General features: G+C 69.3%; 56 protein-coding genes (1 of these 56 cut by a window edge). 36 read left to right on the top strand and 20 right to left on the bottom strand.

Annotation, left to right across the window (positions count from 1 at the left end; translation table 11 throughout):
• The 4 genes in view from VHC63_12280 to VHC63_12265 are tightly spaced (at most 47 nt apart) and all read right to left on the bottom strand, a layout consistent with a single transcriptional unit that may run on beyond the window.
• Positions 1 to 771: the 5' portion of a glycoside hydrolase family 5 protein gene (locus VHC63_12280; protein HVV37376.1), read on the bottom strand. It extends 351 nt beyond the left edge of the window; the window shows 771 of its 1,122 coding nt (coding positions 1-771); the start codon lies at positions 769 to 771; its stop codon lies off the left edge, out of view.
• Between the two features lie 47 nt (positions 772 to 818).
• Positions 819 to 1,706, bottom strand: a complete 888-nt coding sequence (locus VHC63_12275) for a glycosyltransferase (protein HVV37375.1) — start codon at positions 1,704 to 1,706, stop codon at positions 819 to 821.
• Complete coding sequence (locus VHC63_12270; GenBank protein ID HVV37374.1) at positions 1,703 to 2,626, bottom strand: glycosyltransferase; 924 nt, start codon at positions 2,624 to 2,626, stop codon at positions 1,703 to 1,705. Before VHC63_12270 ends, VHC63_12275 begins: the two co-directional genes overlap by 4 nt.
• Positions 2,623 to 3,363 carry an acyltransferase gene (locus VHC63_12265; GenBank protein ID HVV37373.1) on the bottom strand — a complete coding sequence of 247 codons (741 nt, stop codon included), beginning with the start codon at positions 3,361 to 3,363 and terminating at the stop codon, positions 2,623 to 2,625. The genes VHC63_12270 and VHC63_12265 overlap by 4 nt, the downstream gene beginning before the upstream one ends.
• A 23-nt stretch (positions 3,364 to 3,386) precedes the next feature.
• On the opposite strand from VHC63_12265, the gene VHC63_12260 reads away from it, so the two are divergent.
• Together VHC63_12260 and VHC63_12255 are read left to right on the top strand one after the other, a co-directional pair.
• Positions 3,387 to 4,538 (top strand): class I SAM-dependent methyltransferase, encoded by a 1,152-nt coding sequence (locus tag VHC63_12260; protein HVV37372.1) that lies wholly within the window; start codon positions 3,387 to 3,389, stop codon positions 4,536 to 4,538.
• A 17-nt stretch (positions 4,539 to 4,555) separates the two neighbouring features.
• Positions 4,556 to 5,281: an FkbM family methyltransferase gene (locus VHC63_12255; protein ID HVV37371.1), complete on the top strand. Its 726-nt coding sequence runs from the start codon at positions 4,556 to 4,558 to the stop codon at positions 5,279 to 5,281.
• A 175-nt stretch (positions 5,282 to 5,456) separates the two neighbouring features.
• Here the strand turns inward: VHC63_12255 and VHC63_12250 are convergent, their stop codons facing one another.
• Positions 5,457 to 6,596 (bottom strand): glycosyltransferase family 4 protein, encoded by a 1,140-nt coding sequence (locus tag VHC63_12250; GenBank protein ID HVV37370.1) that lies wholly within the window; start codon positions 6,594 to 6,596, stop codon positions 5,457 to 5,459.
• A 10-nt stretch (positions 6,597 to 6,606) separates the two neighbouring features.
• Between VHC63_12250 and VHC63_12245 the strand changes: the two genes are divergently transcribed.
• Together VHC63_12245 and VHC63_12240 are read left to right on the top strand one after the other, a co-directional pair.
• Positions 6,607 to 7,431 (top strand): ABC transporter permease, encoded by an 825-nt coding sequence (locus tag VHC63_12245; protein HVV37369.1) that lies wholly within the window; start codon positions 6,607 to 6,609, stop codon positions 7,429 to 7,431.
• On the top strand, positions 7,431 to 8,573 hold the full coding sequence (locus tag VHC63_12240; GenBank protein ID HVV37368.1) for an ABC transporter ATP-binding protein: 1,143 nt from the start codon (positions 7,431 to 7,433) through the stop codon (positions 8,571 to 8,573). Before VHC63_12245 ends, VHC63_12240 begins: the two co-directional genes overlap by 1 nt.
• Here VHC63_12240 and VHC63_12235 read toward each other — a convergent pair.
• From VHC63_12235 to VHC63_12225, 3 genes are read right to left on the bottom strand one after another with little or no spacing between them, the layout of a single operon-like run.
• Positions 8,560 to 9,348, bottom strand: coding sequence for a hypothetical protein (locus tag VHC63_12235; protein ID HVV37367.1), 789 nt, complete (start codon positions 9,346 to 9,348; stop codon positions 8,560 to 8,562). The two genes, VHC63_12240 and VHC63_12235, sit on opposite strands and share 14 nt — an antisense overlap.
• A complete protein-coding gene (locus VHC63_12230; protein ID HVV37366.1) occupies positions 9,326 to 10,183 on the bottom strand; it encodes a glycosyltransferase family A protein in 858 nt (285 codons plus the stop codon). Before VHC63_12230 ends, VHC63_12235 begins: the two co-directional genes overlap by 23 nt.
• A 2-nt stretch (positions 10,184 to 10,185) precedes the next feature.
• Complete coding sequence (locus VHC63_12225) at positions 10,186 to 11,196, bottom strand: sulfotransferase (GenBank protein HVV37365.1); 1,011 nt, start codon at positions 11,194 to 11,196, stop codon at positions 10,186 to 10,188.
• An 89-nt stretch (positions 11,197 to 11,285) separates the two neighbouring features.
• Between VHC63_12225 and VHC63_12220 the strand changes: the two genes are divergently transcribed.
• The 4 genes from VHC63_12220 to pyrE are packed head-to-tail and all read left to right on the top strand — an operon-like array spanning position 11,286 to position 15,384.
• Positions 11,286 to 12,356, top strand: a complete 1,071-nt coding sequence (locus VHC63_12220) for an RNA polymerase sigma factor (GenBank protein HVV37364.1) — start codon at positions 11,286 to 11,288, stop codon at positions 12,354 to 12,356.
• A complete protein-coding gene (purF, locus tag VHC63_12215) occupies positions 12,353 to 13,792 on the top strand; it encodes an amidophosphoribosyltransferase (protein ID HVV37363.1) in 1,440 nt (479 codons plus the stop codon). The genes VHC63_12220 and purF overlap by 4 nt, the downstream gene beginning before the upstream one ends.
• Complete coding sequence (gene purM, locus VHC63_12210) at positions 13,785 to 14,831, top strand: phosphoribosylformylglycinamidine cyclo-ligase (protein HVV37362.1); 1,047 nt, start codon at positions 13,785 to 13,787, stop codon at positions 14,829 to 14,831. Before purF ends, purM begins: the two co-directional genes overlap by 8 nt.
• A 1-nt stretch (position 14,832) precedes the next feature.
• Positions 14,833 to 15,384 (top strand): orotate phosphoribosyltransferase, encoded by a 552-nt coding sequence (gene pyrE / locus VHC63_12205; protein ID HVV37361.1) that lies wholly within the window; start codon positions 14,833 to 14,835, stop codon positions 15,382 to 15,384.
• 48 nt (positions 15,385 to 15,432) lie between these two features.
• Here the strand turns inward: pyrE and VHC63_12200 are convergent, their stop codons facing one another.
• The gene (locus VHC63_12200) at positions 15,433 to 17,493 is read right to left on the bottom strand and encodes a thiamine pyrophosphate-dependent enzyme (protein HVV37360.1); all 2,061 of its coding nucleotides are present in this window, start codon (positions 17,491 to 17,493) and stop codon (positions 15,433 to 15,435) included.
• Positions 17,494 to 17,611: 118 nt separating this feature from the next.
• On the opposite strand from VHC63_12200, the gene VHC63_12195 reads away from it, so the two are divergent.
• The 5 genes from VHC63_12195 to VHC63_12175 are packed head-to-tail and all read left to right on the top strand — an operon-like array spanning position 17,612 to position 22,054.
• The gene (locus VHC63_12195) at positions 17,612 to 17,854 is read left to right on the top strand and encodes a BldC family transcriptional regulator (protein HVV37359.1); all 243 of its coding nucleotides are present in this window, start codon (positions 17,612 to 17,614) and stop codon (positions 17,852 to 17,854) included.
• Between the two features lie 45 nt (positions 17,855 to 17,899).
• The gene (locus tag VHC63_12190; GenBank protein HVV37358.1) at positions 17,900 to 19,297 is read left to right on the top strand and encodes an NAD-dependent malic enzyme; all 1,398 of its coding nucleotides are present in this window, start codon (positions 17,900 to 17,902) and stop codon (positions 19,295 to 19,297) included.
• Complete coding sequence (locus VHC63_12185) at positions 19,294 to 20,025, top strand: HAD family hydrolase (GenBank protein ID HVV37357.1); 732 nt, start codon at positions 19,294 to 19,296, stop codon at positions 20,023 to 20,025. The genes VHC63_12190 and VHC63_12185 overlap by 4 nt, the downstream gene beginning before the upstream one ends.
• Positions 20,022 to 21,503: a phospholipid carrier-dependent glycosyltransferase gene (locus VHC63_12180; GenBank protein HVV37356.1), complete on the top strand. Its 1,482-nt coding sequence runs from the start codon at positions 20,022 to 20,024 to the stop codon at positions 21,501 to 21,503. The genes VHC63_12185 and VHC63_12180 overlap by 4 nt, the downstream gene beginning before the upstream one ends.
• Entirely contained in the window at positions 21,416 to 22,054 is a 639-nt protein-coding gene (locus VHC63_12175; protein HVV37355.1) for a hypothetical protein, read from the top strand. The genes VHC63_12180 and VHC63_12175 overlap by 88 nt, the downstream gene beginning before the upstream one ends.
• Here VHC63_12175 and VHC63_12170 read toward each other — a convergent pair.
• A complete protein-coding gene (locus VHC63_12170) occupies positions 21,993 to 22,820 on the bottom strand; it encodes a Ku protein (GenBank protein ID HVV37354.1) in 828 nt (275 codons plus the stop codon). The genes VHC63_12175 and VHC63_12170 overlap by 62 nt on opposite strands.
• 23 nt (positions 22,821 to 22,843) lie before the next feature.
• On the opposite strand from VHC63_12170, the gene VHC63_12165 reads away from it, so the two are divergent.
• From VHC63_12165 to VHC63_12155, 3 genes are read left to right on the top strand one after another with little or no spacing between them, the layout of a single operon-like run.
• Entirely contained in the window at positions 22,844 to 23,602 is a 759-nt protein-coding gene (locus tag VHC63_12165; protein ID HVV37353.1) for a DUF72 domain-containing protein, read from the top strand.
• On the top strand, positions 23,592 to 25,175 hold the full coding sequence (locus tag VHC63_12160; GenBank protein HVV37352.1) for a DNA polymerase ligase N-terminal domain-containing protein: 1,584 nt from the start codon (positions 23,592 to 23,594) through the stop codon (positions 25,173 to 25,175). Before VHC63_12165 ends, VHC63_12160 begins: the two co-directional genes overlap by 11 nt.
• Positions 25,176 to 25,192: 17 nt before the next feature.
• Positions 25,193 to 25,432 carry a hypothetical protein gene (locus VHC63_12155; GenBank protein ID HVV37351.1) on the top strand — a complete coding sequence of 80 codons (240 nt, stop codon included), beginning with the start codon at positions 25,193 to 25,195 and terminating at the stop codon, positions 25,430 to 25,432.
• On the opposite strand, the gene VHC63_12150 is transcribed toward VHC63_12155, so the two are convergent.
• The 4 genes from VHC63_12150 to VHC63_12135 are packed head-to-tail and all read right to left on the bottom strand — an operon-like array spanning position 25,433 to position 34,018.
• The gene (locus tag VHC63_12150; protein HVV37350.1) at positions 25,433 to 27,121 is read right to left on the bottom strand and encodes a hypothetical protein; all 1,689 of its coding nucleotides are present in this window, start codon (positions 27,119 to 27,121) and stop codon (positions 25,433 to 25,435) included.
• Complete coding sequence (locus VHC63_12145; GenBank protein ID HVV37349.1) at positions 27,118 to 29,469, bottom strand: GMC family oxidoreductase; 2,352 nt, start codon at positions 29,467 to 29,469, stop codon at positions 27,118 to 27,120. The genes VHC63_12150 and VHC63_12145 overlap by 4 nt, the downstream gene beginning before the upstream one ends.
• 1 nt (position 29,470) lies before the next feature.
• On the bottom strand, positions 29,471 to 32,728 hold the full coding sequence (locus tag VHC63_12140) for an AAA family ATPase (protein HVV37348.1): 3,258 nt from the start codon (positions 32,726 to 32,728) through the stop codon (positions 29,471 to 29,473).
• Between the two features lie 42 nt (positions 32,729 to 32,770).
• The gene (locus VHC63_12135; protein ID HVV37347.1) at positions 32,771 to 34,018 is read right to left on the bottom strand and encodes an MFS transporter; all 1,248 of its coding nucleotides are present in this window, start codon (positions 34,016 to 34,018) and stop codon (positions 32,771 to 32,773) included.
• A 179-nt stretch (positions 34,019 to 34,197) separates the two neighbouring features.
• Between VHC63_12135 and VHC63_12130 the strand changes: the two genes are divergently transcribed.
• From VHC63_12130 to VHC63_12120, 3 genes are all read left to right on the top strand, one after another.
• Positions 34,198 to 35,514 carry a Calx-beta domain-containing protein gene (locus VHC63_12130; protein ID HVV37346.1) on the top strand — a complete coding sequence of 439 codons (1,317 nt, stop codon included), beginning with the start codon at positions 34,198 to 34,200 and terminating at the stop codon, positions 35,512 to 35,514.
• Between the two features lie 95 nt (positions 35,515 to 35,609).
• On the top strand, positions 35,610 to 36,512 hold the full coding sequence (locus tag VHC63_12125) for an ABC transporter ATP-binding protein (protein ID HVV37345.1): 903 nt from the start codon (positions 35,610 to 35,612) through the stop codon (positions 36,510 to 36,512).
• On the top strand, positions 36,509 to 38,080 hold the full coding sequence (locus tag VHC63_12120; protein HVV37344.1) for a hypothetical protein: 1,572 nt from the start codon (positions 36,509 to 36,511) through the stop codon (positions 38,078 to 38,080). Before VHC63_12125 ends, VHC63_12120 begins: the two co-directional genes overlap by 4 nt.
• 28 nt (positions 38,081 to 38,108) lie before the next feature.
• Here the strand turns inward: VHC63_12120 and VHC63_12115 are convergent, their stop codons facing one another.
• Positions 38,109 to 39,083 carry a hypothetical protein gene (locus VHC63_12115; GenBank protein HVV37343.1) on the bottom strand — a complete coding sequence of 325 codons (975 nt, stop codon included), beginning with the start codon at positions 39,081 to 39,083 and terminating at the stop codon, positions 38,109 to 38,111.
• Positions 39,084 to 39,118: 35 nt separating this feature from the next.
• Positions 39,119 to 40,270 carry a hypothetical protein gene (locus tag VHC63_12110; GenBank protein HVV37342.1) on the bottom strand — a complete coding sequence of 384 codons (1,152 nt, stop codon included), beginning with the start codon at positions 40,268 to 40,270 and terminating at the stop codon, positions 39,119 to 39,121.
• Between the two features lie 105 nt (positions 40,271 to 40,375).
• Between VHC63_12110 and VHC63_12105 the strand changes: the two genes are divergently transcribed.
• Positions 40,376 to 41,119, top strand: a complete 744-nt coding sequence (locus VHC63_12105; GenBank protein HVV37341.1) for a DUF1775 domain-containing protein — start codon at positions 40,376 to 40,378, stop codon at positions 41,117 to 41,119.
• Here VHC63_12105 and VHC63_12100 read toward each other — a convergent pair.
• A complete protein-coding gene (locus VHC63_12100) occupies positions 41,094 to 41,525 on the bottom strand; it encodes a transcriptional repressor (GenBank protein ID HVV37340.1) in 432 nt (143 codons plus the stop codon). The two genes, VHC63_12105 and VHC63_12100, sit on opposite strands and share 26 nt — an antisense overlap.
• 46 nt (positions 41,526 to 41,571) lie before the next feature.
• Here VHC63_12100 and cbiM point away from each other — a divergent pair, with 46 nt between their 5' ends.
• From cbiM to VHC63_12085, 3 genes are read left to right on the top strand one after another with little or no spacing between them, the layout of a single operon-like run.
• Positions 41,572 to 42,636 carry a cobalt transporter CbiM gene (gene cbiM / locus VHC63_12095; protein HVV37339.1) on the top strand — a complete coding sequence of 355 codons (1,065 nt, stop codon included), beginning with the start codon at positions 41,572 to 41,574 and terminating at the stop codon, positions 42,634 to 42,636.
• Complete coding sequence (gene cbiQ, locus VHC63_12090; GenBank protein ID HVV37338.1) at positions 42,633 to 43,385, top strand: cobalt ECF transporter T component CbiQ; 753 nt, start codon at positions 42,633 to 42,635, stop codon at positions 43,383 to 43,385. Before cbiM ends, cbiQ begins: the two co-directional genes overlap by 4 nt.
• The gene (locus tag VHC63_12085; protein ID HVV37337.1) at positions 43,378 to 44,148 is read left to right on the top strand and encodes an ABC transporter ATP-binding protein; all 771 of its coding nucleotides are present in this window, start codon (positions 43,378 to 43,380) and stop codon (positions 44,146 to 44,148) included. The genes cbiQ and VHC63_12085 overlap by 8 nt, the downstream gene beginning before the upstream one ends.
• 288 nt (positions 44,149 to 44,436) lie before the next feature.
• On the opposite strand, the gene VHC63_12080 is transcribed toward VHC63_12085, so the two are convergent.
• A complete protein-coding gene (locus VHC63_12080) occupies positions 44,437 to 44,652 on the bottom strand; it encodes a helix-turn-helix domain-containing protein (protein ID HVV37336.1) in 216 nt (71 codons plus the stop codon).
• 11 nt (positions 44,653 to 44,663) lie between these two features.
• Positions 44,664 to 45,377, bottom strand: coding sequence for a hypothetical protein (locus VHC63_12075; protein ID HVV37335.1), 714 nt, complete (start codon positions 45,375 to 45,377; stop codon positions 44,664 to 44,666).
• A 373-nt stretch (positions 45,378 to 45,750) separates the two neighbouring features.
• On the opposite strand from VHC63_12075, the gene VHC63_12070 reads away from it, so the two are divergent.
• From VHC63_12070 to VHC63_12015, 12 genes are all read left to right on the top strand, one after another.
• Complete coding sequence (locus VHC63_12070) at positions 45,751 to 46,260, top strand: hypothetical protein (GenBank protein ID HVV37334.1); 510 nt, start codon at positions 45,751 to 45,753, stop codon at positions 46,258 to 46,260.
• Positions 46,245 to 47,087: a hypothetical protein gene (locus VHC63_12065; protein HVV37333.1), complete on the top strand. Its 843-nt coding sequence runs from the start codon at positions 46,245 to 46,247 to the stop codon at positions 47,085 to 47,087. Before VHC63_12070 ends, VHC63_12065 begins: the two co-directional genes overlap by 16 nt.
• A gap of 19 nt (positions 47,088 to 47,106) precedes the next feature.
• Complete coding sequence (locus VHC63_12060; GenBank protein HVV37332.1) at positions 47,107 to 47,796, top strand: SAF domain-containing protein; 690 nt, start codon at positions 47,107 to 47,109, stop codon at positions 47,794 to 47,796.
• Between the two features lie 98 nt (positions 47,797 to 47,894).
• Complete coding sequence (locus tag VHC63_12055; GenBank protein ID HVV37331.1) at positions 47,895 to 48,521, top strand: hypothetical protein; 627 nt, start codon at positions 47,895 to 47,897, stop codon at positions 48,519 to 48,521.
• Positions 48,518 to 49,828 (top strand): ATPase, T2SS/T4P/T4SS family, encoded by a 1,311-nt coding sequence (locus VHC63_12050; protein HVV37330.1) that lies wholly within the window; start codon positions 48,518 to 48,520, stop codon positions 49,826 to 49,828. The genes VHC63_12055 and VHC63_12050 overlap by 4 nt, the downstream gene beginning before the upstream one ends.
• A complete protein-coding gene (locus VHC63_12045; GenBank protein ID HVV37329.1) occupies positions 49,825 to 50,670 on the top strand; it encodes a hypothetical protein in 846 nt (281 codons plus the stop codon). Before VHC63_12050 ends, VHC63_12045 begins: the two co-directional genes overlap by 4 nt.
• On the top strand, positions 50,667 to 51,563 hold the full coding sequence (locus tag VHC63_12040; protein HVV37328.1) for a type II secretion system F family protein: 897 nt from the start codon (positions 50,667 to 50,669) through the stop codon (positions 51,561 to 51,563). Before VHC63_12045 ends, VHC63_12040 begins: the two co-directional genes overlap by 4 nt.
• Positions 51,564 to 51,590: 27 nt before the next feature.
• Positions 51,591 to 51,797 (top strand): hypothetical protein, encoded by a 207-nt coding sequence (locus VHC63_12035; GenBank protein ID HVV37327.1) that lies wholly within the window; start codon positions 51,591 to 51,593, stop codon positions 51,795 to 51,797.
• Positions 51,787 to 52,167, top strand: a complete 381-nt coding sequence (locus VHC63_12030; protein HVV37326.1) for a TadE family protein — start codon at positions 51,787 to 51,789, stop codon at positions 52,165 to 52,167. The genes VHC63_12035 and VHC63_12030 overlap by 11 nt, the downstream gene beginning before the upstream one ends.
• Positions 52,164 to 52,592: a TadE/TadG family type IV pilus assembly protein gene (locus VHC63_12025; GenBank protein HVV37325.1), complete on the top strand. Its 429-nt coding sequence runs from the start codon at positions 52,164 to 52,166 to the stop codon at positions 52,590 to 52,592. Before VHC63_12030 ends, VHC63_12025 begins: the two co-directional genes overlap by 4 nt.
• 41 nt (positions 52,593 to 52,633) lie before the next feature.
• Complete coding sequence (locus VHC63_12020) at positions 52,634 to 53,011, top strand: hypothetical protein (protein HVV37324.1); 378 nt, start codon at positions 52,634 to 52,636, stop codon at positions 53,009 to 53,011.
• A 50-nt stretch (positions 53,012 to 53,061) separates the two neighbouring features.
• The gene (locus VHC63_12015; GenBank protein ID HVV37323.1) at positions 53,062 to 55,491 is read left to right on the top strand and encodes a hypothetical protein; all 2,430 of its coding nucleotides are present in this window, start codon (positions 53,062 to 53,064) and stop codon (positions 55,489 to 55,491) included.
• A gap of 200 nt (positions 55,492 to 55,691) precedes the next feature.
• On the opposite strand, the gene VHC63_12010 is transcribed toward VHC63_12015, so the two are convergent.
• A complete protein-coding gene (locus tag VHC63_12010; GenBank protein HVV37322.1) occupies positions 55,692 to 56,687 on the bottom strand; it encodes a C40 family peptidase in 996 nt (331 codons plus the stop codon).
• Between the two features lie 196 nt (positions 56,688 to 56,883).
• On the opposite strand from VHC63_12010, the gene VHC63_12005 reads away from it, so the two are divergent.
• Entirely contained in the window at positions 56,884 to 57,147 is a 264-nt protein-coding gene (locus tag VHC63_12005) for a hypothetical protein (GenBank protein ID HVV37321.1), read from the top strand.
• Positions 57,148 to 57,268 lie beyond the last annotated feature (121 nt).

Genomic DNA, 57,268 nt, shown 5'->3' with positions numbered 1-57,268 from the left:
GACGTTGTGGTCACCCGACAGCGGGTTGTTCACGACCATGCGCAGGTCGTTGCCCCACAGGTTGCCGGTGGCGAAGACCAGGTTGGTGTTGCCGGTCGAGCGGAACCCGTCGAGCATCTGCTGCATGCCGACGGCGCGGAAACCGTCGACGATGCCGCCGTTGCGCCAGATGCCGTCAGGAATGTCGTGGGGCTCGTTGTAGAGGTCGACGGCGACCCAAGGGTGGTTCTTGTAGCGGGTGCCCAGCGCCTTGACGAAGGCCAGGTTCTGGAGGTCGGGCGCCCGCTCCGGGCCCCACCACTGACCGGTGCCGCACGTGAGTCCTTTGGTCGACATGTGGTCGTCGAGGATGACGAGCATCTTGAGCTGCTCGGCCCAGCGCACGATCTTGTCGACGTGCTTCAGGTAGTTCTTGTCGTAGGTGCACATGCGGGGCAGGCCGAACGTCGGCGACAGGGGAATGCGCACGACGTTGACGCCCCAGCTCTTCATCTTCTTGTAGTTCTCGTAGGTGTCGCCGTAGCCGCCCTTGGTGAACTGCAGCCCGCCCTTGTTCACGCCGCGAGGCATGAATTGCTTGCCCGTCGGGCCGATGATCTGCGTCCCGACGACGGTGAACTTGCCGTTCACCGGCTTCGTCGCTGCCTGGACCTTCGAGACGGCTTTCACCTTTGGCAGCGCCTCGGCATTCGACGACAGGCCCACGAGCATCGTGGCGGCGACGCCGAGTACCGCCGCCCGCTTGGCCATGTTCTTCCGCACGTACTTCACGATCACGTCTACAACCCCATGGTTCCCAGCTGGTTTCGGGCGAGATGCTACCAGCGGTCCACGAAATGTCCGTTGCGGACCGGTACGAAGGCGGCGCGGGCGAACCCCGCCGCCGTCCCGGCGAGACGGGCGGCGACGCGGGCCACCTCGGTCTTGTTGCGGTCGCGTAGCGGGGCTCCAAAGCGCTGGAGCCCCCAGCCCCACAGCGCTTCGCCCCCCACGCGCCGGGCACGGCGCCGGTCGGTGCGGACGAGCTTGGCCAGGCGGGCGCCGTTGCCGAACCCGTAGCGCCAGTCGAGCCGGACGAGCTGCGCCGGCGAGCGCCACTGCTCGTGGCGGGCGGCCGCCGTCGGTTCATAGCGACCCAGGTAGCCCGCCGCGAATAGGCGGTCGTAGAGATCGGCCTCGGGGGCGGACTTAAAACGGCCGCCGTTGCCCAGGGCGTCGTCCCATCCGCCGACAGCGGCGAGGGCTTCGGCGCGCACGAGCAAATTGGCGCCGTGGCCGAGGTCGCCGCGGCTGTCGTCGTCGAGGGTCGCGGGGTCGGCGTCGTCCTTGACCGCCACGCCGCCGTGGTGGGTGCCGGCGTCGAGCGGCCCGAGGCGGCCGGTGATGAACGCGGCGTCGGGGTGGGCCGCCGCGCTGGTGGCGAAGGCGTCGGCCCAGCCGGGATCGACGACGACGTCGTCGTCGACGTAGGCCAGTAAGTCATGCGTCGCCGCGTGCCACCCGGCGTTGCGGGCGCGGTTCACTCCCGGCCGCTCGACGCGCACCACCCGCGTATCGGCGAGCGCGATCGGTGGTTGCGACGCGGAATCCACGACGATGAGTTCGTCCTCGGGGCCCATGGCGGCCCGCACGCTGGCGACGCAGCGGGCGAGTTGCTCGGGACGGTCGCGTGAGGGGACGACGATCGACAGGGGAGGGCGTGTCAAATGAACAGCGTGCCGTAGCGCACCGAACCGGCGGCGGTGACGGCCACCTCGGCGATGTCGGCGACGGCCAACTGCGCGCCGGCGCGGCCTCCGCTGGCCCGCATCCGTCGTACGAAGACCGGCGCCACGAGCGCGAGCCAGCGCCAGTTGAACGGCGCCAGCACGAGACCGAGCAGCGCCAGCGCGCCAGTCGTGTGCGACTTCTTCCAGAAGATGCGGCGGTAAATCAGTGGCCGCAGTTGCGGATGGCGCTTGATGCTCAGCGGCGCGTTCGCCCACCGCGGCAGCGACCGCAAGTGATCCTGGAACGTGACGGCGCGCACGGCGTGCCACACGACGGCGTCGTCGACGTAGCGCACGCCGCCACCGGACTCGAGGACGCGATGGGCGAGGTCGGAGTCCTCGCCCGCGCCCCAGTAGGCGTCGTCGTATCCGCCGACGCGCTCTAGGGCGCTGCGCCGGTAGACGAGGTTGGCGTTCGGGTACCCCTCGTAGCGCTGGTGCACTTCGATGGTGCGTTTGAACACGCCCTCGACGCCGGCGTCCTCTGGATGAGCGTCGACGCGGCCCTGGACGATGTCGACGGAGTCGTCGGCGGCATCGAAGGCGGCGAGCGCGCTCTTGAGCCAGCCGGGCGCCGGTTCGCAGTCGTCGTCGGTGAAGGCGACGAACGGCGCCCGGGCGGCGCGCCAACCGACGTTTCGTTTCGGCACCGCACCCCGTTCGGGGATCTGGAGAGCGCGCAGCGGCAGGCGGTCCTGCCAGGCGGCGAGCAGGGCCCGCACGCCGAAGTCGCCGTCGTGCACGACGATGGCCTCGAAGTCGACGCCGTCCTGGGCGGCGAGGCCGCGCAGCGTGCGCTCGAGCAGCGCGACGCGGTCGACGGTGGGCACCACGACGGATATGCGCGGTTCGCTCATGCCTTGTGCTTCGTCCAGGCCGGCCACTCCGGGTCAGGCGCGCCCGCAGCCCCGCGCTCCACGGCGTCCATCCACGGGTGGTCGAGCGAGCGCACCACCTCGGCCGGCACGCCGGACGCGAACACGCCGGCGGGGATGTCCTTGGCCACGACGGAGCTCGGACCGATCACCGTCCACGGGCCGATGGTCACGCCCCGACCCACCGAGACCCGCGGGCAGATGAACGTGTTGCGGCCGATGTCGACGGGGGCGAACTTGACGTTCTCACCGACGGGCTCGTCGGGCGTCGTGTGAAAGTGCGTGGAGTCGGCCACGGTGGCGTACTCGGCCATGATGGCCGCGTAGCCGAGATGGACGGAGTCGCCGCAGTGAAGCACCGAGCCGTAGCTGATGGTGTTCTCGCCGTCGAGGGTGATGCGCCCTTCGATCTGCACCGCCACACCGGCGCGCAGGTCGGTGCGGATGCCGGCGGTGAACGAGCCGCCCTTCATGTGGATCGTCACGTTGTCGCCGATGCGCGACCGGGCGCCCATCGAAAAGGTGGTGTGGGTACCCGGCCAGACATAGACCCGCACGCCCCGGCCGATGCGCACGTCGGGGGCGAAGTGGAACTCGACCGTGGCCCGCTCCCACGTGGCCATCGCCTTGACCCGCGCCACGAAGACCTGCTGGCGCAAACGGCGCCAGGCGACCACGACTTGGTGCTGGTGGTCGCGCATGAATTGGACGGGTCTCATAAAGCGCCCACAATCTACGGGTGATGCGGCGCATTCGTCTCCTCAAGGTGGCCGTGCCCCTCGCGCTGCTCGCCCTCGTCGTGTGGCCGTTTTATCCGTGGTGGGTGCACCTGGTGTCCCTCGCGGCGCTCCTCGGCGTGTGGACGTACTCCTATGTCCGCTACCGCCGCGCGGCGCGGGCCGAGACGGCGCGTGAGCGCGAGCTGCTACGCACCGCCAACTGGGAGACGTTCTCGCGCGTCTACAACGAGAAGGTCGTCACCATCGAAGAAGAGTTCGACATCTGGGGCGAGTACCACCAGCACCGCCACGAGATGCGCTACGACCTGACCTCGACCGCCGCGTCGCGTGCGTGCCCGGACGGCGGTGTCGTGCTCGACCTCGGGTGCGGCTCCGCGCTGGTCGCGGACCGCCTCGCCGACCGCACGCTCACCTACGTCGGCGTCGACTACGGCGGCCACCACATTGCCTACGCCAAGGCCAAGCACGCGGACGACCCGAAGACGCTCACGACGGTGTGGGCGCGGTCGTCGGCCGAGGAATTGCCCTTCGCCGACGCGACCTTCGACGTGGTCGTGTTCTCCGAAGTCATCGAGCACCTGATGCAACCTGAGTTGGCAGTGTGGGAGATCGCCCGCGTGCTCAAGCCCGGCGGCACGTTCGTGATGACGACCAACAACGCGTCGGAGGTACCGCTGCGCTCGCCACTCACGCACCTGTTCGCCTGGCTGGAAAAGGCGTTCGGCGCCTACCGACCCGAGCTCATCTCGCTGCGACCGTGGGTGTGGCCCTACAAGGTGGACCGCGCGCTGCTGCCCCCCGACGCGCCCGACGTGTGGGTGCCGCACACGCATCACATCTACGGCGAGACGCGCGCCATGTTCGCCGCCGCCGGGTTCGGCGACTTCCACTTCTCGACCTTCGAATTCCCGCCACCGCAATCACAGTCGGCGAAGTTCTTCGACCGCCGCGGTGAGTGGGGGCGTCGCGCCGTGGACGTCGTCGAGCGGGTGTGCCGCGCCGTACCGCTGCTCAACCGCCTCGGTTGTCACATGCTCGTCGTGTGCCGGAAGACCGGCGCGCCGGTGAGCCTGACGCCGCCACCGGGCGTGTGGCCCGGACCCTTCTCGGGGTCGGGCGAAGCGGTGCCGCTGACGGTCGGGACCGGCGCGTGATGGACGTTCGGCGCAGGTTGCTCCGCCGGCACGCGGCGCTGCGGCCGTTGCTGCCCCGCGGCTACCACGCCTATCCCGTCGCCGGCGGGCGGATCTATCTCGACCTGCGCGAGTCGCCGATGATGCTGGCGCGGGTGCTGCGCATGTACGAGGCGCCCAAGTTCGCCGCGCTGCGCCAGCACCTGCGCCCCGGCGACGTGTTCGTCGACGTCGGCGCCAACAAGGGCGACTTCGCGCTGTTCGCCGCCCGTCTCGTCGGCGCCGGCGGGCGCGTGATCGCCGTCGAGCCGGAGCCGACCAATGCCGACTGGATCGAGCGCAGCGTGGCGCGTAACCACTACGCCAACGTCGAGGTGGTGCGTGTCGCGCTGGCCGAACGCGACGGCGATGCGGTCCTGCACCTCGGCGAAAAGTCCGGATGGCACAGCCTGCTGTCGACCGAGGGCGTCGCCACCACCGGCGAGGTCACCGTGCCCACCCAAACCCTCGACGCCATGCTCGCGGCCCGCGACGTCGACCACGTCGACGCCATCAAGATCGACGTCGAAGGCGCCGAGGAACGCGTCCTCGCCGGCGCGGCCGCCACGTTCTCCGGCGACCACCCGATGCTGGTGCTGCTCGACGTGCACCCAGGCCGCGGCGTCGACCCCGTCGCCGTCGGCGCTCGCCTCACCGACTGGGGCTTCACCCTCGACGCCCCCGTCACCCCGACGACGAAGTCGATCACCGCCCTGCGCTCCTAGCCCGCCGGGCGCACCGGCGGCGGCCGCGCGGCGGGCGGCCGCGGGTCCTGTCGCTGTGCAAGCGAAAAGGCGAGCGCGCTTGGCCTCGTTTGGTGGAACCAGCGGCGTTGCTTTCGCTTGCACAGCATGGATGCGGCGGGGCGGCTTGCGCCGGTGGCGGCTGGCGCCGCCGCCGCTAGCTCTCGGTGAGTTCGCCGCGGTAGATCTGCTCGAGGCGCGGCACGATCGCCGCTTCCCAGCTGTACTTGGCGACGGCTTCGCGGCGGCAGGCGTCCCGCGTCTTGTCGCCCTTGGCGGCGAGGGCGAGCGCCTCGAGGCAGGCGTTGGCCAGCGCCTTGGGCGACTGGTCGCGCGCCAGCACGCCGATGCCGGGCTGGACGATCTCGACCGGCCCGCCGCTGTCGGCGATGGCGACGATGGGCGTCCCCGACGCCAGCGACTCGACGAGCACGAGGCCGAACGCCTCGCGCATCGACGGCAGCACCGTCGCCCACGCTGCCCCGTAGAGCGATGCCACGTCTTCGACATCGCCTACGCCGTGCACGTCGGTGGCGGCGCGCACTCGAGCGGTCGAATCGGCCAGCGCCGAGGTCGGGTCGCCGGGGCCGGCGAGCATCAACCGCACCTCGGGGCGGGTCGCCACGATGAGGTCGAAGGCTTCGAGCAGCAACGGCAGGTTCTTGCGCGGCTCGTCGACGGCGCTCATGAACAGCAGCGTCGGCACGTCGCTGCGCTGCGAGGGCGGAGCGAAGCGCACGAGGTCGACGCCGCCGCCGACCACGAGGCCGCGCCGGTCGTAGTCGGATTCGAGCACCGCACGCGTTGCTTCGGACAGGCACACGTAGGCGTCGAGGTTGCGCACCGCGTACTGGAACAGCCGGTGGTCGGGCCGCTGCTCGCGGTACGAGCGGACGGGGCCGCCGAGGTCGGTGTAGACCGAGCGCACCTTCGGGAACAGACGCACCGACGACAAAAACGCGGCGGCCGCCGCGTCTCCCGTCCCGAAGGCGTGCCACACGTCGATGCCGTCGAAGAGGTGCCGCACCAGCACTTCGCGCCCGAAGGCGACTTCGGGGGCGAACTCGCCGTAGCGGGTCGGTCCGGTGCGCCGCTGCAAACGCTGGACCGGCACGTCGAGCACCGTGCCCTTCGACGGCTGCGGCGCGGTGGCGACGATGCGGACGTCGTGGCCGGCGTCGACCAGCGCCGCGCCGAGCTCGTGGATGTAGCGCTCCGCGCCGCGACGCACTTCGGGCCAGCAATAGGTGTGCGTCAACAACACTCGTAGTTCGCGCACGACGGCGCAGTCTGCCATCGTTCTCGCCGTGGCCAGCACTCTGGAGGGGTTCGACCTCACGCCGACGCCGCCGCCGGTGCGCGGGATCGTGCGCGACGTCTGGCGCTCTCGAGGTCTCGTCGCGGTGCTGGCCCGCAAGGACTTCTTCGTCCGTTACCGCCGCACGTCGTTCGGTTTGCTGTGGGCCGTCGGCCTGCCGCTGCTTCAGGCGATGATCCTCACGCTGGTGTTCGGCCACCTGCTGCGGTCCCACGCGCCCGACTACGCCGCCTACGTGTTCGCCGGCATGGTGCCGTGGTCGTACTTCTCCTCCACGCTCGGCGGCGGGGCTACGGCCATCGTCGACAACTCGTCGCTGTCGAACCGCATCTACTTCCCCCGCGCGGTGCTGCCGCTCGTGAGCGCGGTGAGCGCCATGTACGGCGTGGCCGTGAGCGTCGTCATTCTCGTGGTCATGTGCCTCGGCTTCGGCGTGCACCTTGGACCGAAACTGCTGCTGCTGATCCCGGGCGTCGTGCTGGTAGCGGTGCTGGCGTCGGCGTTCTCGCTCGTGCTCGCGGCGCTCCACGTCTACTTCCGCGACGTGCGCTTCCTCGTGACCGCGGCGCTCACCGTGTGGCTCTACGTGACGCCGATCATCTTTTCGATCGACCAGCTGCCGCGCTCGCTGCGGCCCTTCGTGCGGGTCAACCCGATGACCGGCGTCGTCGAGCTGTTCCGCTTCGCCACCGTGGGCGCGTCGCCGAACTGGACACTGTCGCTGCTCGTCGCCGGCGCATGGATCGTCGCCCTCGTGCTCGTTGCGCTCGCGTTGCACCGTCGCTTCGACCGACTCTTCGCCGACCGCCTCTGATGCCGACGCCGCTCATCTCTCTGGCCGACGTCGGCAAGCGCTACACGAAGTTCGAGGACGCGCCGATGCTCGTGTCCGCGCTGCGGTTCCGGGCCCGCACGACGCGCTCGCAGCTGTGGGCCGTCCGCCACGTCGACCTCGAGGTCGGCGCCGGAGAGTGCGTCGGCGTCATCGGTCGCAACGGTTCGGGCAAGTCCACCCTGCTCCAGATGCTCGCCGGTGTCACCGCACCGAGCGAGGGTCGCGTGAGCGTGCGGGGGAAGGTGGCGCCGCTCATCTCCGTCGGCGTCGGCTTTCACCCTGAGTTGACCGGCCGCGAGAACGTCTACGTGAACGCCGCCATCCTCGGGCTCAGCCGCGCCGAGGTCGACGCCCGGCTCGACGACATCATCGACTTCGCCGACGTCACCGGCTTCGTCGACACGCCGGTGAAATTCTATTCGTCGGGCATGTTCGTGCGCCTCGGCTTCGCGGTGGCCATCAACGTCAACCCGCAAGTGCTGCTCATCGATGAGGTGCTCGCCGTGGGCGACCTCGGGTTCCAGATGAAGTGCTTCGACAAGATGGCCGAGATTCGTGACTCGGGCGCCACGGTCGTGGTCGTCAGTCACAACCTCAACGCCGTGCGGCGCATGTGCGACCACACGATGGTGCTGCACAACGGTGCCCAGCGGTTCTACGGCGCCACCGCGGACGCCATCTCGCTGTACCACCAGTTGCTCGGCGAGGAGCGCGAGCCTGACGCCGATGTCAGCATCGGGTCGGACGAAGAGGTGCGCGGTCTCGCCCAGGTGGAGTCGTGGAAGCGCACCGACGACGGATTCGAAGCGGTCGTCGCGTTCACCGCGCCGATGGACGATCCGGTATTCGGCTTCAGCATCAGCACCGATCGCGGCGTGATGGTCTACGGCGAAGGCGTCCAGGCCGGGCGCGCGTTCGCGGCCGGCGACCGCGTCGAGTTCCGCGTGCGCATCCCGACCGAGCTCGTCTCGGGGTCGTACAAGGCCGGCCTCGGCGTCTCGGAGCACGACACCTTCGAGATGGTCGCCTCAGCCCGGCCGGTGCACTTCTACGTCGACGGCCGTCCCAACGCCAAGGGCGTTGCCGATCTGCACGGGCAGTTCGACTTCAGAAGCTCTTGATCCAGGGCGCGATTTCGTCGGCCAGCATCTGCGCCACGCGGCGCTGGGCCGGCGGCGACCAGTGGTAGCCGTCGGGGATGGCTTGGTCGATGCCCATCTCGTCGGCCAGCACTGAGGCTTCGATCAGCTTCACGTCGCTGTCTTCCGCGGCCGCCTTTCCCACCACGTCGTGGAGCACGCCGTTGAGAATCGCCACCCGCTTGTCGATGCCCGGCAGGTTGTAGAGCAGCCGCGGCCCCGGCGGGTTGATGTCGATGACGAGCACGAGGCGATGATCGCTGCGCGCCAGCAGGATCACCCGCTGCAACTCGGCGGCGAAACGGCGCGGCGACATGCGCCACGTGCGCGTGCCCAGCCGACGCATCGCCCAGCGCTGGTAGCGCCGCAGCCGCGGCCAGACCTGGGGCGCGATCCGGCGCCGGTAGGCGGCGGCCGGCCGCGACAGGCCCTTCTCCCACGTCATGAAGTGGTTGTGCACGCCCTTCGGGATCGCCGGCGCCTGCGCCTCGGCCATGCCGTAGTTGACGACGAGCACGTCGGGACTCCAGGCCCGCTCGTCTTCCTGGTACCGGTGGATCCCGTCGTCGATCAGCTCGTATTCCTTGCCGGCGTTGCGCACCTCGGCGTTGATGCCGGCGTCGCGCAGCAGCAGTTCGAGCACTTCGGCATACGGGCCTTCGAGGCGCGACGTGCGGCCGGGCACGATCGTCGTCATCGAGTTGCCGATGACGAGCACGCGCCACAAGCGCGACTCAGAGGACAAGGGTGTGCTCACGGATCGAGCCCCACAGTAGGGCGACCTCGATCGCCAGATCGAAGAGGACACCGCCGGCGGCGTCGACGATGGCGTCGCGGCGGCGCCACGTATACGGACGGTGGCGCCACAGCATCGGGAACACCAGCAGCGTCTGCAGGTGCGATTGGCGCATGACGTAGCGCCGCCAGAACAGCTGGCGCATCTCCGGGTAGCGACGGACGAGCTTGTTCCAGTTGCCGTATCGCAGGCAGCGCCGCAGGTGCCATCGCAACCCGGGGTAGGTCACGGCGTGGTGGACGACGGCGTCGGCGGCGAAGCCCTCCTGGCCGCCGAGGCGGCGGACGGCCCAGCCCGCCATCGAGTCCTCGCCGAAGAATCCGATGGCCTCGTCGAACCCGCCGGCGGCGACCAGGGCGTCGCGGCGGTAGAAGAGGTTGCACGCCTCGTAGCGACCGGAAAACGACGTGATCTCCTGCGTCGCGTCCCAGCGGCCGCGGGGCGCCGCGGGATCGGGCAGGGTCATGCCCTGCACGGTGGTCACCGACGCATCGTCGAAGGCGGCGATACCAGCAGCCAACCACGTCGGCGTCGGCACGCAGTCGGAGTCGACGAAGGCGACGATCTCACCGTCGCTCGCGTGCACGCCGGCGTTGCGCACCGCGCCGAGGGAGCCGAGTTCGGTGAGCACCTTGACGTCGAAGTTGCGCGGCGCGCGCGCTTCGTCAGGTGTGCCGTCGGTCGATCCGTTGTCGACCACGACGACGTCGAAGTCGCGAAACGTCTGGCGCGCCAAGCCGTCGAGACACGCGGCGAGCATGGCGCGCCGGTTCTTGACCGCGATGTTGACTGTCACCCTCACCGATCGGCGTATCCGAGTTCGTCGAGCCGGTCGCCGGCGTGGCGGTACACGGCCCGCAGTTGCTTGCGCGACAAGCTGCGCCACTTGCCGGCGCCGACATCGCCGGTGGTGTTGTACTGGCTGACGCGTTCGCCGGCGCGACGCGCCACCTCGGCGCGCACGTCGTCGTCGACCGCCAGCCCGAGCCAGGCGAACAGGTCGACGACGCCGGCGACCGGGTCGGCGAGGAGCGACTCGTAGCGCAGGTCGCAGGCGTGGGCGAGCGACGGCAGCCTCGCCGACACCTCACGCGTGATCTCGGACCAGCGGGTGGCCGCGACGACGACGTCGTCGGTGCCCGCCTCCATCTCCAACAGCGATCGCACCACGTCGCGGCCGTCGCGGTGCACCGACACGACCGAGGCGTCGGGGAACACCGTGGCGATGAGGGGCAGGTGCTCGGCGTGCAGGGGCGTCTTCTCGACGACGCGGGGGCCCCACGGCGCCAGCACGGTGCTCACGAAGCCGCGCATCGCCGTCGCCAGCGCGTCGTCGCTGACCCAGTCTCGTAACGCCGCGTTGTTCCACAGCGGCTGCAGCGAGACGAAGAGGGCGGTTTCGACATCGGGTCCGTCGAGCGCGGGGTGCGCCCGCAGCATGTTGGCGACCCAGGTGGTGCCACTGCGCGGGACGCCGACGACGAACACCGGCGCCCGCAACGTCGCCGGCGCCGGCGCCGCGACGTCGTCGGCATACACGGCTTCGATGAGGTCGCGCACCTCGGCGTTCCCGGGCGATACGTCTTCGACCGCGGGGGACCCCGTCGCCGCGTAGATGGCGTCGGTCAGGCCTCGCACCGCGCCGATGAACGTGGCCTCGTCGCACACGCCCGCAAGCCCCGCCGGGCGCGGGTGGCCGCGTCCGGCGTTGAAGTTGCGGAACAGCGCCTGCACGCCGCGCAAGAACAGGTCACCGGCCACTTTGGGCGCTGTGACCGAATCGCCCCGACCCGCGAACACCACCTCCACCGAGCGAAACGTAGTTGCGAGTTCTGGCTGGTACCCTGAGGACGTCGAGAAGCGGGTCCGGGCGCGGGTCCATTAACTGGGAGCAGCTGGTGGTTGCATCACCGCACGACGTCGAAACCGACGCCATGTTGGTTTTCGCCGCGCAAGAAGGCGACGCCGACGCCTTCTCTGAGCTGTTCCGCCGCCACTACCAGACGGTCCGCCGCTCCTGCGCCCGCCGCCTGCGGGACATCCGCGAGGCCGACGAGGTCGCCCAAGCCGCGTTCGTGCGCGCCTACGAGCGCCTCGATCGCTGCACCGGCGACCGTCGCTTCGGCGCCTGGGTGCAGGTGATCGCCAACAACCTGTGCGTCGACCACATGCGCGCCGCGGCCCGCACCACCCCGTCCGACGAGGTGGGCAACGACAGCGTGGAGGCCGTCGAGAACGCTCCTGAGAACGCCGTGCTGCGCGCCGAGCAGGCCGCCCTGATCCAGCGGGCCCTGGCGTCGCTGCCCGACCGCCAGCGCGACGTCGTCGTCGCCCGCGACGTCGACGGCCGGCGCCCGCCGGAAATCGCCGCCGCCCTTGGTCTGTCGCTCGGTGCCGTGGACTCGCTGCTGCTGCGGGCGCGCCGCCGCCTCGCCGCGTCGGTCCAGGCGATGTCGACCGAGTCCGGCGCCGCCAGCGTCGCCAGCACCACGGCGGTCACCGCCGTGAGCGCCGGCGTCACGCAGTTCGCCACGATCACCCGGGTCGCGCAGGCGGTGTCCAACGCCGTGGCCACGGCGTCGTACCACGTCGCCTCCGCGATGGGCATGGTGCCGGGCGTGCCTTCGGTTGTCTCGCAGGCCGCCGCGCCGCTCGCGGCGGGCGCTATCGCGCTGGCGCCCTTCGGCGCCGCCGGCCCGACGGCGCAGGTCACGCCGCCGACGGTGCCAACCATCACGGCGCCGGTCTCGGTGCCCCTCGCGCGTTCGGCACCGGCGCTCGTCGCGACGCTCGAAGAGCAGGCGAAGCCGCTCGTGGGTGCGGCCCACACGAGCGCGCCGATCGCTCCCGCGCTGCCCGCAACCCCGCCTGCCGTCACAACGCCCAGGGCACCCGCGGCCAGCGGCCAAACTGGCCTCGTGCCCGCGGTCACCAACCTTCTCGGCAACACCATCCGCACGATCAGGTGAGTGAATCGGAACTCGCGCCTGAGCTGCGCGAGGCGTGCGGCGTCTTCGGTATTTACGCGCCTGGCCGCGCCGTCTCCTACGCCATCTACGACGGGCTGTTCGCTCTCCAGCACCGCGGCCAGGAATCCGCCGGCATGGCGGTGTCCGACGGGCGCTTCATGGAAGTCACCAAGGACATGGGCCTCGTGTCCAACGTGTTCAACAAGAACATCCTCGCGGCGCTCACCGGTCACCTCGGCATGGGCCATACGCGGTACTCGACGACGGGCTCGTCGGAGTGGCACAACGCCCAGCCGATCTACCGCACGGTCGGCGACGCCGGTTTCGCCCTCGGCCACAACGGCAACCTGAGCAACACGGTGTCGTTGATGGAGTCGGCCGGCATGCTCGCCGGCACCGTGTCGTCCGACAGCGACCTCATGGGCGAGCTCATCGCCCGTGCCTATCCCGCCGAAGAGTCCGCCGACGGTCGCGACCTCGAGCGGTCCCTGATGCACGTGCTGCCGCAACTCGAAGGCGCGTTCAGCCTTGTGGTGATGGACGCCTCGCACGTGATCGGCGTGCGCGACCCCAACGGTTTCCGTCCGCTGTGTCTCGGCAAGATCGACGGCGGCTGGGTGATCGCGTCCGAGAGCCCGGCGCTCGACATCGTCGGTGCGCACTTCGTGCGCGAGATCGACCCGGGCGAGATGGTCGTCATCGACGCGTCGGGTCTGCGTTCGCTGCACCCGTTCCCGAGCGAGCGCGTCTCGCCCCGGCTGTGCATCGTCGAGGCCGTCTACTTCTCGCGTCCCGACGCCCAGCTCTACGGGAAGGAAGTCCACGGCGCCCGTCGCCGCATGGGTGAGCTGCTCGCCGAGCAGGCGCCGGTCGACGCCGACATGGTCATGGGGGTGCCCGAGTCGAGCCTGCCGGCGGCGGAGGGCTACGCCAAGCGCTCCGGCATTCCCTACGGCCAGGGGCTGGTGAAGAACCGCTATATCGGCCGCACGTTCATCGCCCCCGACCAGGCCAGCCGCGACGCCGGCGTGCGCCGCAAATTCAACCCGCTGCGCGACAACGTCGAGGGCAAGCGGTTGATCGTCGTCGAGGACTCCATCGTGCGCGGCACCACGCACAAGGCCGTCGTGCGCATGCTGCGCGAGGCCGGTGCGGCCGAGATTCACCTGCGGGTGACGTTGCCGCCGTGGAAATGGCCGTGCTTCTACGGGATCGACACCGGCACCAAGGCCGAACTCATCGCCGCCAACATGACCGTCGACGAGATCCGCGACTATCTCGGCGCCGACTCGCTGGCGTATCTCCAACTCGACAAGTTGATCGAGGCGATCGACGCGCCCGGCGCCGGGTTCTGCACGGCGTGCCTTACGGGCGAGTACCCCGTCGCCCCGGACATCGCCTTGTCGAAGGGTGTGCTGGAAGCCTCGCGTGCCTGACGCCGACAAGCAGCTCAGCTACAAGGCCGCCGGCGTCGACATCGCGGCGGGTGAGGAAGCCGTGCGTCGCATCCGCGAGCACGTGCGCTCCACCTTCCGTCCCGAAGTCATCGGCGACATCGGCGGCTTCGGCGGTCTGTTCGGTTTTCCGGCCGGTCGCTACAAGAACCCCGTCCTCGTCAGCTCGACCGACGGCACCGGCACCAAGGCGCTGATCGCGCAGGCGACCGGACGCTTCACCACCATCGGCCAGGACCTCGTGGCGATGTGCGTCGACGACATCGTGTGCCAGGGTGCCGAGCCGCTGTTCTTCAACGACTACATCGCGGTGGGCAAGCTCGACCCGCACCAGATCGACCAGCTCGTGGCCGGCATCGCCGAGGGTTGCCGCATCGCCGGGTGTGCCCTCGTCGGCGGTGAGATGGCCGAGCACCCCGGCGCGATGAAGGAAGGCGAGTTCGACCTCGTCGGCTTCACCGTCGGCGTCGTCGAGCGCGACCGCCTGATCACCGGCGAGCACGTACGCGCCGGCGACGTCCTCGTCGGCTTGCCCTCGCCCAACCTGCGCTCGAACGGCTATTCGCTGGCACGCAAGGCGTTGCTCGAAGTCGACGGCCGCTCGCTCGACGCGCCGGCGTACTCCGGGGCGCACCATTCGCTCGCCGACGAGCTGCTGAGCCCGTCGGTCATCTACGCGCCGGCGATCCTCGAGTTGCTGCGCCACGTCGACGTGCACGCCGTCGCCCACATCACCGGCGGCGGCATTCCGGGCAACCTCGTGCGCGTCCTGCCCGACAGTTGCGACGCCGTCGTCGAGCGCCGCCGCTTCGAGACGCCCCGCATCTTCAGCGAGATTCAGCACATCGGCGAGATTCCTGACGCCGAGATGGCGGCCACGTTCAACCTCGGCCTCGGCATGATCGTGGTCGTGCCGCCGTCGGACGCCTACAAGGCGCTCGACGTGCTGCGCGCCGCCGGTCATCTCGCCGTGCAGGTTGGCGAGGTCGTCACCGGCCGCAACGAGGTCCACCTTGCCTGACGTGAAGCAGCAATTGATCGAGCACCTGCTCAAGTACTCGGTCAAGCGGGGCGACTTCACGTTGAAGTCGGGCAAGAAGAGCCCGTACTTCCTCGACTCCAAGCAGACCGCCTGCCGCCCCGACGGCATCCTCCTCGTCGCCCAGGCCGCCCTCGCCGTCATTCCGCCGGAAGCCACGGCTATCGGTGGCCTCACGATGGGCGCCGATCCGATCGCGTTCGCCACCGCCGCCTACGCCGCCACTGTCGGTCGTAGCCTCAAGTCGTTCTCGGTGCGCAAGGAAGTCAAAGACCACGGCGCCGGCGGTCGCATCGCCGGCGCCCTCGACCCCGGGGACAAAGTCGTCCTCACCGAGGACACCACGTCGCGGGGCGTGTCGATTCTCGAAGCCGCCGAAGCCGTGCGCGCCGAGGGCGCGGAGCCCGTCCTCATGGTCGCCCTTGTCGACCGCGGCGGCACCGCGGCCGGCTACGCCGCCGACGCCGGTATCCCCTTCGTCGCCCTCGTGACCGCCCCCGACTTGGGCTTCGACTACGACGGCCCCGTCTCCTAGCGAGCCTGTGTTCTGTGGCACACGAATCGTGTGCCACAGAACACAGGTTTAGTAGGCCAGCAGGTCTTTGATGGCTGCGGCGATGTCGTCGACTTGGGGGAGGACGGCGGCTTCGAGGGTCGGCTCGTAGGCGACGTGGGTGTCGATGGCGGCGACGCGGCGCACGGGGGCGTCGAGTGACTCGAAGCAGTGTTCAGCCACCCAGGCCGCGACCTCGGCGCCGAAGCCGCACGTGATGACGTCTTCGTGCACGACGAGGCAGCGGCCGGTCTTGGCGACCGACGCGGCGACGAGGTCGTGGTCCCACGGAATGATCCAGCGCAGGTCGATCAGCTCGACCTCGTCCTCGTAGCCGAGCGACGCCACTGCTTTGCGCGTCCGCTCGACGGTGGCGCCGTAGCTCACGACGGTGAGCGCGCCGCCTGCGTGGTCGACGTACCCCTTGCCGAAAGGCACCACGTAGTCCTCGGGCGGGAACGGGTCGACGGTGTAGGGCTGGCGCAGCAGGTGCTTGTGCTCGAGGAACATGATCGGGTCATCCGCGCTGAAGGCGGCGCGCAGCATGCCCGCCGCGTCACGGGCGCGTGACGGGAACCCGATCGTGAGTCCGGGCACGTGGGCGAAGATCGACTCGCCGCACTGCGAATGCCAGATCGCACCGCCGACGAGGTATCCGCCGATCGGCACCCGCAGCACCATCGGGACGCTGAAGGCGCCGTTCGACCGCCAGCGCGCCGTCGCCGCCTCGGTCTTGATCTGCTGCATCGCCGGCCAGATGTAGTCGAAGAACTGCACTTCGGGCGCGGGCCGCAAACCCCGAATCGCCTGGCCCACGGCGCGCCCGACGATGTTGGCTTCGGCGAGCGGCGTGTTGAAGCAGCGGGCGCGCCCGAACTCGCGCTGCAGGCCGTGGGTGGTGCCGAACACGCCGCCTTTGCCTTCGACGTCTTTGAGCACCGTCTCGCGGGCGTCGCCGACGTCCTCCCCGAAGACGCGGATGCGTTCGTCCTTCGCCATCACCTCGTGCAGCGTGCGTTTGATCGCCTCGCCGAAGGCGACGGGCTCGCCCGCTTCCGCCGCGTCGTAGGCGCGCTCGCGCAGCGCCGGCAGGTTCTTCACGTGCTTGGCGATGTCGGCGGGATCGGGCCGCGGCGCCCGCATCGCTTCCTTCGCCGCGTCGGCCACGATCTGGAACGCCTCGTCGCGCAACGCCTGGGCTTCGGCGGGCGACAGGACGCCGCCTTCGACCAGCGCGGTTTCGAGCACGAGGATCGGATCGTGCTCCGCCTCGTCGGCGAGTTCTTCGCGCGACCGGTACTTGCTCTGCGTGTCGGCCGCCGAGTGTGAATACGGACGGGTCACGGTGGCGTGGATCAGCGCGGGGCCTTCCGAGGCGCGCACGCGGGCGATGGCCTCGGCGCCGCGGCGGCGCGCCTCGAAGTAGTCGCGCCCGTCGAAGCGGTGGACGGCGAGGCCGCGGAAGCCCTGCACCAACTCGGCGACGGGCGCCGGCGCCTGCTCGCTGGCGGGCACGGAGATGGCGAAGCCGTTGTCGGCCACGACGTAGAGCACCGGCAAATGCTCGGTGCACGCGGTGTTGAGGCTCTCCCAGAACTCGCCTTCCGACGTCGCCCCCTCGCCGAGGGAGACGTAGGTCAGTTCGTCGCCGTGGGCGACGCAGCCGGGCAGGTCGCGCCGGCCGATGTAGCGCGCCGCCTCGGCGCTGCCAACCGCCGGCAGGCACTGCGTGCCCGTCGCACTCGTCTGGCTGACGACGTTGAGGTCCTTGTGACCCCAGTGGCACGGCATCTGCCGCCCGCCTGACGACGGGTCGAGCGCGGAGCCCACGGCTTCGTAGAGGATCTCCGTGGGCGTCACGCCCAACGCCAGAACCAGCGCCCGATCCCGGTAATACGGGAAAAACCAGTCGTAACCCGGACGCAGGCTGCGCGCCAGCGCCAGCAGCAGCCCTTCGTGGCCCGCACCCGAGATCTGGAAGAAGACCCGGCTCTGTTTTTGCAGGGCGATCTCGCGATCGTCCAGGCAGCGGGACACGTGGGCCCGCCGCAGGTCCTCGACGAGTTCGGCTTCGGCAAACCCCCGGAACATCGTCGCCATCGTGGCACGCCACCAAATCGCCCGCGATGACTAGTCCGGTCGGGCGCCGCGTAATGGTCCTCGTGCGCTATCGACCGCAACTCGGTCAATCCGTACCGTCGGGGCCATCGTGAACGAACAAACGAAAGGCGACGCTGTGGCACAGGTCTATGCACAGGAGAAGCTGCTGACTCCGTCCGAGGTAGCAGCGATGTTCCGTGTGAACCCGAAGACTGTCACGCGTTGGGCCCGTGCCGGCAGGATCAACGCTATCCGTACTCTCGGCGGTCACCGCCGCTTCCGCGCCGCCGAGGTCATGGCTGCCCTCGCCGACATGGAAGAGCACATGGGCGGCTTCGCCGACGAGGCGTAGCTCCTGATTCGGGTCCTTTGCGGACCCGCCAGTAATTTTCAGTACGTGGCGACCCCCAACGCTTCGTACTCCGTCCGTATCCGCGTCGCGCTGCCGAACGAGCCAGGTGTGCTCGGTCGGCTCGCGACCGCGATCGGAAACGCCGGCGGCAACATCTCCTCGCTCGAGATCATCGAGTCCGAGGGGGCTGACATCGTCGAGGACGTCACGGTTTTCGCCGCCGACGAGGCCCACGTCCAGCGCATCCGCGCCGCGGTAGAAGCGGTCGACGGAGTCGTCGTCAAGAAGGTGCGCGACCGCACCTTCGAGATGCACGTCGGGGGCAAGATCGAGGTGCGCTCGAAGAGCGCGCTGCACGACCGCGACGACCTCTCGATGGCCTACACCCCGGGCGTCGCCCGCGTGTGCACCGCGATCGAAGAGAACCCGTCCGAGGTCCACAAGTACACGATCAAGCGCAACACCGTCGCGATCGTGACCGACGGCACCGCGGTGCTCGGTCTCGGCGACATCGGCCCGCACGCCGCGCTGCCTGTCATGGAAGGCAAGGCGATGCTCTTCAAGGAGTTCGCCGGCATCGACGCCTTCCCGATCTGCTTGAACGTCGACTCCGCTGACCAACTGATCGAGACGGTCAAGCGACTCGAGCCCGTGTTCGGCGGCATCAACCTCGAAGACATCGCCGCGCCGCGCTGCTTCGAAGTCGAAGAGAAGCTCAAGGCCGAGCTCGACATCCCCGTGTTCCACGACGACCAGCACGGCACCGCCGTCGTCGTGCTCGCGGCGCTGCGCAACGCGCTCAAGGTCGTCGACAAGCGGATGGAGGACCTCAAGGTCGTCATCGCCGGTGCCGGCGCCGCGGGTGTCGCCATCACCAAGATCCTCCAGGCCGCCGGCGTGCCCAACGTGATCGGCGTCGACCGGCGCGGCGCGATCTACTCGGGCCGTGGGGAGACGGATTCGTCGAAGCAGTGGTTCGCCGAGAACACCAATCCCGAGATGCGCCAGGGCGCGCTGCACGAAGTGATGCCCGGCGCCGACGTCTTCGTCGGTGTGTCCGGTCCCGGGCTCCTCATCCGCGACGACCTGCGCGCCATGAACCACGACCCGATCGTGTTCGCCCTCGCCAACCCGACCCCCGAGATCCTGCCCGAGGAAGCGGCGGGCCTGGCGGCGGTCATCGCGACCGGTCGTTCCGACTACCCGAACCAGATCAACAACGTGCTGTGCTTCCCCGGGATATTCCGTGGCGCGCTCGACGCCGGCGCGACGACGATCACCGAGAACATGAAGCTCGCCGCGGCCGACGCCATCGCCCGCACCGTGACCGACGCCGAGTTGTCGCCCAGCTACGTCGTGCCGAGCGTGTTCAACAAGAAGGTCGTCGAGTTGGTCGCGGCCGACGTCGCCCAAGCGGCGCGGGCCGACGGCGTCACGCGATGACGGCGCACTACGACGCGGTCACCTTCGATCACTGGAACACGCTGTTCTTCGAGTCCGAAGGCAGCAACCTGTCGCACAAGCGCATCGACACCTGGGTGGCTCGCCTGCACGAGGAAGGCCACGCCGTCGAGCGCGAGTTACTGCAAGGCACGTTCTCCACGACGTGGGACGCGTTCACCGTCGACTGGCACGCCGGCGTGCAGCGCACCGGTGAGGACGCGGCGCGCCACGCCCTGTCGCTGCTCGACCTGCCGATCACCGACGAACTGCACGGCGAACTGATCGAGCACTTCGTTGAAGCCGGCAAGGACGTCGACTTCCACATGACCGTCGGCTTGGAAGACGCGCTGCGCACCCTCAAGGACGCCGGGCTCAAGCTCGGCATCATCTGCGACGTCGGCTTCACGCCATCGACGCACCTGCGCGACCACCTCGAGCGCCGCGGCCTACTCCAGTACTTCGACGGCTGGTCCTTCAGCGACGAGGTCGGCTACTACAAGCCCGCCCGCGAGATCTTCGAGCACGCCCTCGAAACCCTCGGCAGTCCGGAGCCCGCTCGCGTCGCCCACATTGGCGACCTGCGCCGCACTGACGTCGCCGGCGCCCTCGCCATGGGCATGACGGCCGTCCGGTACGCCGGCGTGTTCGACGACCCGTCCGAAAACGGACCCGAAGCGACGTTTACGATCACCGACTATGCGGAGTTGCCGGGACTGCTCGGTCTTTGACTGACCGGCGACAGCGCCTGCTGGTCGCGCTCATCGCCTGCGTGGGACTGCTGCGCGGGCTGTGGTGGGTGGCGGTCACGCCGGTGTGGAGCCCGATCGACGAGCAGGCCCACTACGACTACGTCGAGGCGATCGCTCGCGGCGACGGGATCCCGATCGTCGGCCAGACCCACGTGCACGCCGACGTGCTGGCGCTGGCGAAGTCGTCGCCGTCGTCGCGCTTCCACGACGAGACGATTCCGTCGGTGCTGCACGAGTCCTACGAGGCCGCCCAGCCGCCGCTGTACTACGCGGTGATGGCGCCGGTGTGGCGCGTCTTCGACGGGGCGCGCACGTCGACAACCATGTACGCGTTGCGGGTCGCAACGCTGCTGGTGTCGCTGTTGCTCATCCCGCTCGTGTACTTGATCGGGCGCGAGTTGTGGCCCGACGAGCCGAGCATCGGCGTGGTCGCCGCCGCCCTCGCCGCCGTGTGGTCCGGTACCAACAGCAACTTCGCCATCGTGGCGAACGACGGCCTGATGACGGTGCTGGCCGCGGCGACGTTCCTCGTGCTGGCCCGTGCCTTACGCCGCGGGCTGACGACGCGGCGCGCCGCGGTCACCGGTGTGCTGGTCGGCGCCACCGTGCTCACCAAGACCACCGGTCTGTCGATCGTGGCCGTCGTGGCCGTCGCCGCCGTCCTGGCGGCGCGCTGGAACGGTCAACGCCTGGCTGACGTCGTGCGTTTCGGCGCCATCGCCGGTGCGATCGCCGCCGTGCTGGTGGCCCCGTGGCTGGCGTTCAACCACGCGCACTACGGCGGGCTCACCGCCGCCAAACAGCTCGACGCCATCACCGGTTCGCTGCAGTCGAACCCGCCGTTCAACCTGCACGGACTGGCTACGCGCCTGCGTCAGGGCGGTCACGGCTTCTTCGACGCCCAGATCGTCAGCCCCAACGCCACGCACGCCGGCAAGCTTTGGTTCGCCGCCACAGCGCTGTTCGGTGTCGTCGCCGCGGCGCGGCTGTGGCGACGCCGCGCCGGGCGCGACCTGGCGTTGCTCGCCTGGCTCCTGGCGGCGTGGCCGCTGGCCTTCTTCACGATGGCCGTCGTGATCCTGCACCTCTCCGGCGGCCGTTCCGACATCGCCGGCCGGCACCTCTACGTGGCGCTGCCCGCGGTCGCGCTGGCCTTGGCGCTCGCCGCGTACCGTGGCTTCGGGCGCGCCGGGCTCGGTTGCCTCGCCCTCGTGGCCGCGGTGGCCCTGACCCTCGAAGCGGGCGACGTGCCGTGGCTGGTCCACCTCGTCGAGGGCAGCGGATCGCGCTACACGCTTGCGATGCTGGCGCCACGGGCGTGGGCCGTAATCGGGTGGGGTGTCGCGGTGGCGGCGTTTAGCATCGCTCGATGGGGCAAACGCAAGACTGGATCCGACGCGTCCCGCTCCTCCTCGGCGGCAGCGCCCTCAGCGCCGCTTGCTACGCCCTCACCGTAAAGGCGGCGCTCGGCCTCGGCCCGCTGTACACGGTGCAGCAGGGCATCGCCCGCCACCTCCACATCACGCTTGGTCACGCGGTGATGATCACCGGCAGCATCCTGTGCGTCATCGCCGTGCTGCTGCGCATGTGGCCCGGGCCGGGCACCGTCGCGCTGCCGTTCGTGCAGGGCGCGTTCCTCGACGCGTTCCTGCCGCACACGCCGACGGCGCACGGGCTCGTGCTCCGGCTCGCCGTGGTCGTGCTCGCCACGTGGTTCATGGCGCTCGGTGGGGCGATCATCATCCGCAGTCGTGTCGGCGCGGCCGCGCCCGACTTGTGCATGCTGGCGCTGAGCCGGAAGACCGGTCGCAGCAACCGCGCCGTGCGCCTGGCGATGGAAGCGTCGTGGGTGGCGACGGGCTGGCTGCTCGGCGGCACCATCGGCCTCGGCACCGTCATCACCGGGCTCCTGATCGGGCCGGCGCTCCATTTCTGGATCGAGCGCGTTACGCCGACTTCTTCCGCGATGACCGCGGCGCCGGTCGTTTCCGGCCTCGAGCTGACTTAACGCTCTCTTCGAGCGCGGCCATCAGGTCGACGACGTCGGCGTCCTTTGCCTCGGGTTCCGCGGCGACGGTGATCTTCTGGCCCTTGCGCTTCTTCTCGATGAGGTCCCGCAGTTCCTCGGTATAGGTGTCGTGGTAGCGCTCGGGCTTCCAGTCGCTCGCCAGCGCGTCGACGATCTGCTTGGCCAGCTGCATTTCCTTGTGGTTCTTCGCCGTGCCGGCGCGCTTGGGGATGCCCTCGATGTCGCTCGACGGGACGACCTCGTCGGCGAAGCGCATCGTCGACATCGCCAGCGCGCCCTTCACCGGACGGATCGCCGCGAGGTACTGCTTCTTGCGCATCACGACCGAGCCGATGCCGACGCGTTGCTCGTCCTCCATGGCGTCGCGCAGCAGGGCGTAGGCCTTGGTCGCCGCCTCCCCGTCGGGCGCCAGCCAGTAGGTGTGGTCGTAGAAGATCGGGTCGATCTCGGCGAGGTCGACGAAGTCGCCAATGTCGATCGACTTCGTCGACGCCGGCTGCATCTCGTCGACCTCGTCCTTGGTCAGCTCGACGTAGTGGCCCTTGGACACTTCGAAGCCGAGCTTGATCTCGTCGGCGTCGACCTCCTTACCGGTTTTCTCCGACACCTTCTCGTACTTGATACGCGAACCCTTGGGATCGAGTTGATGGAAGTGCACGCTGTGGTCGCGCACGGCGGTGTAGGCCTTCACGGGCACGTTGACCAAGCCGAAGCTGATCGAGCCCGACCAGATTGCTCGCGGCATGCGAAGTGGGTACCCATGGGGGCGTGACTGGAGTCGCGCACGTCGGCTGTTCCGGGTGGGTGTACAAAGAGTGGCGCGGGCTGTTCTATCCCCGGGAGCTCAAGACGACCCAGTGGTTCGCGTACTACGCCCGCCACTTCGACACCGTCGAGATCAACAACAGCTTCTACCGCCTCCCGACGCACCAGGCGGTGGAGAAGTGGGAGCAGCAGGCGCCGCCGGGCTTCACCTACGCGTTGAAGCTCGGCCAGTTCGGCTCTCATCGCAAGAAGCTCAAGGACGCCGACAGCGGCTGGCTCGCCAACCACCTCGACCGGGTGTACCGGCTCGGGAGCCACCTGGGTCCGAACCTGGTGCAGCTCCCGCCGCGCTGGAAGCGCAACCCCGAACGGCTCGACGAGTTCCTCTCGCGGGCACCGAAGGACATTCGCTGGGCGGTCGAAGTCCGCGACGCCAGCTGGCTGCACGACGACGTGTACGCCGTGCTCGAAAAGCACGGCGCCGCGCTGTGCGTCCACGACCTGATCGACGATCACCCGTGGATCCGCACGACCAACTGGAGCTACGTGCGCTTCCATGGACCGAGCGCGACCACGCGGGCCTACTTCGGGCGCTACGGCCCGATCCGTCTCGGCCGCGCCGCCAAGCGGATGCAGCACTGGCTCGAGGAGGGCGCTGACGTCTACGCCTATTTCAACAACGACTGGCACGCCAACGCGGTGAAGGACGGCACGTGGTTGCGCGACCGGCTCTCCTCCTACGGGACGCGTCATGCCGCGTAACCGCCTCGCCACCTACGTCGCCAAGCGCGACTTCACCAAGACGCCCGAGCCGCGGGGCAAGAAGCCGAGCGCGAAGGGCGGGCACCGCTTCGTGGTGCAGCGCCACCGCGCCAGCCACCTCCACTACGACCTGCGGTTGGAGATGGACGGCGTGCTCGCCAGCTGGGCGGTGCCGAAGGGCCCGACGCTCGACCCGAAGGCGAAACGCCTCGCCATGCACGTCGAGGACCACCCGCTCGAGTACTTCGACTTCGAAGGCGTGATCCCCCGCGGCGGCTACGGCGCCGGCGACGTCATCGTGTGGGACTGGGGCACCTACGCCCCGGTGCACACCGACGACCCGGCAAAGGCGGTGGCCGACGGCGAACTGCACTTCGACCTCGACGGCGAGAAGCTGCAGGGCCGCTTCATCCTCATCCGCCGCGGCGCCCCCGGCGAGCGCGAGCAGTGGATGCTGCTGCACAAGCGCGACGAGGCCGCCGTCGACGGCTGGGACGCCGAAGACCACCCGAAGTCGGTGAAGTCGGGGCGCACCAACGACGAGGTGCTGGCCCAACCGAAGGCGCAATGGTCGAGCAAGGTGCCGACGATTGCGGCGTGGGCCCGCAAGCTCGGCCCGTTTCCGGCGGCCGACGACGACGAACTGGCGGCGCTCGACGCGCTGAAGAAGGAAGGCGACTGGAAGGTCGGCGGCGAGGTCGTGCACCTGACCAACCTCGACAAGGTGCTGTTCCCCGGCAAGGGAGCGCGCGCCAAGCCCGTCACCAAGCGCGATCTCATCCGGTACAACGCGCAGATCGCGCCGTGGATCCTGCCGTACCTGGCGGGCCGGCCCGTCAACGCCTACCGCCATCCCGACGGCGTCGAGGAGAAGGGCTTCTGGAACAAGGCGGTGCCCGAGTACGCGCCCGAGTGGATCACGCGCTGGCACTACGACGACTTCGAGAAGGGCGAGACCGAGTGGTACGCGGTGGTCGACAGCCTCCCGTCGCTGGTGTGGATGGCGAACTTCGCCGCCATCGAGTTGAACCCGTGGACGTCGCGGGGCGACAAGCCGCACGAACCGACGTGGGCGCTCATCGACATCGACCCCGGGACGGATACGACCTTCGCCCAGGCGCGCCAACTGGCGCATCTGTACTGCGTCGCCCTCGACCACCTCCACGTCGTCGGCTGCCCGAAGGTGACGGGCAAGCGCGGCATCCAGATTTGGGTCCCGGTGAAGTCCGGCTACACGTTCGACGACACGCGCAACTGGGTCGAGCAGGTGTCGCGTGCGGTGGGCGGCACGCTGCCCGACCTCGTCAGCTGGAAGTGGCAGAAGTCCGAGCGCGGCGGCAAAGCCCGTCTCGACTACACGCAGAACGCCATCAACAAGACGCTGATCGCACCCTTCAGCACGCGCCCGACGCCGGGCGCGTCGGTCTCGATGCCGATCACGTGGGACGATCTCGACGACCGCACGCTCAAGCCGGACAAGTGGAACGTCCGCAACGCCCTCAAGAGGCTGGAAGCCTCTGGTGACCCGTTGCGCGACCTGGTAGGCCTGCAACAGGAACTGCCCGACCTTTAAGGGGGTACGACGAGACCATGAGTGACCCGCAGGCCAACGCCGAACAGCTCGACGAAGACGAACTCCCCGAAGACATCATCCCCGACAAGTTCATCGATCCCGCCGACTGGGACGCGGGCGCCGGCGCCGACGAAGAGCCCGAGCACATGGACAGCCTCAGCGACGAAGACGACATCGGCCAGGAACGCGAGTCGTCGCTCAACGCCGAAGACGCGGCGATGCACGTCGAGCGCGGCATCAGCCAGGGCGACGAGTAGCTAGGCGCCGGCGCGCTCGAGGTGGCGGACGACCGCGGGGAACGCCGCTTGCGCCGACTGGGCGCCCATCATGTTGTCCTGGTGGCCGTGGTTGTCGAACAGGATGCGTTCGAACCCGTCGGGGCCGAGTTCGCCGACCAGCCAGTCGTAGGTCTGCTTGGTCGACTCCGGCAGCCACACGAGGTTGTGGGCGCCGTGGAACAGCGTGATCGGTAGCTGCGCCCGCTTGACGTTGGGCATGTAGACGTCGCGCCCGTCGGCGGCGACGAGATGGCCGACGCGGGCGCACGTGGCCAGGTGGGTCATCATCGTCAGGTCGGTCACGCCGAACAGTTCGTGCAGCGTCGCATGCGTCAGTTCGTCGACCGCCGCGTGGTGGACCGAGATGCCGTAGATGAACGACAGGCGCCGGCACACCGACGAGGCGCAGCGCTCTTCGCGCGGGATCGGGTTGAAGCGCAGCAGCGCATCGAACGCCTTGGCGCCGAGCGATTCGTCGTCGTAGCTGTCGGTCGTCATCAGCTGCACCCCGAGACGATGCAGCATGCCCGGCGCCCGCAGGCGGGCCTTGAGACGCGTGAGGCGCGGCGCGATCGGATGCGCACCCACGGACGACAACAGCAGCGACGCCGGAGTCGTGGTGCCGGCCAGCGTCGCCATCATCCACGTCATGGACCCGACGCAGTGGGTGACCCAGTGCAGGTCACGCCGACCGGTCAGCGCCGCGATCGCCTTCTCGGCCGCGGGGTGGTCGAGGTTCGCCACGTCGTCCGCATTGAACTGACCCGTCGACGCGGGCAGTTGCGTCGAGCCGCGCCACTCCTGGATCCACACGTCGTAGCCGTGGGCCACGAGGTACTCGGCGAGGTTCGGCTTGACGGTGTCGAGCGTGTAAGTGAGCGGGTTGGCGCCCATGCCGTGCACGAGCACCACGGGTCCCTTGTCGCCGCCGCGGTAACGCGTGAGGCGCAGGTCCACGCCGTCGTCGGTGCGGTACGGATGCACCTGGGCGGGTGGCAGGTCGAGCGGGCGGTGCGGGCGCGGCGGGGCGTGGCGGGCGATGCGCGTCGAACGGTGCACGACGGTGCCGTACTCGTGCCACAGCGCGCCGAAGAACGCGGCGCCGAACTGGGCCAGCAATTCCAGGCGACGCAGCTCACCGTGCTCGCCGGTGATGCGCATGGTCGACACCTGATGGGCGAACGCCGCCGGCGCGATGTGCACGACGCCGCGACCCACCAGCTCGCCGCGGGGACCTCCGCGGGTGATCGTGCAGTACAGCGTCGTCGACGCACCCCACAACTGCGTGAGGTCGCCCTCCTGCAGTTCCTTGAACCCCTCGAGGTGCAGTCCCGCGCTCGGCAACGGCAGGAGGTAGCGCATGTGGCGCGTCGTGGGTGTCAGCGCGTCGTCGGCGACGACGAGCTCGACGCGGCCGCCGGCCAGGGCGACGTCGCCGGTTCCGCCTCCGACCGTCACGTACCCCTCCGCATGCATGGCGCGGTCAAGGTCACCGGCGAGGGCCTCCACGTCGTCGGTGGACAGCGTGAGGCGCAGCACCAGTGGACGGGCGGCGCGCTTACCGGCGTCCGCCGCGTCGAGGTACTGCTGGATGTCGCCGGCGTCGGGCGCGTCGGTCGGGGCCCAGAAGCCACGCATCTCCTCGTCGAAGCGCAGCCCCGCGGTCACTTCGTTGCCTTCGGCTCCGCCGCGTGCAGGTGCTTCCAACCGACCGGTCCGGCGTAGTACTCGAAGAGGTGACCGGCGAACATCTTGCCGTAGCTCGCCAGCGCGGCGAGGCGGTGCGTGAGGGGTGCCGCGCCCGACACGCGCATCGTCGTCAACTGCTTGGCGAAGTCGTGGGCCGCGATGCGCAGCACGCCCGCGCCCCAGATCGGACCGTTCACGTCGTCGTGATGGATCGTGACGTACAGCGTCGTGGTGTCGTGCCACAGCTGCCACGGCTCTCCCTCGCGCACCTGCTTGTAGCCGTCGAGGAACCAGCGCGAGCCGTCGGTGGCGCGCAGCGGCAGGCGGTACAGCATCTTGGTGTCGGCTGGGTCGCCGTTCTGCGGCACGAAGAGCTGGAACTCACCGCCTTCGATCGTGAGGTTGTCCGGTGAGATCGCGGGGCACCCGACGAGGCCGGTGATCGCGGCGGTCGTCGACGGGTCGCGCGCGATCGCCCGCGCGTCACCGGCCATCGAGATCTCGTACCAGCACTCGGTCTTGTCCGCCATGCCTTGGGCGAAGCCCGCCGCGGGTTCGGTCGCGCCGACACCGACGTAGCCCTTGATCTTCTCGGTGAACTCGAGCAACAGCGCGTCGGCGGGATGCGGAGCGTCGTGCGCCGGCGCGGCGGCATACGAGATCGTCCAGCCGCGCGTCGCCGCCAGTTGCGCGGCGTTGCGCTCGGCCAGCGCCGAGATCGTCAATAGCGGATTGACGCCGAGCGGCCGCGGGATGATGGCGGCGTCGCACACGATCAGCCCGTCGTGCACGGTGTCGCCCGCCTCACCGGTGAACACGCGGCCCATGTGGTCGACGGCGCCGGTGGCGGCGGTGTCGCCCATCGGGCAGCCGCCGAGCGGATGCACGGTGATCAGCGGCTGGCGCAGCATCTCGTGCCACAGCGGGTTCGGGATGTACGTCCCGCCGACGGCCTCTGATGCCTTGCGCAACTCGGTGTCGACCCGCTTGAACAGCGGCTGGCCGCCGACGCCGGGCCAGTGGATCCGCAGCTGGTCGTTCTCGAGCGCCATCGTGCCGGCGCCGTCGTCGTGGCCCATCACGAGGAACGTCTGGGTGCGGTTGATCGGCCCGTGGTACGAGCCTTCGAGAATGGCCTCGGCCGCCATCTTGATGCGCCGCAACCGGTGCTGTTCTTCCAGCGGCTCTTCGGGCGCCGCCGCGAACGCCGGCGCGATCAGGTGCGCCAGCGCGCCGGGGATCGAGCCCTCTTCGATGATGATGCCGTCGTCGAGCGGACGGTCGGCGCGTTCGTCGATGACGCCGGTGATGCACGGTCCGACCAGTGGGCCGCGGGTGTGGACTTCGTGGCCCCACCCGATGCCGTGGGCCGGTTCGTCGCAGTCGAAGGCGAAGCCCAGCACGTCGCCGTTGCCGCTGAAGGACTGGCCGAGCCGCGCCGACGTGGTCAGTCCGTGCTCGCGCGAGCGCAGCAGCAGCTCGGTGCTGCCGAGGGTGCCGGCGGCGAGCACGACGATGTCGGCCTCGAGCGTGAGCGGCGCCTCACCGAAGCGGCCGCGGCCGGCGCCCAGCACTTGGTACTGCACGTTCCACTTGCCGTTGGCGCAGCGCTCGACCCACCGCACGTCGACGCCGGTGAAGATCTTGGCGCCCCACCGCTGCGCGTCGGGCAGGTAGTTCATGATCAGCGTGTTCTTGGCGCCGGTGTTGCACCCGCTCACGCAGTCGCCGCACCCGTTGCACGCCGGTTGCTCGACGCCCGCGGCGTTGACGCGGTCATCGAACGTGACGTTGATCGTGGGGAGCAGGAACGGTTCGTTCAGCGCCGCCGCGCTGCGCTGCAGCAACGTTGTCTTCGCGAGCGGACTGCGCTCCTGTGGATAGGCCGTGGACCCGAGCATGTGACGGGCGCGGTCGAACCCGGCGCGTAGGCCGTCGAGGTCGGCGCGCAGCGGTGCGGGCCAGCGCGGGTCGTCGAACACCCGCGGGTCGGGTTCGATGGCGACGCCGGCGTTGACCTGCGATGTGCCGCCGAGGCCGCACCCCTTGAACACGTTGATGTCGTCGCCGATGTTGAACTGGTACAGCGCCTGGCGGTTGCCGTAGTGGTGACCGCCGCCGGTTGTCATCTGCCACTCGTCGGCGGCCTCCATCACGCTGTCGGGGTATTCGCCCGGCAGCCGCTCGGCGCCGCGCTCGAGCAGGCAAACGTCGCGCCCGGCGCGGGCGAGGCGCGACGCCATGATCGACCCGCCGTAGCCCGATCCGATGATCACGATTTCGTACGAGGCCGCCAGCTCCTCGGGTCGCGACGAGATCCGTTGCATGTCAGCCTCCGGTGAGGGATGCGGCGAGGGCGCGGGTGCGCTCGCCGATGAGTGCGAAGCCGTGCCGCTTCGCCAGCACGCCGGCGCGCGCCAGCGCCGACTGCGCCCGCGCCGCGTCGTCGTCGTGGGCGCGGACGGCGAGCGCGTCGGCCAGTTGCAGCCGGCTGCGCGCTTCGAAAAACGGGGCGTTGATGCGCTCGTGCAACGCCGCGCTGCGCTCGAGTCGATCGACCGCTTCGTCGTAGCGCCCGAGCGACGCCGCCAGCGCGCCGAGGTAGTGCTCGAGCCCGCCGACGGTCGTCACGCCGTCGAAGCCGATCTGGTCGGCGAAGGGCAACAGCAGCTGGTGTACGAGCTCCGCGGCTTCGCGGTGCCGGGTGGCGACCGCGCCCTCGGCGAACAACGCCATGCTCGTCACGTACGCCGGGTCACGCGCCAGGTTGGTGAAGCCGTTGGCCGCCTCGCGGTCGAGCAGGCGGCGCACGTCGTCGAGGCGGCCGGAGTCGGTGAAGATCAGGACCAGCGACGCCACTGCCGTCGCCGGCCGCGGCGAGTCGCCCTTGATGCCGGCGGCCAGTTCGTGGAGCGTGCCGCGCATCCAGTGCACGCACATCGACTGTGACTTGAAGTACACGACCGCCGCGGCGTCGCCGGCCTGCTCGCCGTAGTCGAAGGCGCGGCGGGCGAACTCCTCGGCGGCATCGGCGTTGCCGCCGAGCATGTGTCGGCAGGCGACGCGATGCGCCGAGCGCCACTGCAGCGCCGGTTGCGCCAGCCGGTCGGCCAGCGGTTGCGTCGCGTGGAGGATCTCGTCGGCCTCTTCCACGCGACCGGCCTGCACGAGGTTCAGGTAGTTGGAGATGCCCGACCAGAACAGCACCAGTGGATCGTCGGTGGTGGCGACGATGGCGCGGCTCTCCTCGGTGAGCGCGACGCGCTCCGCGAGCGTCTCGGGCACCCACAGCGGATAGAAGATCATGTTCATGACCCGCACCACGAGGAGGCGGTCGCCCGTCGCCCGCGCCGCGTCGAGCGCCGCGTCCGCGATCTGGCGCCGGCGCGGGTAGTTGCCCGAATAGGTGAGTTCGTTGGCGAGCGTGCCGAGCAGCAGCGCCCGCTGCTGCGGATCGGTGGCGACGGCGACGGCGGCCTCGAGCATCTCGACGCGTTCGACATCCACGCCGCCGAAGGTGCTGAACGTGCCGACGTTGTTGGCCAGCGCGGCGGTGGCGAGGCGCGATCCGTCGTTCTCGCGCTGCGCGAGACGGCAGGCGCGCAGCAGCGTCTCGCGGTGCTCCGGGTCGCCCGACAGCCGCTCGGCGGTGCCCAGTTGCGTGAGCAGGTCGATGCGGGTCGCAGCGTCGGGCTGGGGCGACTGCTCGTGCAGTAGCAGCGCCTGGCGGAAGTAGGCGACGGCGTCGCCGGGCGCGAGGGCGTCGAGGGCGGCGTCGCCGGCTTGGCGCGCCGAGTCGCGGGCGCGGGCGGTGTCGGAGACGCGCGTCGCCTGGAACCAGTGGCGCGCCAACTCGGCGACTGACGCCTCACGGGTGCCGGCCTGTTCGAGGAACTCGGCGACGCGGCGGTGCAGGCTCACCTCGCGCGTCGGGCCGAGGTTGGTCAGGATGGCGTGCTGGACCAGCGCGTGCGTGAACTGGAAGCGCCCGGGCGCGTCGCGCACTTCGAGTACCAGCGCCGCGCTGGTGGCGTCGTGCAGGACCGACAGCACCTTCTCGTCGCTGGTGCCCGTGACGCCGCTGACGACCGCCAGCTCGAACTCGAGCCCGATCACCGCCGCCGCGCCGAGGATTTCTTCCGCCGCGGTGCCGAGGCGCCCGACGCGCTCGGCCAGCACCTCGAGCACGCTGTCCGGCAACGTCACCGCGCCACCGAGCGCGCCCTTGGCCGCTAGGTCTTCGAGTTGGCCGGTGGCGTCGAGGTGGCGGATGACCTCGGTCACGAAGAAGGCGTTGCCGTCGGTCTCGGCGACGAGGCCCTCGGCCAGCTGCGCCGTACCGGCACTCGCAGTAGCGCCCGTCCACTTGGAGAGCAGCTCGGTGACTTCGGTGGCGTCGAGGCCGTCGAGGGCCAGCCGCTCCACACACGGCACACGCCGGAAGGCGGCGAGCGCCTGCGCCATCGGATGATCCGGTGCCAGCTCGGCGTCGCGGAACGTGCCGACCACGAGCAGGCGTGCCGGCTCGGGCGCGGTGGCGATGCTGCGCAGCAGTGACGCGGTGGCAGCGTCGGCCCAATGCAGGTCGTCGAGGAAGAGCACGACCGGGTCCTCGGCGCCGACGGTGCACAGGAGATCCCCGACGGCGGAGAACAACAGGAAGCGTTCGCTCTCGGGATCAGTCGAGATCGGGTCGGCGAGCTTCGGCAACCGGCGCGCCAGCGACGGGGCGAGCGGCAACACGCCGGCGCCGTGTCGCTGCGCGTGCGCGTCGAGCAGGTCGGCGCGGGCGTGGCCGACGATGTGGTCGAGCGCTTCGATCATCGGGCGGTACGGCGCCCGCACGTCTTCCTCGCAGCGCCCCATGGCGACGGTGGCGCCGTCGTCGTGCCAGGCGCGCACGGCGCGGCTTACGACGGTCGTCTTGCCGCCGCCGGGTTCGCCGCCGATGAGCAACACGGCGCGCTGGCCGGTGCGGCGCACGCGCGCGTAGACGCTGTTGAGCGCCGTGAGCACGTCGGTGCGCCCGACGAATTCCGGCGCATCCAGCGCCAGCCGCGCCGGCAGCGGTGCGTCCGACGCCTGCACACGGTCCCACTCGATCTCGACGGTGTCGACCGGCTCGGGGAGGCCCTTCAACTCGAGGGCCCCCACCGCGCGGAAGGCGGTGTCGCGGGCCATGACGCGCAACACGTCGGTGGCCAGGATCTGGTCGCCGTCGGCCAGCGCGCACAACCGCGCCGCTTCGATCACCGGCGCGCCGAAGCAGTCGAGGCCGTCGAAGGTGACGTCGCCCACCGAGATGCCGACCCGCAGCGACAGCTCCGGTCCGCGGCCGCGGCGGTTGTGGCGGTGGACGGACTGCTGGATGGCGCGCGCCGCGGCCACTCCCGACTTGGCCGAGCTGAACGTGGCCATCACACCGTCGCCGAGACCCTTGACCACCGTGCCGCCGTTGGACTCGATGGCGGCGTGCAGCAGCACGTCGTGGGTGCGGCGGACCTCGTCGAAGTCGGCGCGGCCGATCAGGAGCGCGGTGGAACCGACCAGGTCGGTGAACAGCACCGTCACCGTGCTCGTCGTCATAACCGCGTCGCCACCCCCTTGCACAACTCGGGCAAAGGGTACCTAGGTGGCGGCTTCTTCGGCGACGATCGGGTCGACGTGCATCTCATAGGTGCGTCCCGGGCGGGTGGCGAACAGCGCCAGCGCGGTGATCGCGGCCGCCGCGCCCGCGAGTCCCATGGCGACGCGCGGGCTCCACACCTGTGACACGAGGCCGACGAACGGACCGCCGACGACCGTCGTGCCGAGGCCGAGGATGCTGTAGATCGACATCACGCGGCCGCGAAATTCGCGGGACGACAGCGACTGCATGTGCGAATTGGCCACGGCGCCGAACATGATCGCCAGTGCCCCGGTCGGTACGAGCGACGCCATGACGAGTAGGCGCGTGGGCGCCAGCGCGGTCGCCAGCATCGCGGCGCCGAGTAGCAGCGCGACGGTGCGCACGACCAGCGCGCTCGTGGTGGCGCGGTGCGCGGCGGCCAGCGCGCCGATCACGCTGCCGACCCCGAGGATGGCCATGAGCGTGCCGGCGAGGCCGGCGTCGCCGTGCAGCGTGCGCTGCGCCACCAGCGTGAGGAACGTCGGGAAGTTCCACACCAGCGTGCCGATCACGCCGAGCAACACGATCGTGCCGCGCATGTCGGTGACCGACCACGCGTAACGCAGCCCGTCCTTGATCCGCGCCCGCACGCCGTCGCGGTGGACCGGCAACAGATCGCGGGTGCGCATGCCCAGCAGTGCGGCGACGACGAACAGGAAGCTGACGCCGTTGACGAAGAACACCCACGCCACGCCGAAGTGGGCGATCAGGATCGCCGCGATCGCGGGACCGGTGATGCGCGCCGAGTTCGACACCGCGCTCAGCAACGCCACGGCGTTGGGCATCGCTTCGGGCCCGACCATCTCTTCGAGGAACGCGTTGCGCGCTGGGTGGTCGAACACGACGACGAGGCCGAGCGTGGCCGCCAGCGCGTAGATCATCCACACGTGCACCACGTGCAGCGCCACGATGGCCCACAGCACGAACGCCAACACGGCGGCGAGCGACTGCGTCACCAGCATGAGTCGCCGCCGGTCGAGCCGGTCGGCGACCACGCCACCCCACAAGCCGAAGAACAGGACGGGCGCGAACCGGAACGCGAACGTGGCGCCGACGGCCGCGCCGTTGTGCGTCAGCTGCAACACGAGCCACGCCTCCGCCATGTTCTGCATCCACTCACCGGCGAACGACACCAGCGTTCCGAAGAAGAACAACCGGAAGTTGTGATTGCGCAGCGACCCGAACGTCTGCTGGATCGCGCCTGCCATCAACCGATCCTAAAAGACGAATTGGGCGCGCCCGATCCCGTTTTTCGAGACCTGGAGCGCCCAGTTCGGGATCGGAGCCCGAGTCCGCGGACAAGACCGGTACGCTTCCGGACCGAAGACGGCGAGAGCGGGGCGATGAAATGAAGCGGGTACGCGTCGCGATAGTCGCGGCATTGTTTGTGGTCGGGTGGATCAATGGCGCCCTGCACGCGGCTCCGGGGGCGTTTGCCTCCACCTGCGGCAGCGTCAGTTGCTTTGGTCCCGGCGACGCCGCCTGGGATGCGTATTACGCCAACCCCGCCGACACGTCGAAGTGGGCGGCGTTTTGTTCCGGGGGCGGCGGGTCGGTCGCGGTGCAGGCGATCGGCGTTCCCGCGTGCGGTCCCACCGGCGCGACGAACATCTCCCTCAAGGGCAACATCTACACGCCGGGGTTCCAGTGCGTGGAACTCACCGACCGCTACCTGTACGTCACCAAGGGATGGACGGCGGTGAACGCCAACGGCGCGGGGGTCGCGCGCGGCTACGCGGCGGCGCACAGCCTGTCGACGGTAAGCAACGGCACCGTCGGCAAGGCGCCGCAGGTCGGTGACGTCATCAGCTTCTCGAACCAGAGCAACTTCTCCGACACCGGCCACGCGGCCGTCGTGTACGCCAGCAGCGTCGACGGCAGCGGCAACGGCTCGGTGTCGATCCTGAACCAGAACGTCAGCATCAACGGGGCCACGGCGACCGGTGCGACGCTCGACCTCGCCGTCAACAACTGGAACGTCGCGAAACTCGGATTCAACTACGTCGAGTGGCTCCCGCTCGGATCCAACGCGGCGACGCCATCGCTGTCGGTGGGCGATGTGGCGGTGACGGAGACGAACAGTTCGTCGTCGGCGGTATTCACCGTGTCGTTGTCGGCGGCGGCGTCGAACACGGTGTCGGTCCATTACGCCACGAAGAACAAGACGGCCAAGGCGCCCGCCGACTTCACGTCGACGTCGGGCACCCTGACCTTCACGCCCGGACAGACCTCCAAGACGGTGACGGTGCCGGTGGCGGGCGACACGCTGTTCGAGACCCCTGAAACGTTCTTGCTGAACCTGACGAAGCCAACGGGTGCAACCATCGCCGATGCGCAGGCAATCGGGACGATCAACAACGACGATCCCATGCCGACCCTGGCGATCGCCGATGTGTCGAAGGCGGAGGGCAACTCGGGTTCGTCGACGATGACCTTCACGGTGTCGTTGTCGGCGCCCAGTGGTACGGCGACGAAGGTGAAGTGGTCCACGGCGAACGGCACCGCGACCGCCGGTTCTGATTACACGGGGGCGTCGGGGACGGTGTCGATCCCGGCCGGGGCGACCTCGGCGACGTTCACGGTGACCATCACCGGCGACACCGCCAAGGAAGCCAACGAGACGTTCCTGGCCAAGCTGTCCAAGCCGACCAACGCCACCATCGCGGATGGCCAAGCGACGGCCACCATCACCAACGACGACTAGCTGCGCCCGCTCAGTTGTTGGCTTGCGTCTGGCTTGGCGTCGTCGCCGAGTCTCTGGGAGATCGGTTGACGCGCGCGTAGGCAAGAATTGGCGGCATGGCCGAGCGCGTGATCGATGTTGCCGGTCTGGTCAAGACCTTCGGATCGACCACGGCGCTCGACGGCCTCGACCTCGACGTCGCTTCGGGCGAGGTGCACGGGTTTCTCGGTCCCAACGGTTCGGGCAAGACGACGACGATCCGGGTACTGCTCGGTCTCTTGCGCGCCGACAGCGGTGCGGTGCGGGTGCTCGGCGGCGATCCGTGGCAAGACGCCGTCGTGTTGCACCGGCGCCTGGCCTACGTGCCCGGCGAAGTCGTGCTGTGGCCGAAACTCAGCGGCGGCGAGGTGATCGACTTGTTCGGGCGCCTGCGGGGAGACGTCGACGAGGCCCGGCGCGACCAGTTGCTGGAGCGGTTCGAACTCGACCCGACCAAGAAGGCGCGCACGTATTCGAAGGGCAACCGCCAGAAGGTCGGGCTCATCGCCGCGCTCGCCTCACGCGCCGAACTGCTGATCCTCGACGAGCCGACTTCGGGCCTCGACCCGCTCATGGAAGCGGTGTTCCAAGACTGCATCCGGGAGGTCAAAGCCGAAGGGCGCACCGTGTTGCTGTCGAGCCACATCCTCGCCGAGGCCGAGGCGCTGTGCGATCGGGTGAGCATCATCCGCGCCGGACGCGTCAAGCAGAGCGGCACGCTCGCAGAACTGCGGGGGGCGACGCGTACGACCATCGTCGCCGAGGTCGACCACGCCGCCGACGGGCTCAGCCGCGTCCGCGGCATCCACGGGTTCGTCGTGGACGGCCACCGCGTGCGCTTCGACGTCGACACCGCTCACCTCGAGGCGGCGGTCCGTCGTCTCGGTGAACTGGGCGTGCGCAGTCTGGTCAGTCACCCGCCCACGCTCGAGGAGTTGTTCCTGCGCCAGTACGGCGACGAACTTCACCACGAACCATGACCGGCGTCGGTGCGCTCATCCGCTTCACCATCCGGCGCGATCGCGTACGCATCGTCGTGTGGATCGCATCGACGGTGTTGCTGGTGATGGTGACGGTCGCCAGTGTGAAAGGTCTGTTCCCCACGCAGGACGCGCTGAACAACGCGGTGCCGACCGAGCGCAGCGCCGCCGCCATCATCTTCAACGGCCCAGCGCAGGGTCTCACCACCGTGGGCGGGCAAGCGGCGTATCAGACGGGCACGTTCGGGTTGATCGTGATGGGTCTCATGAGCGTGTTCATGGTGGGGCGCCTCACCCGCGGCGAGGAGCAAGCGGGGCGCAGCGAATTGCTGCGCTCGCTTCCAATCGGGCCCCACGCGCTCGACGCCGCCGCGGTCGTGACCGTGGCAGGCATGAACGTCGTCACCGGCGCGCTCGTCGCCGCCGTGCTCATGGCGCAGAGGCTGCCGGTCGCCGGTTCGATCGTGTTCGGGCTGTCCTTCGCGCTCTTCGGGCTGCTGCTGTCGGCCTTCACCCTGGCGGCGTCCCAGGTGAGCGAGAATGTGCGCACCACCTACGGCCTCGGCGGCGTGCTGCTCGGTGCGGCGTGGGTGCTCCGGGGCATCGGTGACGTCGGCAGCGGCGCGGTGTCGTGGCTGTCACCCATCGGCTGGGCGCAGAAGACCCGGCCCTTCGCCGGCGAGAAGTGGTGGCCGTTTCTCGTGCTCGTGATCTCCACCGCGTTGTTGGCGCGGGTGTCGGTGAGCGTGTCGGGGCGCCGCGATGTGGGTGCGGGCCTCGTTGCGCCGCGGCCGGGCAAAGCCGCGGCGTCACCGTCGCTGTGCACACCACTCGGTCTTGCCGCCCGCCTCCAGCGCGCCAGCTTCGTCGGCTGGAGTCTGGGTCTGGCGCTTCTCGCCGTGGCCTACGGCACGGTCACCAGCGCCATCAGTGACTACGTCAAGCAAAACAAGGCGATGGCCGACCTCGTCGTCGCCGGTGGACACGGCAGCATCGTCGAGCAGTACGTCGCCATGTCGTTTCGCATTCTCGCGTTGGTGGCCGCCGGCTTCGCCATCCAGTCGGCGCTGCGCATGCGCAGCGAAGAAACGTCGATGCACGCCGAGGCGCTGTTGGCGACGCCGTTGTCACGCACACGGTGGGCGGCCAGCCACCTCGCCATGGCTTTCGGCGGAAGCTTGCTCATCTCGGTCGCGATGGGAGTCGTCTTCGGCGTGGCCGACCTGGCGGTGACGGGTGACACCGCGGCGATCGCTCACTGCCTCGTGGCGTCCTTGGCGTTCGTGCCCGCGGTGTGGGTGCTCGTCGGTATCACGGCGTTTCTCGTCGGCGTGGCGCCGCGGGCGACTGCGGCGGCGTGGGGCGCGCTGGCGGCGTGCTTCGTCATCGGCTTCTTCGGTCAACTGCTGAAGCTGTCGAACGCGGTCCAAGACCTCTCACCGTTCCAGCACGTTCCGGCTTACCCCGCCACCGCGCTGTCGCCCGGTCCACTGCTCGCCCTGGCGGCGATCGCGTCGGCGCTCACCCTCGCCGGTCTCGCCAGCCTGGGCCGCCGCGACGTCGGCTGAGCACCGCGGCGCAAGCCCCGGATCTCGCTCAGGCGACAGCCGCGTTGGTGTTGGACGGGCGTCGTCGCGCCACGCGAAGCCCGGCCCCTAGAAGGACGACGAGCGTAAGACCGATGAGCCACGGCACGGGCCAGGCGCTGACGTGCGTCGTCGCCTCGCTGCCGAGGAACGTGACCGCCGGCTCTTCACCCCGCGCCGCAGCGCGCTCGACGAGGCGCACCCGGACCTTCAGCCTGCCCGTGGGCTTGACGGAGCCAGTCACGGTCTCGACGCGGAGACTCGAGCCGGGCAACAACTCGGGCACGACCTTCACGGGCGCGTGCGCCCGCGAGAACAGTCCCGTGACCGTGGTCAGCGCTTGGGCGTGGACGCGGACGTTGCCGGTGTTCGTGACGACGAATGACGTGCGGACGCGACCCGGCGTGATGCGCCCGCCCTCGAAGGTGCTGCGCAGCTTGGTAATGGTCAGTGCCGACCGGGTGGCCCCGCTGACGCGTGCATAAATGCGCGACCCGATGCGACGGTCAATCACGACGGTGCTTCCATCAGAGCCGGGCGTGCTCAGCGAGGCGACGATGCCGCCGACGTGATCGCCCGGGCTCGCATTCGCGGGGACGGCAATGGTGAAGGGCACGTCGACTGACTCGCCCCCCGCCAGGGTGATGTGCGGAGTGTCGACGGTCACCCACGAGCCGATGTCACGGGCGGTCCGGGTGCGGGGCAACAGGTCGAGCGTGCCGTTGGCGAGCAAGACCGCGTCGGTCGCGTAGACGTCGAAGGCGGTCGGGGATTGGCTCTGCAGGCGGACGCGGAACGCGTCGTGGATTACGGCACCGGGGCTGAGGTCGAAGCGGAACGCGTCTCGGGCGGGTTCGTCGGCGGTGGGCGCCGGCCGCACCGCCCACGTCGTGGTGTCCGTCTGCGCCGACGCGGGAAGGGCGCCGAAGCCGGCGATGAGCGCGGCCAACGCCGCGACCAGCGCGAGGCGCCGGCCGCGGCGCATGCCGCGATGGAATGGTGCGAACAACTAGGTCAGTGTTAGATCGCGGTCAACGTGAGCACGCCCGAGTAGCTACCGGGTGGCGTCGACGTCGGGAAGCGCAGGTCGAGCGCCGCGGTAAGCGTCGCCGAACCGATGTCGTGGCCCGCCGGCGCGTTCGCCAACACGCTGGCGGTCCGCAGACCGTTCCCGGAGACGAAGCCCGAGGGCACGGCCGGCCCGGCGACGGCACCCGCGCCGGGCGCCGCGATCGACGGCGTCCAGCCGAGGTACTTCCCGCTGATCGCTCCGGGGGCGAAGTCGCTGATCTGGCCGGTGACCGACCACGCCGGCTTGGCCGAGCGCGTATCCGTGACGACCACGCTGTTGATGTTGCCGCTGAAGCCGTAGTAGGTCGACGTGGTGCCGAGGGTGAGGTTGACCCCGCCGTTGGTCGGGATCGACATGGAGAACTCCTCTGTCGCCGGCACGGTCGCGGTGATGGTCTCGCTGCCGGGAGAGCCGTCAGCCTGACCCGTGGCGGGCGCGGCGACGGTGCGAGCCAGTCCGGTCGCCACCGTGGTCGTCGCGCCGGAGGGCGTCGTGCCCGGGAATGCTGCGTTGGGAATCCAGTGCTCGATCTCGCCCGACGCGTAGGTCTGGTCGACGATGAAGCCCTCGGTGCCGTTCGTGCCGTTGTAGGTGGTCTGCACGCTGGGCGAGGGCGTGACGACGGTGAACGTGAAGAACTGCGGGCTGTCGGCGGCCGTGGCCGGCGCGACAACCTGCGGGCCCGAGTAGTGCACGACCTTGCGGCCCGACACGTCGAGGAGTTCGCAGGTCCATCCGGCCACCGGATCTCCCGGCTGGTTCGTCGAGTTCGTCGACGCATCGTTGATCTGCTTCTGCGCTGGTCCACACGCGGGGCTGGTCCAGCCGTCGGGCACGATGATCTTGACGTCCACCGTTGTGTCGTCCGATCCGTTGTACGGGTCGGTCTGCTCGAACGGGACCCGCGTGTACAACGTCTGCTGCGAGTTCGCGGGATACGGCGGAGACGACCCGGTGGCACCGGTCCCGCCCATCGTGTTCGGCGCGAATCCGAATGCCGAACTGGACGCGAAGCTGGCGTGGGCGAAAGCGGGCGCGACGCTCGCTCCCACCAGAGCGGCCGCGGCCAAGAGAATCGTCGTGGTCTTCCAAGTGCGCATGACATAGCAAGTCATGCGCGGGTCCCGAAAAGTTCCGAAAGAAATCAGGAACTTTTTGGCGCCAACGGCGGACTACATCCCGTTGTGGAGCGATTGTCTCGACGGGTGACGGTGGCCGCGGCCGCGTTGGCGTTCGTCGCGCTGAGCGCGACCGCGGCGCTCGCCCACGCACAGTTCCAGACGACGACGAACGGGTTGCCGGCGAACTCGCAACAGTCCCTGCGTATGTACGTACCGAACGAACGCGACGACTCGAACTACAACATCAGCGTCGCGGTCTACTTCCCCGACTCGTGGGCTCCCGTATCCTGCGCGACGAAGGCCACCTGGGACTGCGCGCTCGGCGCGTCCGATGGCCGGCAGACCATCACCTTCACCAAGGCCGCGGGCGCGGCTCCCGCCGAAGACGAGTACTTCGCGTTCGTCGCGCGCACGGCGTCATCTGCTGGCGCGTACGCCTTTCCGACCCTGCAGACCTACAACGACAACGAGGTCGTGCGCTGGATCGGGCCGAAGGGTTCCGACCAACCGGCGCCCATCCTGAACGTGCTGGCGAGCGGCGACACCCCGTCGTCGGTCACGCCAACTACTGCCCACAGCGGCCATGCGACGCCGACGGTGACGCCCGCCGGCGCCGTCGCGACGTCGACCACGTCCGGCGGAGGCGCGCTGCAGATTCCCGACAACGGCCAAGGCACCACGACCACCGATGTCTCTATCGCCACGTTGCCCTCCGGGGGCGAGGGGGGCGACGGCCCCAGCACTGCTGTCATCGTCGGGCTGCTCGCCGCGGCCGCCGTTGTCGGCGCCGCGATCGTGGCGATCAGGTCGCGCCGCCCGCGCAGTTGATGCAGCGGCCAACGATGGCAAAGTGGCCGGTGTCCATGACGAATCCGTAGTCGCGTCGCACGCGGCTGGCCAACGAGTCGAACAGCCCGGCGTCGACGTCGGTCACCGATCCGCAGTTCTCGCAGACAAGGTGATTGTGGTGGTCGCGCACCAGGTGGTACACGGCCGGGCCATGGCCCAGGTGCGTGTGTTCGATCACTCCGAGGCTCGCCAAGGTCTCGAGGCTCCGGTAGACGGTGGCGCGGTGCACGTCGGCTGCATTGCTGCGCACCCGGTCGAGAATTTCCTCCGCGGTCAGGTGGTCGGTGGTGCTGCCGATCGCGTCCAGAACCTGCTGACGGGCGCGCGTGAGGCGCGTCCCACTCGCCCGCAGCACCTCGGCAGTCGTCTCGTGCCTCGCAGTCACCACCGAAGCCTACGATGCGACTGAGTCGCATTTCCTTGGAGTCGCGTTGCACATCCCCGACGGATACCTCAGCCCGGAGACCTGCGGCGTGTTTTACGCGGCGTCGGTGCCGGTGTGGTTCACCGCGGCGCGCCGTGTGCGCCGGATCGTGAAGAGCCGGTACGTGCCCCTGGTTGCGTTGGGCGCCGCCTATTGCTTCATGGTGATGATGTTCAACGTGCCGGTTCCGGACGGTACGACGGCGCACGCGGTGGGCGCCGTGTTGGTGGCGGTTGTGCTCGGTCCGTGGGCGGCGGTCATCGCGGTGAGCGTTGCGCTGGCGATTCAGGCCTTGTTCTTCGGCGACGGAGGCGTGCTGGCCTATGGCGCCAACGTGATCAACATGGCCTTCGTGATGCCGATGGCGGGCTACGCCGTGTACCGGCTGCTCGCGTCGCGGACTTCGTTGACGTCCCGGCGGCGCGCCCTCGCTGCGGGTGTTGGCGGCTACGTCGGTATCAATCTCGCAGCTCTGGCCGCGGCGATCGAGTTCGGCGTGCAGCCGAGCCTGTTTCATTCGGCCAGCGGCGCCCCGTTGTACGCGCCGTTCCACCTCAGCCAGACGATCCCGGCGATGGCGCTCGCGCACCTGACCGTCGCCGGTGGCGTCGAGTTCGCGCTGACGGTGGGTGTGATCACCTACTTGCAGCGCGCCAACGTGCCGCTGATGCGGGTCAACCACGCGGCGGTGCCCGCCACCGACGCCGATGTGTCGGCTCCCCGGTCACTTGGATGGCGATGGGCGTTCGTCGGCCTGGGCGCCATGGTCGCGTTGGCTCCGCTCGGTTTGATTGCGCCCGGCGGCGCCTTCGGCGAGGACTCGCCCAACGATCTCAATCTTCGGCAGTACCACCTCAACGCGGTGCCGGAGGGGCTGCGGCACTACGCCGGCTTTTGGCACAACGCGATCTTCGACGGGTACTCCTTCGGCGGCGACACCCATCCGGTTGTCGGCTATCTGGTGTCGGCGGTCGCCGGCATTGCCTTCGTCGCCATCGTGGTCGCGGCGATCTTCGGAGCCAGTCGACTGATGCGTCGCGACCATCCGGCCGAGACCGCGCCCGTCGCATGACTTCCGACCAGGCGCCCGACTGGCTGTTGCAGCCGACCGTCGGGTTGTGCCCCTGCGGCTGCATCGGCAAGCGGACGAAGGGCAACTACATCGCCAAGACGCTGGCCGGTGGCTCCCGGCTCATGCGCCAGGCGATGTTCGCCGACGACGTGGCGTCGCACCGCGGATTCCTGCAACGCCTCGACGTGCGGGCGAAGCTCGTTGCGACGTTGGCCCTGCTCATCGGCACCGCGTTCGTGCACTCGCTCGCGGTGATGGCAGGCCTCTATGTCGCCACGCTCGCAATCGCCGCCGCCTCCGGGCTGTCTCTGTCGTCCTTCGTCATGCGCGTCTGGCTGTTCATTCCGATTTTCACGGGGGTCATCGTGATTCCCACCGCGATCGCGCACGGTCCGTCGGCCGCCGCGCTGATCGTGTTGCGCGTGGCGGTGTCGATCTCGCTGGTGGTGTTGCTCACCCTCACGACCAAGTGGAACCGGCTGCTGGCGGGGCTTCGTAGCCTCGGCGTGCCCCGCATCTTCGTGGTCGTGCTCGCGATGGCCTACCGCTACATTTTCTATCTGCTCGGTGCGGTTGAGGACATGTACGTGGCCCGCCGCGCCCGCACGACCAACGCCGAGGACGGCGCGACCGCGCGCCGCTTCGTCGCCGCCAGCGCCGGCGCGCTCTTCGGCAAGGCGTACGCGCTCGCCGACGAAGTACATCAAGCGATGACGGCGCGCGGCTACACCGGCGATGTCGGTGTCTGAGGACCTGCTCGTCGTCGAGCACGTCACCTACAAGTACCTCGATCGCTTCGTCGCGCTCGACGACGTGTCGCTCACCGTCGCCCAGGGTGAGCGCGTGGCGCTGCTCGGCGCCAACGGCTGCGGAAAGTCGACGCTGCTCAAGGTGCTCGACGGGCTGCTGTTCCCCGAGTCGGGCACGTACCGCGCCTTCGGCGCCGACGTCACGGAAGACACGCTCGAAGACCAACAGTTCAACCGCGCCTTTCGTAGCCGCGTTGGTTTCATCTTCCAGAATGCCGACGCCCAGGTGTTCTCACCGACCGTGCGCGAGGAGCTCGCCTTCGGACCGCGCAACATGGGCATGAGCCGCGACGAGGTCGACGCCCGCGTGCTCGACACGATGCGCATGCTCGGCATCGCCGGCCTCGCCGACAGGGCGCCGTACCAACTTTCGGGCGGCGAGAAGAAACGGGTGGCGATCGGATCGGTGCTGGTTATGAACCCCGAAGTGCTCTTGTTCGACGAGCCCACCGCCGCCCTCGATCCCCGCACGCAGTACTGGCTGCTGGAGCTGGTCGAAGAGCTGAATCACGCCGGCAAGACCATCGTGGTCGCGACCCACGACCTCGACAGCCTCGACTCCGTGGCCGACCGCTGCATCGTGTTCGGTGAAGACCACGGCATTCTGCTCACGACAACGCCCGCCGATCTGCTGCACGATCGCGACCTGCTGCTGCGCGCGAACCTCATCCACGAACGCAGCGGACACCGCCACGCCGAATAGCTCGTGCTGCGATAGTCCGCCGCCGTCGGACCTGTACGTACTTGGTGGTCGGGACCGGCGTCGATCCGGTGACCTCACGCTTTTCAGGCGCGCGCAGGCGATATCCCGAACGTGCTGGGTGACCTGGGGATATCGGTATTTCCGCTGCTAGACGGGCTAAAATCGGCGTGTCCGGAAGTGACCGCCAGGACCGGTTGAGGTCCAGAAAAGACCAGTACATGGGGCACGGGTGGGGCACGAGCCGTGAGCTTTGACGGGCCTGAGTTCGGACGGCTGTCGCCATGAAAGTCAGCGCCCGGCGCTCTCGTGCCGGCTGCGGTCGAGCCACTCCACGATCTCGCTCGGGTCGAATCGGATCAGGTGGCCCCACTTGATGAACGGGATGCGACGCTCTGCAATGAGCCGGCGCACGTGACGAACGTTGACACCGAGGTGTTCCGCCAACTCCGTGATGTCGAGCAGGTCAGGAACTTCATGGCGCGCGGTCGGATTCGATGTGGTCATCGCATGGCCACCTACGCCACGGCCAGCTTCGTGATCGCCGCCTCCGCGGCGAGACGCCGCTTGCGGATCGTGCACGGCCGCTGACCCTCGATGCGACCGACCTCGACGTTCGTGTAGCCGAGTACTCGGTGGAGCACGACGATGCGCGCATCGCGCGGCGTGATGCGCCGCCGGTGGACCGCTTCGTCGATCAGCGTCATGAGTTCTTCGCCGCGGCCGGCTTCGTCGCTTTCGCCGATCGTGTCGATCGCTTCGACGTCGACACGGTGGGTCCAACCGGCTCGGTGCCGAAGTTCGATCTGACGCTCGGCCCAAACGGAGTGCCAGATGTCTCCGAGGAGATTTGCGGCCACCCGCGCCGTGCGGTGCTCCGGATACCGCCCGATGCGATCGAGGGCGGCAGCGACGACCGCGCTCGAGGCCTCGTCCCAGTCGGACCACTTCCGGGCTCGAACCGCGAGCGCTACCAGGCCAGCTCGAAGGATCTGAACGACCGCACGGCGCGCGTCGGCGTCGCTGCGCGCTGCCGCCAACAGTGCGAGGAGCACGTCGTCGTGCTCGTCGCGGGCGCTCCTGTCCTCGAACACCGCCATGAGCTCGTCGACAGATGTAAACGACCGGAGGTTGGGCGCCGCGTTGTGCCACCGGGCCATTGCGTGTTGCGCCGCGGGTCGGCGGCTCCACGTCTGCCAGTCACGGTCGAGAAGGGTGAACAGGTCGGTCATCATCGGGCGCTCCCGTGTCGGAGCCGCTGGCTGCGGCTAGTGGCCCGAGCGTCCGCCGCGACCCTCAGCGAAAACCTCAGCGCGGCTGGGATCGGCGCGCTGAGTCGATCAGCGTCCCTGGTCAGAGGCCTGATAACCCGCAGATGCGGCTCTTGCGGAGTTTGCCTATTGGGTGCACTGTTGGGTCAGTTGGCGGTTCGTGGCGATTGGAGGTGCCACGACGAAGTGTGCGATGTACCGAGGCGACCGCCTCGAGCGGTCGGCAGCAAGGGACGGCGAACAGCCGCCCGGGGGTAGCGCCCAACCTCCAGCCGGGAAGAAATCGCCGGAAACGCGTCGCGCTTTCTCGCTCGCGCGCGTACGTGGACGCGGCGTGAATTTCGTAACGCTCGCCGCCGTTGTGGCGCTGCTGGCGTCGTGCTCGAACGGTGGCGACAAGAACGCCGACAAGTCCTCGAAGACGCGCGCGACAACGACGACAGCGCCCGCCGATCACGAGGTGCTCACTGCGTACCGCGCCTTCTGGGACGACTATCTCGCCGCCGCCGATCCGATGGATCCGCAGAGCCCGAAGCTCGGAGATCACGCGACCGATCCGGAACTCCAAACCCTGCGTACAGCGTTCCTTGCCCGCAAGTCGGGCGGTGAAGTGATCCGAGGGAACCTCAACCTGTCGCCTCGTGTCCTCTCCATCCTTGGCGAGAGCGCGTCTGTCCGCGACTGCTACCTCGACAACACCGGCATCTACGACGCGGCGACGGGCACGCGCAAAGACACGGCTACGGGTGTGCGCCACCTCATCACCGCGTCGCTCGTCCGTGACGCTGGAGCGTGGAAGGTGAGCAACCTCAAGCGCGAGGGCGACGGGTGTACCGCCGCGTGATCGCCATGCTCGCCGTGGCGGGGCTGATCATCGGTGTTAGTCCCGTCGTCGCCCGCGCCGACGGCACCGGCGACGCATTCAGTGACGGCACACAGGTCGGGGCTAACGCCGGCACGAGCGACGGGTCCGGCGGCAGCGCCGGCAAGGGCGGCGGAGGCGGCGGCCATCGGACGTGCACCTACGAGCGACTCGACGCCGAGAGCCAAGGGATTGCTGACACGATGGCGGCCAACGGATCGGGTCCGCCGCGGGGTCAGGAACCGGGAGCCTGGTACCGCAAGGTCTGCGTCGACGCGAACGGCCAGTCGAGCGCGACGGTCATTTGGATCGCCGATCGCGCCATCAGCCCGGCTCAGCTCGCCGCGCAGGCGTCGGGCCGCGCGCCGATCCCGCTGCCGGACGTTCATCTCAACCCGCCCGAGACCGGCGAGCAGGTGGTCAACCTCGAGACGTGGATGTGGGTCGACCCGTCCGCGTGGCAGCCGGTGGCGGCCACCGCGAGTGCGGGCGGGGTGACCGTCACCGCATCCGCGGCGCCGCAGTCGGTCCGTTGGGCGATGGGGAACGGCGACATCGTCACGTGCACCGGGCCGGGAACTCCTTACGACCCCAACCGGCCGTCCAGCGAGCAGCACACCGACTGCGCCTACACCTACCGCCGCAGTTCCGCTTCGGCGCCCAACGGCGCGTTCACCGCGACCGCCACCGCCACGTGGCACGTCACCTGGACCGCCGCCGGTGCGGCGGGCGGCGGGGACCTCGGCAACGTCAGCCGCACCACCACCTTCACTGTCCGTGTCTCGGAGATCGAGGCCGTGAACCGCTAGTCCGACCAAGGAGGGCATCGTGCCTGCAACCCGAACCGCGCCGACCGCAGCGGCAAACGGCGCCATGCGACGGATGGCATCCACCCCGCCACCCGCCACCGGCGCGACTGCTAAGGCCGCTGCTCGCAACCGCACCCGCATCGTGACCGGCGCGTTCATCGTCGTCGTCAGCGCGCTCGTGGCCGGTCTGCTCTACGCCAACATCGGCGGCCGGCACGCCGTCGTTGCGATCGCGCGACCGGTCGCCGCCGGTCAGGTGATCCAGGACGCCGACTTGCGCGAGACATTGGCCGGCACGATCACCGGCGTGCGGACGACGCCCTGGTCCGCCCGCGAAACAGTCGTCGGCAAGACCGCGGCCGTGAACCTCATTCCCGGCAGCCTGTTCAACCCCGCGCAGCTCGCGACCGGACCGACCGTCGATCCGTCCGCTGCCGTGGTCGGCGCAGTGCTCAAGCCGGGCCAGTTCCCCTCGGGACTCCGGCCCGGCGACAGAGTGCTCGCCATCGTGATGCCGCCCGAGGCGGCGTCGGCGACCGGTCAGGCCGACATCGCCGCGCCGATCGCGGTGACGGTCGTCTCGGTCGAGAAGTTGCTCGACAGCGGCGGCGGCGTATCGATCTCGCTGGCGGTACCGCCAACCGAAGCCGCGACGCTCGCCGTCGCCGGAGCAGGTGGCCGTCTCGCCGTCGTGCTGGCACCGCGATGACTCTCATTGCTGTTTGCTCTGCCAAGCACTCACCCGGTGCGACGACGCTCGCTCTCGCGCTCGTCGCGGCGTGGGCAAGTTCCGGCGAATCGCCAGCCGTGCTTGTCGAGGCCGACCCGGCCGGTGGCGATCTCGCGGCCCGGCTCGGGCTCGCCTTCGACCCGGGCCTGGTCACGATGGCGGCGAGCGCACGTCACGCCAACTCCGAAGTCGACGTTGCAGGCCACGCGCAACCTCTGCCGTGCGGCGGCACCGCAGTTCTCGGCCCGACCAATCTCGACCAGGCGGAGGCCTCGGTCGCCACAGTCGCGTCACGCCTCAGCGGCGCCGTCGGCGCGCTCGGCAACGGGGTCATCGACTGCGGCCGGTGGTCGCGCAACTCGCCATCCCTCGACGTCATACGGTCCGCCGACTTCACGATCGTCGTGCTTTACCCCGACCTCACCGGAGTCGCCCACTTCCAGGAACGGCAGGAAGCGCTCACCGCGGCGGCGCGTGGCCGGATCGGCCTCGTGCTTGTGGGCGACCGGCCATACGGCGCAGCCAACGTGGCGCGGGCGACGGGCGTCGCGAACGTGACAACGATCGCCGTCGATCGCGACGGCGTCGATGCGCTCCACGGCGCGGCGAGTACCCGCGCCGGACGCAAGAGTCGCCTCGTCCGCTCCGCGCGATCAATCCTCGACACGATCGAGGTTGCACCGGCCGAAGCGGCGCTGGCATGACGACCGACGAAGCCCTCGTCCTACGCATACGTACCGCCGTCGCCACGGGTCTCACCGAACAGACCTCAGCCGCGCTCGCGACAGGCGGGCGTCGCCTCGACGCCGACGACCAGGCGGCGCTGGCGCGCAGCCTCATCAACGACCAACTCGAAGCCCACGCCCGCGACTGCCTTGCCCGCAACGAGCCGGTCCTCGGTCCGGACGAGGAAGCCGCGCTCGCGCAAGCAGTCTTCGACCGCATCTTCCAACTGGGACGCCTCCAGCCGCTGCTCGACGACGAGCGGATCATGAACGTCCACGCCAACGGGTGCGACGTCGTGTTCGTCGAGTACGCCGACGGCACGAAGGTGCCCGGCCCCGCGATCGCGGCGAGCGACGCCGAGATGATCGAACTGCTGCGCGAGATCGGGCGGCGGCACGGCCTCACCGAGCGCGAGTTCAATGCGAGCCGACCGGAACTCAACCTCCAGCTGCCCGACGGGTCGCGACTGTTCGCCACGGCGTGGGTGTGCGCACGTCCGTGCCTCGCTATCCGCCGGCACCGCTACCTCAAGGTTGACCTCGCCGACCTGCAAGGGCTCGGCGCCATCGACGAGGGCCTCGCGTCGTTCCTCGCCGCCGCAGTCCGGGCGCGCCTGCAGTTGATGATCGCCGGGGCGACGGGCGCAGGGAAGACGACGATGTTGCGCGCCCTCGCGTCGGAGATCCCGCCCGAGGAGCGGATCGTCACCATCGAGACCGAACTCGAACTCGGCCTCGACCGCTTCCCGGAGATCCATCCGGACTGCGTCGCGCTCGAAGCACGAGAAGCCAACGTCGAAGGCGTCGGCGAAGTGACGGCCGCCGAGCTCGTGCGCATGTCACTGCGCATGAACCCCGATCGCGTCATCGTCGGCGAGGTCCGCGGCGACGAGGTCATCCCAATGCTCAACGCCATGAGCCAAGGAAACGACGGCTCGATGTGCACCATCCACGCCGACTCGTCGAGCGGCGTGTTCCGCAAGCTCGCGCTCTACGCGATGCAGTCGCCCGAGCGGCTTCCGATGGAAGCCACGCTGCTCCTCGCTGCCGCGGCTATCGACCTGTTGGTGTTCATCGCCAAGACCAGCTCGGGCCGCCACGTCGCCAGCGTCCGTCAAGTGACGGGATTCGACGGTAAGCAGGTCCTGACCAACGAACTGTTCCGTCCCGGCCCCGACGGCCGCGCCGTCCCGGGCACACCAATTCCTACCGACTTGCTCGACGACCTCGTCGTCGCCGGTTACGACCCGTCGCTGCACGACAACCCAAGCGCGTGGTGGCGATGAACTTGCTCGCCGCGCTCGCGGGAGCGGGTCTTGCGTTTGGTACGTGGATCCTCGTCGACGGGCTGCGACAGCGCCCATCCGCCAGCGCGCCCGTCCCGCGCCGGGTGAACGTCCAGGCCGACGTCCGCCAACGCGTCACGCTCGCGGCTGCGCTCGCGTTGCCGACTGCTCTCGTCACGAGGTGGCCGGTCGCCGCCGCCGCCCTCGCGGCCGCCGGATGGTTCACGCCCGAACTGTTCGGATCGAAGGCGACACAGGACCGAGCGACGGCCCGTACCGAGGCGATCGCGGCGTGGACCGAGATGCTGCGCGACACGATGTCAGGCGCACACGGTCTCGAACAGGCTGTGATCACCACGGCCGCGATCGCGCCGGCACCGATCAAGCTCGAAGTGACGAACCTCGCCGTCCGGCTCGAACGCGTCCCGCTGTCGGTTGCGCTCCAAGAGTTCGCCGCCGACCTAGCGCACCCGACCGCCGACCTCGTCGTCGCCGCGCTCACCCTCGCGTGGCAAGGCTCGGTCGGTGACCTCGCCGAACTGCTCGGAACACTCGCCGAGTCGGCCCGCGAGGAAGCCGGCATGCGCCTACGCGTCGAAGCCGCCCGTGCCCGGCTTCGTACCGCGGTGCGCGTTATCGCCGCGAGCACTGCTGGCACCGCCATCGGGCTCATCCTCCTTAACCGCAAGTACCTCGACGTCTACGGATCCGCGACCGGGCAGCTCACCCTCGCCTGCGTCGCGTTGTGCTGGGGGATCGCGCTGCGATGGCTGTCGCAGATGAGCGAGTTCGTCGCGCCGGAGCGATTCCTGGCCGTTCGCCCACAGGCGGTCGAACGGTGACGCCGGCACTCATCGCCGGCTGCGGCGTCGGCGTCGGCCTCGTCGTGCTCCTATCCGGTTTGATCCCCGCGCCCGTCCCGCTCGATCTCGCGCTGGCGAGCTTGCGCCGCCGCCACCCGACCCCGCTCGGCTTCACGGACGGGCCGCGCCATTCGCCGATCACGCGGTTGCTGGGCGTCCCGCTCGTCGAGACGCCTCTCGGCGCCCGCCTCGCGGGTGAAGACGCTGCGGACCTTCGCATAACGAACACCACCGCGGCCGAACACGTCTCTCAGCGCGCCGCCTTCTTCGCCCTAGGTCTGCTGTGGGCGCCGGTCACCACCGCGTTGATGTGGGCGGGCGGCGTCCACGTCGGCTTCGTGTTCCCGCTGTGGGTGTCGCTCGCCTTGGCGCCTGTCGGGTTCCTCTACCCCACGCTGCTGTTGAAGTCGAAGGCGGCGGAGCGGCGCCGCAGCTTCCGCCACGCCTTCAGCTCGTTCCTCGACATCGTGTCGATCAGTCTCGCTGGCGGTCGCGGCGTCGACTCCGCTCTGCATGACGGCGCCGAGGCCGGCAGCGGTTGGGCCTTCGACGAACTGCGCCGCGCGCTGCTCGAAGCGCGCCTGCTAGGTGAGACGCCGTGGGCGGGATTGGCCCGTCTCGGTCAGGACCTCGCGGTACCCGAGCTTGGCGAGTTGGCCGCAAGCGCCGCGCTCGCCGGCGACGAAGGCGCGCGCGTCCGCAGCTCGCTCGCCGCCAAGGCGCGCTCACTCCGGCTGCACGGCCTCGCCGACATCGAAACCGCGGCGCAAGCCGCGACCGAGCGCATGACGCTGCCCGTCGTGCTCCTCATGCTCGGGTTCATCGTCTTTCTCGTCTACCCCGCCATCGAGCAGGTGCTGCATGGGATCTAACGCAACCGCAAAGAGAAGGAGAAGCCCGTGACATTCATCAACCATCCCGCGCTGGCGTACATCCAGTGCTGGCTCGAACTGCGTCTCGGCAGCATTCGTCACGACGAACGCGGCGAGACGACGGAGAAGGTCATCATCACGGCGATCTTCGCCGCGTTGGCTCTTGCCGCCGGAGCGATCATCGTCCTCAAGGTCACGAACAAGGCCAACAACATCCAGACAGATGGCAACTAGGGAGCGAGGCTCGGCAACCACCGAAGTCGTTCTCCTGACGCCGGTCCTGCTGTTCCTCGTGATGCTCGTCGTCCAGTTCGGGCTCTGGTACCACGCCGAGCACGTCGTGCAGGCCGCGGCCCAGGAAGGCGTTCGCACGGCGCGCCTCGAAGGGTCGACCGCCGACGCCGGGCGGACCCGGGCCGTCGACTTCCTGACGCGGCTCGGCCCCACCATCGTGCGACAGCCAGTCATCACCGCGACGAGAGACGCCAACAACGCCGCCGTATCAATACAAGGACACGCCGTCACCGTGCTGCCTGGCTTCTCGCTGCCGGTGAAGGCACGCGCATCGAGCCCGGTCGAGCGTTTCCGGAAGGACCCCGGGTGATCCGACGTCCTCGCTTCCGTGGCGATGCCGGCTCAGCGGCGGCCGAGCTGGTGCTGCTGACGCCCGCGCTCGTCGCCATGCTCCTGCTCGTCGTCATGGGCGGCCGCTACGCGCAGGCGCGTGCCGACGTCGACGCCGCGGCGCGAGACGCCGCACGTGCCGGCTCCATTGCTCGCGGGCCCGACTCCGCCGCCGCCGACGGTGCCTCCGCCGCGCGAGCGCGACTGCATGAGGGCGACGTCACCTGCCGGACACTGAACGTCGCACTCAACACCGGCGAATTCCGTGCCGGAGGCTCCGTCACCGCCACCGTGACCTGTGCGGTCGACCTCGCCGACCTCAGCGGGCTGAAGCTGCCGGCGTCGCGCACCGTCACCGCGTCGTTCACCGAGCCGATCGACGCCTACCGCGGGACGGACCAGTGACCCGGCGAGGCACCGGCGAGCGCGGGACGGTCACCGCGTTCGTGACCGCGTTCGCAGTCGCGCTCCTCGCGGTCGCGGGCTTGGTCGTCGACGGCGGCTTCATGTTGGCAGGCCAGCGCGCGGCGTTCGACGAAGCCGAGGCCGCGGCGCGTGTGGGCGCGCAAGCCGTTGACGAAGACACTCTGCGCCAGGGCGGCGGCGTCGTCATTCAACCGGACGCGGCGCGCCAGCGCGTCGCTGACTACCTCGCCCGTTCCGGCCACGCTGGCACCGTCGAGGTCAACGGTGACACGGTGACCGTGCACGTGACCGTGACGCAGCGACTCGCCATCCTCGGCATTGTCGGCGTCCGGCCGGCCACGATTCATGCGTCGGGCACGGCACACGGTGTTCGTTCGGTCCGGGACGGGCCGGCGTGATGGGCCGCAGCCTCCGTTCCGTTTGGCGTCTCAGTCGTGCTGGCCTTGCGTTGCTGTCGCTCGGCGTCCTTCTCGTCGGTGTCCCATGGGCGTTGGTTCGGTTCATCGGTTGGCCGCTGCCCACCCTCGTCCCATCGTGGAACGACGTGTCTCACGCGTTGGACGGCGCGTCCATCTCGGACGCGGTGGTGATCAAGTCGCTCGCCTGCGCGGCTTGGGTGCTGTGGGCGTTCTTGGCTGCGAGCTTCGTCGTCGAGGTGCGCGCCTGGATGCGCGGGCGCGAGGCGCGCTCCTTGCCGGTCGCTGGTTTCGTCCAACCGCTCGTGCGCGAACTCGTCGTCTCCGCGGCTCTGTTGATCGGCACCTTGCGCCCTTCCGGCATCGCGACCATCACTCCGATCCCAGCCGCGATGGCGGTGACAGTGCCTACGGCCATTGAGACCGCCGCCGCCACTCCCGCTCAGCCGCCGACTCCCTCACCGACGTGCGTGGTCGCGCCGCGCGACTCGCTGTGGAAGCTCGCCGAGGTGCACCTCGGCGACGGTCTGCGCTGGCGCGAGATTTGGGATCTCAACCGCGACAGGTCGTTCCCAGATGGGCGTCGCTTCGTCGAACCCAGCCTGATCAACCCGGGCTGGACGCTCGTCCTGCCGCCTGATGCCGTCGGGTTGCCGGGAGAAGACGTGCCGCGTGCGCCCACGGCCAACAAGGTCGCGGCACCATCCACTCCAACCGCCGAGCCACCGCTTGCTGCCGCATCACCGTCAGTCACGACGGAACCCACGGTTGCTCCGACGAGCGATCGCGCTCCTGCGAATGTCGCTCCGTCGCCCGAGGACGATCCCGATTACGCCGTGGCCCCTCTGCTCGCCGCCTCGGCACTCGTCGCTGCAGGGATAGTCGCCTGTCTGTCACGGCTCCGCCGTCGCCAGCTTCGGCACCGTGTTCCGGGTCGCATGCCTCGGCTCCCGGAACCGAAAGCGGCGCAGGCGGAAGTGCACCTTCGCCGCGCCGCGGTCACGGCACCTTTCGACCGTCTCGACATGGCGCTGCGAGTGCTGGCGAACTGCCTTGGACAGCGCAAACGTGGCCCGTGTCCAAGCCTCTCAGCCGTAAGCGTCGGACCCGAGGCGATCGAAATCCTCTTGGCCGATGCGGTGGACGCGCCTATGGGTCCGTTCGCTGTCGAAGCCGATGGCCGTGCGTGGACGCTGTCTGCATCAGTGCCCGATGACGAAATCCGGCCCATCGCCAACACGCAGGCGGGACCCGCTCCCGCGCTCGTCACCATTGGCGCCCTCGACGAACGCTCGCTTCTCATCGATCTCGAGGCCTCGCCGCGAACGCTTGTCGGTGGTGATCCCCACGACGCAGCGTCGCTCCTGTGGACGCTCGCGCTCGACCTCGTCACCAGTAACCGCGCGGATGACGTGAATGTCATCCTCGTCGGCCGGCCGCCGGCGGGCTTTAACGCTGCCGGAAGGGCGCGGGTGTTTGAACGTCTCGCCGATGTCATCGACGAAATAGAGAGCGAAGCCGCCGCACTCACGGAGGTCGGCTCGGCGCATCCAACGACCGCCTTCGAAGCCCGCGTCGACGATGCGTCCGATGTGATCACGCCGATCGTTGTCCTCGTCGCGGAGCCGCAAGCGGAACTCGACCGCCTGCTGAAGACCGCGCACGTCTACCGCGGCGTCGCCGTCGTCGTCGGTGGTGTCGCCGACGGCGACTTCGACCGGGAACTCTGCGTCGAGGCCGACACGCTCGTGCTGAAGCCCGTCGGCCTGCGACTCACACCTGCTCACCTGCCACCGGAAGTCCTGGAGGCGTCCGGCGAGCTGTTACAGGTCGCCGCAGACCTGGAGCCTGGAGAGTTGCTCGATCTGCGACAGGCGAAGCCGACAGCTCCTCTCACCGTCGGTCCGGAGCAAATTCCTCTCTCGTTCGACCTACTCGGTGAGCCGATCGTCCCGCCAAAGCATGTGATGGTGAAGGTGCTCGGTCCGGTCGAGATCGTTGGCGGCCAACAGCCAATCGATCGCCGACGCAGCGTCGAACTAGTGGCGTACCTCGCGATGCATCCCGACGGCGTCGACGACGGTCGTCTCAGGACTGCGCTGTGGCCCGACGGCGCGCCCACGCAAGCAGCCTTCAACGAGACCGTTTCAAAGGCGCGCCGCATGCTGGGCCTCGATCCGCAAGGCAACCACCATCTGCGACACGTCGACAACCATCGCTACCGCCTCGGGCCGTTCGTGTTCACGGATGCCGCGCTGCTTGAGGAGAGCATCCATTCCGAGACGTGGGGAGAAGCACTTCGGCTCGTGCGCGGCTTGCCCTTCGAGAGCACGACCGGTGGCTACGAGTGGGCGTACGAGGAAGGCCAAGCGCACCGACTCGTCGTCCTCATCGAGGAAGCCGGCGACCGCGCTGACGGTCCTTTGGAGGCGAGTCGGCTCCCCACGACGACATCGAGCTGAGCCTGCACAGAAGCGATGGATCGGCGCCTCTCAGTTTCCACCCGAGAGGACAACGCCAGCTTGCGTCGTTAAGGCACAAGGTCGCGGTAGGCCTGACGGCGAACGTCAAGGCAAAGGCCTTCGTGGCCGCAGTCAGTCTGGAAGTGGAGAATCGATTTGCTCGACGCCGGCGTCCCTGGATTGCCTGCCCGTGGACGACATCAATTGACGATGCGACGCGTGGCCTGCAAGGAGCTGTAGCTAACCGCACGTAGTGACACGACGTCGCCCGTCTTCGGAGCAACGACCTCCTTGCCGCCGCCCGCGTAAATGGCGACGTGGCCGAAGTCGACCACGCTCCCGTTCCTGGTGCTGCGCGTGAACAGGAGGTCGCCGGGCCGGAGGTCTGCGGCGTCGGCTACCGCGACTCCGACGAGCACCTGTTGGCTGGTGGTGCGCGGGAGACCGACGCCGATCTGGGCGTAAGACCACTGGACGAGCCCCGAGCAGTCAAAGCCGACACCTGGTGTTTCGCCGCCCCACTGGTAGGGCACGCCGAGTTGTGTCATGGCGGCGCGGACGACGGCGTCGCCCGAGCCAGTGAATGTCGCGCCGTCGGCTGACTCGTCGGAGCCGAGGCCGTACTCGGTCGCCTTCGCGATGACCTGCTGGACATACGCCTCGGAATGGTTGTAGCGCAGAACCGCGGCGTGGACGTCGTCGACGCTCGCCGCGCCAGCACACGAGTACGCGGCAGCCGAGTAGATCGAGTCCCACGCGTTCTGGATGTTCGGTGTCGCGTCGGGCGGCCGGTCGGGCGCGAGCTGTCCCCATCTCGCCCACGTGGTGGACAGGAACTGCATCGGCCCGAGCGCATGCGCCCAACCGTCGGGCTGCGACACGTCACGGATCGCGCGTGTGCTGTTCCGCCCGTCCAGCGGCGGGCCGATGATCGGCGGGGCGACATCGCCGGTCCGCGGGTCCGCGGTCCCGTGAGCGTGGCGTGACTCGACCCATCCGATCGCGGCGAGGACCTGCCACGGAAGCCCTGGACAGGTGAGCGACGCCGCCATGTAGACGGGCAGCAAGTCGGCTGGGATCTCGGCGCGGGCGGCGGCAGAGGGCGCGGTCGTCGTCGCGTTCGGTCCGGTGAACACGGCCGCGATCGCGATTGGCGTCCCCATCACAAAGCCTGCGATGGCGAACAGGAACTTCATCGAGCCCTCCTGGTCCGCCCCGCCGGCCGGGGCGGACCGAACACATCCACGTACGCGCGGCGCCGCGAAAGCGCGATCAGAAATTTCGCGTCGCGCTTTCGCGCCCCGCGTCGTACGTGGATGTGCGGTGGAGGTGACGACTCGCCTCCCGATCAGACCAGGAGGCACCGTGATCCGTTCGATGTTGGCAGCACCCGTGACAGTCACACCGAGCTCGTCGGGGATGCCAGGTTCCGCGCTACTGCAGCAGATGCTCGGTTGGTTGGCACAGCTGGCGCTGTGGGGCTCGCTTGCCAGCATCCTCGTCGGGGCCGCGGTCTACGGCCTGGCGCAGAACGCCGGCAGCTACAGCAACGCCTTCCGGGGCAAGCAACTTGTCGCCGCTGGGGCGATCGGCGCCATCCTCGCCGGGCTCGCACCGACTGCCGTGAACATGCTCTTCAGCGCCGCGGGCAAGTAGTGACGCAGCGCAACACCACGCCCTCCGGTGGCCGGTCGGACCGCAGGCGCGCGGCGTACGTCTCTGTCGCTGCGTTCTTGTTGGGACTGGCCGCTGGAGGCGTCCATCGCGGCGGCGGCTC

Source organism: Acidimicrobiales bacterium, from assembly GCA_035546775.1.
Lineage (GTDB): Bacteria > Actinomycetota > Acidimicrobiia > Acidimicrobiales > JACCXE01 > JACCXE01.
This window is presented reverse-complemented; position numbering and strand designations above follow the sequence as displayed.

Bases quoted from the DNA above. Each gene is read 5' to 3' on its own strand.
- VHC63_12110 (HVV37342.1), bottom strand. From the start codon at position 40,270: ATGCGCACTTGGAAGACCACGACGATTCTCTTGGCCGCGGCCGCTCTG.
- VHC63_12260 (HVV37372.1), top strand. From the start codon at position 3,387: ATGCGGCGCATTCGTCTCCTCAAGGTGGCCGTGCCCCTCGCGCTGCTC.
- VHC63_12155 (HVV37351.1), top strand. From the start codon at position 25,193: ATGAGTGACCCGCAGGCCAACGCCGAACAGCTCGACGAAGACGAACTC.
- VHC63_12010 (HVV37322.1), bottom strand. From the start codon at position 56,687: ATGAAGTTCCTGTTCGCCATCGCAGGCTTTGTGATGGGGACGCCAATC.
- VHC63_12080 (HVV37336.1), bottom strand. From the start codon at position 44,652: ATGACCACATCGAATCCGACCGCGCGCCATGAAGTTCCTGACCTGCTC.
- cbiQ (HVV37338.1), top strand. From the start codon at position 42,633: ATGACTTCCGACCAGGCGCCCGACTGGCTGTTGCAGCCGACCGTCGGG.
- VHC63_12265 (HVV37373.1), bottom strand. From the start codon at position 3,363: ATGAGACCCGTCCAATTCATGCGCGACCACCAGCACCAAGTCGTGGTC.
- VHC63_12160 (HVV37352.1), top strand. From the start codon at position 23,592: ATGCCGCGTAACCGCCTCGCCACCTACGTCGCCAAGCGCGACTTCACC.
- VHC63_12170 (HVV37354.1), bottom strand. From the start codon at position 22,820: ATGCCGCGAGCAATCTGGTCGGGCTCGATCAGCTTCGGCTTGGTCAAC.
- VHC63_12030 (HVV37326.1), top strand. From the start codon at position 51,787: ATGGCAACTAGGGAGCGAGGCTCGGCAACCACCGAAGTCGTTCTCCTG.
- VHC63_12145 (HVV37349.1), bottom strand. From the start codon at position 29,469: ATGCAACGGATCTCGTCGCGACCCGAGGAGCTGGCGGCCTCGTACGAA.
- VHC63_12120 (HVV37344.1), top strand. From the start codon at position 36,509: ATGACCGGCGTCGGTGCGCTCATCCGCTTCACCATCCGGCGCGATCGC.
- VHC63_12185 (HVV37357.1), top strand. From the start codon at position 19,294: ATGACGGCGCACTACGACGCGGTCACCTTCGATCACTGGAACACGCTG.
- VHC63_12175 (HVV37355.1), top strand. From the start codon at position 21,416: ATGGGGCAAACGCAAGACTGGATCCGACGCGTCCCGCTCCTCCTCGGC.
- VHC63_12135 (HVV37347.1), bottom strand. From the start codon at position 34,018: ATGGCAGGCGCGATCCAGCAGACGTTCGGGTCGCTGCGCAATCACAAC.
- VHC63_12240 (HVV37368.1), top strand. From the start codon at position 7,431: ATGCCGACGCCGCTCATCTCTCTGGCCGACGTCGGCAAGCGCTACACG.
- VHC63_12075 (HVV37335.1), bottom strand. From the start codon at position 45,377: ATGACCGACCTGTTCACCCTTCTCGACCGTGACTGGCAGACGTGGAGC.
- VHC63_12050 (HVV37330.1), top strand. From the start codon at position 48,518: ATGACGACCGACGAAGCCCTCGTCCTACGCATACGTACCGCCGTCGCC.
- VHC63_12270 (HVV37374.1), bottom strand. From the start codon at position 2,626: ATGAGCGAACCGCGCATATCCGTCGTGGTGCCCACCGTCGACCGCGTC.
- VHC63_12250 (HVV37370.1), bottom strand. From the start codon at position 6,596: ATGGCAGACTGCGCCGTCGTGCGCGAACTACGAGTGTTGTTGACGCAC.
- VHC63_12045 (HVV37329.1), top strand. From the start codon at position 49,825: ATGAACTTGCTCGCCGCGCTCGCGGGAGCGGGTCTTGCGTTTGGTACG.
- VHC63_12125 (HVV37345.1), top strand. From the start codon at position 35,610: ATGGCCGAGCGCGTGATCGATGTTGCCGGTCTGGTCAAGACCTTCGGA.
- VHC63_12115 (HVV37343.1), bottom strand. From the start codon at position 39,083: ATGCGCCGCGGCCGGCGCCTCGCGCTGGTCGCGGCGTTGGCCGCGCTC.
- VHC63_12200 (HVV37360.1), bottom strand. From the start codon at position 17,493: ATGTTCCGGGGGTTTGCCGAAGCCGAACTCGTCGAGGACCTGCGGCGG.
- VHC63_12140 (HVV37348.1), bottom strand. From the start codon at position 32,728: ATGACGACGAGCACGGTGACGGTGCTGTTCACCGACCTGGTCGGTTCC.